Below are 55,224 nucleotides of genomic sequence, written 5' to 3'. Positions count from 1 at the left end.
AGCTTCGCGAGATCGGCGGCGGGTTTCGCGGCTGCCGCCTCGACGAAGCCGCCGAGGAGTTCGGCGTGTTGGATTCGGTCGCGGTAGGCCCGGATCAGTGCCGCGGAGCGGTCGGCCGCGTGCGGTGGGCGCCGGCCGGACTGATGGGTCATGCTCTTGAAGACCACGCCACCCGCGATCGCGGCCCAGATGCCGTCCGGCAGGCGCATCGCGTCTTCGATCGTGAAATGCACCAGGTCGTGCGGGATCGCGCCGGTGATCGGGCCGGCGTTCATCCGGTAGACGACCTTGTCGTCGCGTTCGATCAAGATCGAGCCCCACACGTGGTCGGGTGGTCGCTCGAAGGTCACCCGCATGACGCCAGGGTGGACCCGCGCCCTCGCCCCGCTCAACCGAATATCGCAACCGCTCGGTCGTGGCCCGGGTGGCCGCCGCCGGGGTCGGTCAGCGGGGGTGGGTGAGGCCGCGGTCGCGGGCCAGGCGGGACAGGATCGGGCGGATGCTCAGGCCCGTGCCGCCCAGGGCGACCATCCCGATACCCAGGTCGACCGAGACGCGGCCCTGGCTGGCCCAGTAGACGTCCTTGAGGTCGAGCAGCAGGGCGAATTCGTCGACGATCAGCGCCAGGCCGGAACCGTAGGTGACGCCGGTCAGGGGTTTGCCCCGCGAGCGCTCGGTGCCGGCGACGGCGATCGCGCCCACCGCGCTGACCAGGCCGATGCCCCACATGTAGTGGTGAAGATGGATGCCGCCGACGGTGATGTTGTGGAAACGGGTGCCGCCGCGGCGGATGCCGTAGGTGATCGCGCGGACCGTGGCGAAGGTGACCGTGAAACCCAGCCACGACCAGAGGACCGAGCGTTCGCGGGGCTCGAGTTCCTCGTGGTAGGCCCGGCGCAACTCCGCCGGCGTGGGCACGGCGGCCTTGGACGTGGGTGCGCCGTCGGAGCCGTCGGTCATGCCCTCAAACGTACCCTTAAATGCAATTTCTTCGGGTTTAATCGGCGGAAGCCGGGCCCGACCACAGCTGCGCCGCCTTCCCCTCGGCCAGGTGCTTCTCGTAGACCCGCACCTTGTAGCTGATCATGCTCAGCGCCGACGACAGCGCCGCGATCTGGTCTGCGATGCGCTCCTCGTGTTCGCGCAACAGGGCCAACCGGGTTGACTCGTTGCCCGGCCCCTCGCGGATCAACTCCGCATAACGCCGGATCGCCTCGAGGGGCATGTCCGATTCGCGCAGCCGAGCACACAGCGAAACCCATTCGACGTCGTCGTCCGAGTAGACCCGCCGGCCGCTGGCGTTCCGGTTGATCTCGGCGGCGAACAGGCCCTCCCGCTCGTAGAACCGCAACGCGTGCACGCTGAGCCCCGTGCGGGTCGCAACCTCGCTGATCGTGTACGCCATGCCCAGCACCCTAACGACTTGAGCTAGAGGGCGCTCTAGCTCATAGCCTCCGCCCATGACCGTCACCCTGATCACCGGCGGGTCGAGCGGCATCGGCGCCGCCACCGCCCGGCAGTTGCTCGCCCTCGGCCACCAAGTCGCCGTCACCGGCCGGCGGGCCGAGCGGCTCGACCGGTTCGGCGCGGACCACCCCGGCGCGCTCGCCCTGGTCTCCGACAGCGGTGTGCCGGCGGACGTGCAGTCCGCGGTCGACACCACCGTTGCCACGTTCGGCCGGCTGGACAACATCGTGGCCAACGCCGGCTACGCCACCCACGACGGCCTCGACGACGGGGACCCCGAGGGCTGGCGCGACATGGTGCTCACCAACGTGCTCGGACCGGCGTTGCTGATCCGGGCCGCGTTGCCGCACCTTGCCGCAACCAAGGGCCGGATCATCCTGGTCGGCAGCGTCGCCGGGCTGATCCACACGCCGGGCAACATCTACGGCGCGACGAAGTGGGCGGTGACCGGACTCGCCGGCAACACCCGGCAGATGGTCACCGACAAGGGCATCGGCGTCACGCTGGTCTCCCCCGGCGGCACGTTGACCGACTTCTTCGAGCCCGCCGGCGGCGCGCCGGAGCGGCCCGGCGGCTACCTGACCGCCGACCAACTCGGCTCGACCATCGCCTGGGCTCTTTCGCAGCCGGAGGGCGTCGACATCAGCACGATCACCGTGCGCCGGATCGGCTCGCCCTACTGAAGCGAGGCGCCGCGCGGGTCCCCCCGAATGGATCCGCGCGGTGCCCCCTTGTACACGCCCTCGGTGGTCAGGAACGTTGTCACCTCCGCCGCCCGACCGTCACCTGTCGTCCACTTCGCGCCGATAGCTTCCCCCAGGCCAACACGGCAACAGGCCAGCTAGGACCCTCGGGGAGGGCGGAGCCATGGGCGCACTCGATCGTCGTACATTCCTCAAAATGGTGGGCGCGCCAGCGGTGGGCGCGGCCCTCCCGGCCGGCCTCGACAAGGCCCTCGCGATTCCGGCGAACAACCGGCACGGCTCGATCGCCGACGTCGAGCACGTCATCTTCCTCATGCAGGAAAACCGATCCTTCGACCATTACTTCGGTACGCTCCGCGGCGTTCGCGGCTTCGCCGACCCGCACCCCGTCAACCTGCCCAGCGGCAAGAGCGTGTTCCACCAGCCCAACGGCACCGGCGAACTGTTGCCGTTCCGGCCGCAGGTGCCGGACCTCGGCCAGACCTTCCTGCCCGACCCGCCGCACGGCTGGAACGACGGACACGCGGCCTGGAACGAGGGCCGGCACGACCAGTGGGTGCCCAACAAGGGCGTCACCGCGATGACCTACCACACCCGCGCGGACCTGCCCTACCAGTTCGCCCTCGCGGACGCGTTCACCGTCTGCGACAACTACCACTGCTCGCTGCTCGGCCCGACCGACCCGAACCGCTACCACATGTGGTCGGGCTGGGTCGGCAACGACGGCAAGGCCGGCGGCCCGGTCATCACCAACGCCGAGGCCGGGTACGACTGGTCGACCTATCCCGAGCGCCTGGAACGCAACGGCATCTCGTGGAAGATCTACCAGGACGTCGGCCTCGGCCTGACCGCCGAAGGCTTCTGGGGCTGGACCAGCGACCCCTACATCGGCAACTACGGCGACAACTCGCTGCTCTATTTCCACCAGTACCAGAACGCGAAGCCCGGCACGCCGCTCGCCGACAAGGCCAAGCGCGGCACCGAGGTCAACAAGGTCGGTCGCGACCCGCTGAAGCTGCTGGCCGACCTGCGGTCCGATGTGGAGCAGAACCGGCTGCCCAAGGTGTCGTGGATCGTCGCGCCGGAGGCCTACACCGAACACCCGAACTGGGAGCCCGGCTTCGGCGCCTGGTATGTCTCCCAGGTCATCGACATCCTCGCCTCGAATCCAGAGGTGTGGAGCAAGATGGCCCTCTTCATCACGTACGACGAGGAGGGTGGCTTCTTCGACCACATGCCGCCGCCGACCCCGGGGTTGTCAACGGTGTCAACGGTCAACGAGATCTTCCCCGGCGACGCCAAGAACCGCCCCGGCCCCTACGGCCTCGGCATGCGCGTCCCGATGATCATCGTGTCCCCGTGGACCCGCGGCGGCTGGGTCAACTCGGAGCTCTTCGACCACACGTCGCTCATCCGCTTCATGGAGACGCGCTTCGCCGGCCGCAACCGCGATCTGGTCGAGGCCAACATCACCCCCTGGCGCCGCGCCGTCGTGGGCGACCTGACGTCGGCCTTCGACTTCAAGACGCCCAACCGGTCGCAGTCGGTCAAGCTGCCGGACACCGACGACTTCAAGCCCGACAACCTGGTGCGCTTCCCGGACGAGGTGCCGGTGCCGCCGGCCGACCAGGCGGTGCCGCGCCAGGAGCAGGGCGTGAAGCCGGCCCGCGCGTTGCCGTACACACTGGAAGTTTCGACCGTCCCCAATGGTCTCGCGTTCCGCAATCTCGGTCAGGCGACCGCGGTCTTCCAGGTACGCGAGGCCGGAAGCACCGCGGCGCCGCGGTCCTACACGGTCGAGCCGGGCAAGCGGCTCTCCGACACCTGGCCCGCGGGCGCGGACCTCACCGTGTACGGCCCGAACGGCTTCTTCCGCCGCTTCGCCGGCGACGCGGGGCTGACGGTTTCGACGTCGTACGACGAGCGTCATCTGTCTCTTGACCTGACCTTCGCCAACCACGGCCGGAAGCAGTTGTCGGTTACGGTCCGCGACGGCTACCGGGGGCGGCCCGTGACGCTGTCGCTGCGCCCCGGCGAGATGGAACGTCGGGAGTGGTCGCTCAAGCACAACCACGGCTGGTATGACCTGTCCGTCTCGGTCGCCGGCAACCCGCTGTTCGAGCAGCGCCTCGCGGGTCACCTGGAGAACGGCGAGGACAGCTTCACCGACCCGGCCATGGGTGGCCTGGTCTGATCCACCTGCTCGCCGCGAGGCAGGGACGCACGCCGGTCCCTGCCTCGTGTCTTGTTTGGGCAGTTGTCCGTCGCTAGCATCGGACATCGATGTCGGAGGGGTGGTCATGACCTCGGGGGATTTCGACCAGGCGCTCAGTGCCGCGCGGCAGGCGTTGCAGGACGCGATGGCCGGCGCGGCGTCGGCCGTCCCGGCCACGGGCAACGGCGTCGGCGCCGACGGGTTGATCCAGGTCACCGCCGAGGGCCAGCGGCTCACCGAGGTGGTCGTCGACCCGCGGGCGATGCGGTTGCCGGCGGAGGAGTTCGGTGCCGAGTTGCTGGCCGCGGTCAACGCGGCCCTGGCCGAGACCGACCCGGCGGTGGCACCGGAAGCGGCCGCCCTGCCCGACCCGGCGGCGCTGACGCGACAGCTCGAGGAGCTGCAGAACCAGAGCCTGTTGCAGATGGCCCGCTACACCCAGTCGATCACCGAGGTCATGGCGGCGCTCAAACAACGGGGGTAGCCGGATGGAGGGTTTCCAGGTCGAGCCGGAGTCGTTGCGCAACAGCGCAACCGGGCTCGACGACGTGGTCGACCGCTTCGCAGACACGCTGGAGCAGTTCGAGGCGACGATCAACGGCTTCGGCCAGCCTTGGGGCGGCGACGACGTCGGCTCGATCATCGGCGAGCTCTACATGGGCATCCACGACCTGGCGATGACCTGCTTCGAAAGCAACGGCGAGCTGCTCGGCGAGTTCGCACACGGCCTGCACACGATGGCCGACAACTTCGAGGCGGCCGAGAACGAGGTCACCGACAGCCTGCTGCGGCTGCAGAACCTGCTCGGCGGGGGCTGACCGTGGGCCTGCAACTTCCCGGTGAGCTGGTCTCGCTGCTCGGCATGCTCGGCTACAACTGGCCCGAGGCCGACGAGGAGAAGCTGTTCGAGATGGCCCAGCACTGGCTGAGCCTGAGCGGCACGGTCGACGCGATCAGCGCCGAGGCACAGGGCCACGGTTCGTCGGTGGTGGCGACCAACGCCGGCGAGGCCATCGCCGCGTTCCAGAGCCGCTGGTCGGGCCAGGACGCCCCGGTGAAGAACCTGACCGACGGCGCGACGGCCGCACAGGGCGTCGGCTTGGGCCTCATGGTCGCGGCCGGCGTGGTGCTGGCCCTGAAGATCAACGTAATCGTCCAGCTGGTCACGCTGGCCATCCAGATCGCGCAGGCGATCGCCACGGCAGTGGTCACGTTCGGCGCGTCCCTGCTGGAAATACCGATCTTCAAGATGATCACGTCGATGATCCTCGACCAGTTGATCGGCTTCGCGATGCAGGCCCTGCTCAATGGTTAAGGGCCGGCTGAGGCGCCTGAAGCGGCAAGGCCGAGGCGGCTTCGCGCGGGGCGTCTTCGGCCCGATCGGCGACCTGCTCCGGCCAGGGCAGAGCCTGCACAACCTGGGCCTGCCAGGCAACCGGCTGCGCCACCCGGGCGCGACACCGTTCCCCGCGCGCTCGTTGCGCGGCCGGTCGATCCGGTCCCTGCGGCGCGACCGCCCGGCCAACTGGCGCGAGGTGCCGACCCGCGACAACGAGGGCTTCATCTGGCTCGACGAGAACGGCGTCGAGCGGTTGCGGTTCATGCGCCCGACGGGCGAGAACCCGGCCAACAGCCAATGGTCCCGCCAGGCCAACGGCTACCTGCGCTGGCAGTCGTCGCAGTCGACGCCCGGGATGGCCGACGAAGGTAAGCTCTTCCTCGATGTCGACGGCAACGTCGTCAGCCGCACCGACCCGAATTTCGCGGAGTCGACCCACATCATGTATGAGGGCCCGTGGCCATAAGGAGGACCCGGTGGAGCTGATGCGCGACCCTCGGGAGGCGCTCAACAACATCATGGAGGCCCTCCTGTTCACCTACCGCTACGACAGCGGGCGGCGGACCTTCGTGCTGATCACCGAATACCCGTTCAAGTCACCCGGCAGCGTCCGCGAGTTCGCCGCGTTCTCGTTCGAAGACGCCGATTTCCAGCGAGTCCCGGGCGACCACGAGCCCTATCAGGGGCACGGCGAGAGCTTCCAGGCCAAGGGCCCGGGCGCCTTCGTCATCCAGAGCGTCCGGCAGAAGACCGATGTCGGCTCGGGCCGCGACCAACTGGAGTTGTGGTTCGGCCCCAACTTCGGTGGGGTCGTCGTCACCTACGGTGCGGTGCGGGGCTACACGCGCGGCTCGACGGCGGAGAAGGTCGGGCCGTCCGAGTGGGTCTATCGCGACTCGAAGACCAACAAGCCCTTCGACTTCGACTATCCGTTCCCGTCGCTGGCGTCGCCCCCGGCTTAGCGATCGTGGATGCCCTGCCCGACGCCGGTGCTGCGCTCGGCGACATCATGGAGTCGTTCGTCCTCACCTACCGGCACGACGCCGCTACGCGAACCGTGTTGCTGGTGACGGACTATCCGTTCACGTCGCCCGGAAGCATCCGGGAGTTCGTCGCCTTCGTGTTCGACGACGCCTCGTTCGAGCGCCTCCCAGGTGACCACGCGCCCTATCAGAGCGTCACCGACGCCTACCAGGGCAAGGGACCGGGCGGGATGGTGGTGCAGCACATCGGGCGGCGGTCGGCCGGGCCCGGCCGCGAGCGGGTCGAGTTGTGGTTCGGGCCCAACTTCGGCGGCATCGCCATCACCTATGGCGCGCTGCGCGGGTACAGCCGGGGTTCGACGGCCACGCAGACCGGCCCGGCTTCCTGGCAATACCGGGACTCGAAGACCGACGAGACGTTCGATTTCCCCTACCCGTTTCCGTCGTTGACTGATGGGCCCCCGTACACGCTGGTCATTTAAGGTCCTGGGGTGTCTTTCGGTTCCAGGCGGACGCCGCCCGCCCTCGGCCTGGTGGCCCTGTTCGCGACCGTGCCCGGCGTGGCCGTTTCGCTCGGGGGCGTGCACCTCATGCCGCCGGTCGCGGCGGCGCTGTTCGGCATCTCGATCGTCGGCGCGGCGTTCCTGCTCGCGTGGGCGGCCGAGGCGGCGCAGATCGACGTCTCCGCCGGTCTCGCGGTCGCGGTGCTGGCGCTGATCGCGGTCTTACCGGAGTACGCGGTCGACTTCGTGTTCACCGCCCGCGGCGGCGAGGCGGTGGCTGCGCACGGGCCGTCGTGCCGCGCGCCGGGCGAGGAGACGTCGGCGTGCTCGCTGGCCCTGGCCAACATGACCGGCGCCAACCGGATCCTGGTCGGCGTCGGTTGGGCGCTGGTCGTGCTGATCGCGTGGCGCCGGATGCGCCGGCGCGGCGTGTCGCCGGCCCGGGCCAACCGGGTGGCCCTCAACCGCGCCGACGCGGTGCCGCTCGTATTCCTGGGGCTGGCCTCGGTCTACTGCCTGGTGCTGCCGTTCAAGCGGACGCTGTCGCTGGTCGACACGGTCGTGCTGCTGTCCATCTTCGTTGGCTACAGCTGGCGGATCAGCCGCGCGCCGGCGGGCGAGCCGGACCTGATCGGCCCGTCGGCGTGGATCGGCGGCCTCGGCAAACGCCCGCGCCGTACCGTGGTGATCGGCCTGTTCGTGGTGGCGGCGGGCGTCATCCTGCTGACCGCGGATCATTTCGCGCAGGCGCTGGTCGATACCGGAGCGGATCTCGGCATCAGCGAGTTCCTGCTCGTGCAGTGGGTCGCCCCGCTCGCGTCAGAGGCGCCGGAGTTGCTGGTGGCCGGCCTCTACGCGTGGCGGCTGCACACGAGCGAGGCGCTCGGCGCGCTGGTCTCTTCCAAGGTCAACCAGTGGACGCTGCTGGTGGGCACGCTGCCGATCGTCTTCGCGGTGTCGAGCGGCGGGTGGTCGGGCCTGCCGATCGAGTCGGCGCAGCGCGACGAGCTGTTGCTGACGGCGTCGCAGTCGCTGCTCGCGGTCTCGTTGCTGGTCGGGCTCTCGCTCTCGGTGCGGGCGGCCCTGCTGTTGACGGGTCTGTTCTTCCTGCAGTTCGCGCTGAGCGCCGCGGTCCCGTCGTCGTGGCGCGGACGTGAGCTGGTCGCGCTTTCGGTGGTCTACCTGGCGCTCGCGGCCGTCGTCCTGTTCCGGCGCCGAAAGGCGCTCCTGCCGATCTTGAAGGACGGGCTGTTCACCCCCTACAGCGCCCTGGGCGACGACATGTGCTGCACCACGGCCGCCGGCAAGCTGAGGTTGCGGGAGCGAGTCCTAATTCGCGCCGAATGACCAGAAATCATGGCAGTCGCCGCCTGCCGACTCGTGGGAACGCCCAAGTCGGTACACTCTTCACTCGCGCCCTCGTAGCTCAGGGGATAGAGCATCGGTTTCCTAAACCGTGTGTCGCAGGTTCGAATCCTGCCGGGGGCACAGCTTCCTACTCGCCGGGCGAGCAGGAAGCTGTGCATATTCGTCCCTGGGGCCCGAGCCCCCACCCCACGCCGGGCGCTCCCGGACCCCGGCCAGCGCGGTGCCGTGTCGGCGACGTGCTCGGGCAACCACCAACCGGAGCCCTCACTCGGCGACCGGGCATGACCGTCTCGCCGGACACGAGACAGGTCAGGTTGGCAATGCGGTCGCAGGTTCGACCGAGCAGTGCGCGACCTGCGACGGAGATCGCGGCGGGGCGCCCTGGTTAGGTACCCACCTGCCCCGCCGGCGAGCGATGCACAGCGTGGCGCCCGCCACCAGGGCCACGTTGACGACAGCCCGGGGTCACTCGAACGGCGGCCCGCGCAGGGCAGCAGGTTGATCGAGGTGGTGATGGCGGCGAGTACGAGCCCGCCCATTCCGAACAGTCCCGGCGCGGTCCGCGGGACGGCGGTCGTGGCAGAGCGAAGATCGGGCCGCCTGTGGCGGATTCGCCTTTTGCCGTGAGGTCTCGCCCGCGATGGCTTCCCGTGCGCAGGCTCCACAGTGGATGGCACCTCGAAACCCGCCGGGGGATCGAACCCCGTGCGTGCGAGGATCCGGTTTTCCGGACCGGCCGCCGCACCCAGCGACGCGGGCGGGTCATGGCGTGCCCTCGACAGGATTCGAACCTGCGACCTCGCCGTCCGGAGCGGCGCGCTCTTTCCCCTGAGCTACGAGGGCATGTGTGCGTGGGAGTGGAGGGATTCGAACCCCCTGAGCACGAAGGCAACCGGGTTACAGCCGGCCCCACCTCACCGTCGGTGGCGCACTCCCTTGGGGTGACTGGTCGGTGTCGATCCGACTTCCTCCCGGGTCACAGCCGGGCGCTCTGCCGTTGAGCTACAGCCACCATGCTCGCGAGGTTCCGCGATGTACCCGGGAACGGTTTCGAACCGCTGACCCCCGCCGTGTGAAGACGGTGCTCTTCCGCTGAGCTACCCGGGCAGATGCCGCAACGCTGCGGCCGTGGTGCGTGAGTCCTCGGTGGCGCTGGGCTTGGATGTCGGTGCTCAATCGCAGCCCGAACGGGCCGTTGACCGGCGCGATGACCTCGGCGTCGACCTGGACCTCGCCATCGCTCCCCCGGCTGGTGTCGAACCAACTACCTTGCCCTTAACAGGGGCCCGCTCTGCCGTTGAGCTACGGGGGAAAGAGCAGCGCGGACGCGACTCGAACCCGCAGGTGTCCCGGGTGAAAGCCGGGCGACTCTTCCAATTCGTCCACCGCGCCATGCGCGTGTCCCGGGAGGGTGTCGAACCCCCGACCTCGGCGCTGTCGACGCCGCGCTCTCCCGCTGAGCTACCAGGACTTGGGAGCGGGACCGGGATTCGAACCCGGCGGAGCGGGCCTGGAAGGCCACGCTGTGCGTCCGGCACGCGCCGCGTCACGCTGGTGTCCCGTGGCGGATTCGAACCGCCGACGCGCAGATTAAGAGTCTGCCGCTCTGACCAGGCTGAGCTAACGGGACCTGGCGGTGAGGAGGAGGGTCGAACTCCTACGGGTGTTACCCCCAACGGTTTTCGGGACCGCGGCCGGCGCCGGCTGTCGGCTGGCCTCACCATGCGTCGGGCTGGCGGGATTTGAACCCACGACCTCTCGGTCCCGAACCGAGCGCGCTACCAAACTGCGCCACAACCCGCGGTGGAGCCGACGGCGACCGTCTGCTCCCCGGAGTGCCCCGGGCAGGAATCGAACCTGCGACCCCCTGATTCGTAATCAGGTGCGCTATCCGCTGCGCCACCGGGGCATGCGTCTCGTCGAGTGGGGTCGAACCACTGGCCTCGGAGTAATCAGCTCCGCGCTCTAACCGACCGAGCTACGACGAGTTGGCGGAGAGTGCCGGAGTCGAACCGGCCGACGAGTCACCCCGCCCACGGGTTAGCAACCCGCTTGCCTCACCGATGGCGGACTCTCCTCTGTAAGCACACGGCCTCCTCGCCGGCCGCTGCTGCGGCCGACTTCATCGCGCGATGCGTGGAGATGGCCGGGATCGAACCGGCGATGAGGAGTCGAACCTCCACCCCTTGCGGGGCCCGGTTCCGAGCCGGGCGTGTATGCCATTCCGCCACCACCGCATGCTGACCGTTGAGCCAGCGGGCGGCCTCGAACCGCCTACCTCCGGGTTACGAATCCGGTGCACCACCTGTCGTGCTGCGCTGGCATGGAGCCGGCGCCGGACTCGAACCGGCGCGCTTCGCCGTACACGGCGCTGGTGCCCTCGGCGCGACACGCGCACCGGACGGCCACTGCGAGGGCTCGTGCTGGGGACGGAGGACTCGAACCTCCAACCTCCGGAGCCAGAATCCGGCGTGCTGCCAAGTTGCACCAGTCCCCATCGGTGCGGCCGGCGGACAGGGCCGGCCGCACCTGTCAGCGCCGGGCGAGCGACGCCCACGACGGGGTCGCCGGCTCGAACCGCAGGACCATCCCGGCCTCGGCCGGGGTGCGGTCACCCTTGCGCTGATTGCAGCCGTCGCACGCGGCGACGGTGTTGGTCCAGAGGTTGCGGCCGCCGCGGGAACGAGGCAGCACGTGGTCGACGGTCGAGGCGTGGCCGCCGCAGTACGCGCAGACCCGGCCGTCGCGGACGAGGACGCCCTGCCGCGACCAGGCCGGCCCGGCGCTGTAGCGCCACTTCGTGACCACGTAGCGGACGAGCCGCACAACGGTCGGGACCGGGTAGACACCGATCAACCGGTCCGGGGTTGCTTCGTGGACCTCGGCTACCCGCCGGACGAGCATCCGCACGGCGTGCCGCAAACTGACCCGGTGGAGCGGGCCGAGGTCGGCGTTGATGACCAGGACGTCCACCGGATCCTCCTTTCGTTTTTCTCGATGTCGCAGACATCGCGACACCGGCCGGCGGTTGGCTAGATTGACAGAACATCTGTCAACGATGTGGCGAGCGGTAGCGCGGACTCGAACCGCGCGCCTGCTGATTGGAAGTCAGCCGCTCTACCTGATGAGCTACTACCGCATGACGTTGCTACGTCGGCCGTGCGGGATTTGAACCCGCGTTCTCTGGATTGAGAGTCCAGCGAGATGACCACTACTCCAACGGCCGTCAGTCTTCTCCGCACCGGGACGGTCTCGGTGGAGCAGGCGGGACTCGAACCCGTTCGAGCTGGCGTCCGCGGCGGAGCGGTGCGGGTCGGCTCCGACCGTGCGGCGCGCCCTGTAGGACGTGCCGCCGGCCGGTTTCCGGCCCGCTGGTATGTCCCCGGGCAGGGCCGGGCCCGCGCGCCGAAGCGACACGGGGCCAGCCGGCCCGGGAATTACATGCCATCCACTGTGGAGTTCTCAAATCACGATCCCACTCCGGGCCGATAGGTCCGGTAGGAAAGCAGGGGCGACAGGGTTTGAACCTGCGACCTTCGGTTTTGGAGACCGCTGCGCCACCAATTGCGCCACGCCCCTAAGCGTGTTGTGCATTCAGTTGGATGCGTTGTGGGAAAACAGAAACGCCGCTCAGTCCCGGTTCGGGAGGGGCGGCGTGAGCGCTTCGTGTGCGCTTACCTTCGCCGCCGTCCCGCGTGGTTCGGCTTCTCGCTGGCGGTCAGATCGACGGATCGCCCGGCATAGGGCATACCCGCGAAGCCGCACGGCGTGCGCCGCTGCGGTTCCGAAATGGGCTGCCACAACATGTCCGGGTCTCCTTGCTCGGTTTCGAACGTCTGCAACCAAGGTAGGTGCGGCGTCCACCGGGAGCAACACTATTTCCGAAAAGGCTTCAGGAACCGGCCCGACGGCGCCGCACGGGACGGTCCGCGCGTCACAATCGCGCGATCACCACGCGGCGTTCGTGGTTGGCAACGCGATCGGCGACGACGCCGCCGACGTCACCGAGGGCTGACCGGCCATACCCCGGCCGGCGACCGCCCATTCGCCACGAGCAGGACGCCCTCTCCGCCCGAGGTGCCCGACCGGCGATCGCCGTCGACGAGCTCACCGCGTCGAGCCGGGCCAGTTCACCTCGGAAGTACTTCGACGGCGGGACGTAGCGCCCTGGCTACGAACCCACCTGTTCGCCGGCGTATTTGAGGAGGCGGAGTCCTTCCAAACGGAGGGCGGCGGGGTAGATGGCCTTGTAGATGTTGCAATTCGGGGATTTGACGTCGTAGCGGCCCGTGGCACGGAAGGTCGCCACGGCGCAGCCGCCGCTGCACCAGTAGCGCCAGGTGCACGTGCGGCAGCCTTCCTTCTCGTCAACCGCCAGGTTGAGCACGGTGCGCTGGTCGCTTCGCACCAGGCGCAGGGGGTCGTCGGTGAAGACGTCGCCCAACGTTCTTTCGATCTCCATGTGGCACTTGGCCACGCCGCCGCGTTGGTCGATCACCACGTAGTCCTGGCCTACGCCGCACGAGCGCTCGCGGGGCTGCACCAACTGGCCCCGGTCGAGGATCGCGCCCAGCACGCTCCACGGCGGCAGGAACTCCTCGACCACCTCGAACGCCTTCAGCAGGGCGGAGATCATGCCCTGCTCCTCGTACCGCAGGTCGGTGAAGCTGGCCGCGCAGTCGTTGTCGCGGAAGAAGTTGAGGCTGAACGTCAGGTCGCGCTCCAGCGCGAACCGCACCGCGGCCGGCAGGTCGTCGGCGTTGCGGTTGGTCACCGTGATCGACAGGTGGGGGCGGTGGCCACGCGAGACCAACCGGTCGATGGTTCGCTCGACGTGGTGGAACGACGGCTTGCCGCTGACGAACGGGCGTTGCGCGTCGTGGCTGTCGCCGACCCCGTCGAGCGAGACCATGATCCGCACGCCGGCGCCGGTCAGCTCGTCGACAAATGGGTCCGGCAGCCGCACCCCGTTGGAGAGCAGGGTCGCGTGCAGCTCCAAACCAAGGTCAAGGGCGCGTTCCCGGACGTACGCGTGCAGCACGCGTACCAGATGATGGTTGAGGCTCGCCTCCCCACCCGCATATTTGAGCTTGACGGCCCGGAAGCCGTTGTCGACGGCGGACCGCAGGATCGCGTCGACAGACGCGTAGCCCACCTCGTCTTCCATCTTCTCGGCCGTCTTGTCCACATAGCAGTACGGGCAGCGCAGGTTGCAGGCGTTGGTCACGTGTAGCCAGGCGGTGAGCATCGTGCCCGTCCCGAAGCTCGGCCGCACCGGCGTGGAGACCGGGTGAATCAGCTCGAGCGCGGCGAGCTTACGCACCGCGTCATCAGCGGAATCCACGATGGAAGGTGAAGCCAGCGAGGCGACCAGCTGGCTCGCCGGCTCGTTGACGACCACGACACCGCCGCGCCCGAGCGGGTTGAACAGCAGCCGGCGGCCGGCATCCAGCGGCAGGTCGACCAACTCGGCCGCCCGCACCCACGGGCCGGTGTCGAAGCTGGGCACCGGACCCGCCTCGGCCAACGCCTCGGTCACCGCGCAGGCACAGTCTTCGCAGTTGTGCACCATAAGCCGCTGGCCGTCGTGCAGATCGGCGCTCGACAACACGACAGCCCGTTCGTAACCCATGGAATGAGACCCTTTCGAATGACTGGCCCGCGCGCACCTTCGCGGCTCAGTAAAGCTGCTCCAGGCAGGCCATCAGGGGAGTCGACGACTGCCACGCCGACCGCAGCCGCTCTTCCCACGCCTCCTGGCGATCGTCGGGAAGCTTGGTGAAGAGCTCCGCGAAGGTGCGGAACTCGGCATTGACGGCGGCGGCGCCGTGCGAGGCCGCGTAGCCCTCGGCGACGTCGAGGAAACCTCTGGCGTAGTGGGCGAGGATCTCGTCCGGCGGGTTGGGGTCGGCCGTGCCGAGGGCGTCGCGCAGCCCCAGATGGCCCTGCACGAGCCGCCAGCGACCGTGCAGGTCCGGGAAGTCGTAGTCGTCGACCGCCGTGGCGATGTCGGCCGCGCGGGCGGTGATCCGGTCGCGATATTCGCGCTCGCCGGTCATCGCCCAGACCCGGTAGCACAGCTCGACGTATTCGATGAGGTTGGCGAGCCAGAACCAACCGTCGGAGAACCGGAGCGCCTCTTCGATCCCCTTGCTCAGGAAGTCGAGGCCGCGATCGGGCTCGACCCGCCCGAAGATGCGGCCCGCGCGGTTGAGCGCCGACGGGTAGCCCCGGGTGTTCCACTCGTGGCAGATGTCGAGGGCGTAGGTGATCCGTTCCTCCGCGGCGCTCTGCGCGTCGCGATCGGGCAGCAACGCCACCCCGGCCTGGGCCGCCTGCAGGAGGCAGATCGCCTGCTCCTGGTAGACCAGGCCGAGCCAGGGCCAGTCGCGGATGCCCTCGAAGATGCGCTGCGCGGTCTGGTAGGCCGTCCAGGCCTGCTCGAACTGCTGGTTGAAGCGCAGCAACTCGCCGCGCACGCTCCACGAGGTGGCCTCTCCCTGCCGCAACTCGAGCCGCCGGCGCACGGCGATGGCGCTGTCGACCAGGCTCAGACCCTCGCGATAGTTGCCGCGCAGGCCTTTCACGTACGCCCAGTTGGTCTGGATCGATGCCATCTCTTCGCGGTCTTCGGCGGGGCTGCGCCGCGACATCCCCTGCGACAGCGCGCTGTGTGCCTCTTGGTAGGCCTGGTCGGCCAACTCCCACAGGCCCTCGTTGCGCAGGTAGTAGCCCATTTCCTTGTGGGCCTCGGCGACCAGCTTCTCGCGGTCGTCGGTGACCAGCGCCCGCGCGGTCTCCAGGGCGGCGTCGAAGTGCTGCTTGCCCTCGCGGACCCGGCCCGGAATCCGCATGACGGCGTTGCCGATCAGGATGCTGCGCCGGTAGGCCGGCACCGGCTGGGCCGGCGTGATCGGCAGGCCTTCGAGGAGGCTGGCCGCGCGGTCGGGCTGCTCGTTCTCGATGAGGTGGGCCGCGATGCTCAGGCCGATGTCGATGTGCAGCCCCGGCTCGGTGCCCAGCCAGCGGTGGAAGTCTTCCATCACTTCGCCTTCCGCCTCGCCGGTGGTGACCAGGCGGGCGGTGGCGGGGAGGAAGCGCTGCATCTCCACCGCGATGAGGTTCTCGAAGAGCAGGTCGTGCTCGCGCCGGGCGTTCTCGAAGTAGGCCAGGAACTGGCGGGCGCCCGGCTCGAAGTCGGAGAGCAGCTGGAAGTAGAGGCCGGCCGCCTTGAGCTGGTCGAGTTCGCGTTTCTCGGCGCTGAGCCGGCCGACGGTGGCGATGAAGTCCTGTGCCATTCGCCGCCCGGCCTCGTCGTCGCCGGCCGATCGGGCGGCCTCGCCGTCGAGGGCGGCGACCTGCCGGCGCAACTCCCGCTCGGGGCCGTCGGTGAGCCGGGCGTAGATGTCGACGGCTCGTTTCCACAGCGACCGGCGCCACTGCTGGTCCTGGTCGTGCAGGGGAAGCAGGCGCCGGGTGAGCTCGTCGGCGAGCGCGTCGTGCAGCGTCGCGTAGCGCTCGTTGGCCCGCGGGCGGATCCAGGGCGTTCGCAGCAGCTGCTCCCACGCCTCCGGCCAGGTGGGCGCGTCAGGCGGAAGCGCGCAGTCGGCCATCAACTCCTGCCACGCCGAGAGGTTGACGCTCTTGCGGACGACCGCCAGCCGCTTGATCGCCTCATGCCAGAAGTCGGTCTCCCGATAAGGGGTCACCAAGCGCCGCTTGTACGCGTCTTCGAGCGCCCGCCCGGCGGTGGTCGGCTCGCCCTGGGCCGGCAGCATCTCCTGGATGTCGGCCAACGGCTGCGCGGCCTCCTCCGGAATGCCCTTGACCAGCAGATAGTCGACGGTCAGGGCGAGCCACAGCGGATGTCCCCGGGTCAGGTGGATCAGCTTGGTCTTCTCGTCGGCGGACAGGGCCGCCGCGACCGCGCTGGCGTCGAGATAGCCCAGGGCGGCAGCGGGGCCGAACTCGCCCAGCTCGACGGTGGTCAGCTCGATCGACTGGTGCGGGTCTTCGAGCTCGCGCCGGATGGGGTCGATGCTGTCGGCGCTGGTCAGCGGGCGCCCCGAGAGGACGAACAGGGTGCCTGGCAACGACTTCATCCACTGGGTGAGGGTCAGCAGCAGGTCCATGCCGCGGATGACCTCGACGGTGTCGAGCGTGACGACCACCGGCCGGCCGGTGGCCTCGACGAACGACCGGTAGCAGTCGACGAACACCTTCTTGATCCGGCCGAGGTGGCTGACCAGCAGCTCCTGGTCGATGCTCGGGCCCGGGTAGTGCGGGAACTGGGACAGGTACTCGTGGTAGCGGCCGAAGTGCGTGCCGGCCGGGTCGATCTGCTCGACGACCCGCTGCTCCAGATTGGACAGCAGCCAGTATTGCGAGTCGTCGACGTCGATCGGCTCGAGCCAGATGGCCGGGTCGTCGGGCCGGCGCTCGTGCGCGAGGCGGCGGACCAGCCGGGTCTTGCCGACGCCGCCGGGACCGTAGAGCAGCACCGCGCGGCTGCGCCGGTCGGCGCCGACCCGGGCGGCTTCCTGCCGGATCAGGTCTTCTTCGGCCCGGGCGATGTAGTCGGGGAAGCCGTCGCTCATCGGCCGACCCCGGGGTTGATGATGCCGATCAGCCGGTCGAACAGCTCGGACTCGCCGCCGATGGCCGCGTGCAACTCGGTGTCGTTCTCGGCCAGCCGCATGGCGAACGACCTCAGCTCCCAGGCGTTGTCGGAAGACTGGAACGCGTCGTAGAGCGCGCGCATCGACTCGGGCAGCTGCTGTGCCATCGACGCGGGGTCTTCGAGCTGGAGCAGGACCGCCTCGTGCCACAGGCATTCCATCGCGCCGCGAACCTGGTCGCTGTTGTTCACCTTCTCCGTCCAGATGGTGACGAACTGGTAAGACAGGCGACGGGCGGCCAGCCGGGCCTCGTCGGTCGAGTAGAAGTAGCGGAAGAGCAGCCGACGGATGGGTGCGTAGACCTCGTGCCACGGTTCGCTCTGCAGCTGGAGCAGGAGCGCGGTGCGGCTGAGGGCGCGCCACAGCGTCTCCAGCTCGAGCCCCGCTTCGCTGGCCACCCGGCGCAGCTCGGGGTCGGACGCGAGGTGGTATTGCACGTGCGACATGGTGATGAGCCGGTAGGGAACCAGGTTGCGCAACGCGGTCTCCAGCGCCACCCGGGTCTCGTGCAGGTGGTCGCCGCCCTGCGGGAACAGGCTTTCCTCCGACAACAGCTCGGAGCGGATGTAGGGCTCCGCCAGCTCCTGGAACAGTTCCTGCGTGTCGAGCCGCTCCAACTCGATCCACTGCTCCTGCTGGATCCACCGCAACGCCCGGTCGAGCAGCGCCGGCAGCCCTTCGCTCAGGCGGTGCACCCGCCTGGCGTGCGCGCTGATCACCGACGACGGCACGTTGGTGCGGTTCATCCGCCGGGCCAGATCGGCCAGAGCCTGGTGGACGATCTCGAGCCGGAACGGGGTCAACCGGAGGGACTCGAGCCGGGGCTCGGACTCGAGGCCGGGCCAGCCGTCGTCGCGGCGGCTCGCGACCACGATGCCCAGCCGGACCCGTGAGTCGCCGGCTTCCTGCACGCGCTGGTAGACGGCGCGCATGCAGCGGCGCAGCGCCTTGATCGCCGGCAGGTCGAGCAGTTCGGCGCTGTCGAGCAGGCAGAGGAAGGGCCGCCCGCTGGCGAGGATCCGCTGTGCGCTGGCCCGGATCGCGTCCGGCTCGCTGAGATCCGGGCGGTCCAGGCCGAAGAGGCGGGCGAGGAGCCGCGGCACGTCGTGCCGGATCGAGGACGGTTCTTCGCGGATGTCGATCAGCTGGGTGCCCCAGCCGTTGCCGTCCTCGTCGTTGGCGAGGCTGGTGCTCAACCGGCTGAGCAACCAGGACTTGCCGAGTGCGGGCGGCGCGGTGATCAGCCAGAAGTGGATGCCGCCGGGGTTGTTGAGCGCCCGTTCGAGGTCCAGGAGTTCGGTCTCGCGGTTGCGGAACAGCGGCGGGCGGACGCTGGAGACGGGCGGGCTGGGGGTGCCACCGGGTGTGGTGCCGTCGCCCCGCACCTGTCTCACGACGGTCTCCAGGCTGCTGCTGATCGCCGCGTCATTGGTCGCGTCCTGCCAGTCATAGTCGCGCAGGAACCCGACGGTGCCGCGGTCGGTCCTGGCCACCGTCAGGACGTGCACGAACTGACTATGGCTGTCGACGCTCTGGCGATCGGACTCGATGTGGATGGCCAACCGGCGCTCGCGTTGACACCAGGGCGACGCCGCGTAGGCGGGCGAGACGAGCGCGAGGAAGCCGCGGGCGGCGCTGATCGCCTCTTCCATCCGCTCGACGATCCGGCCGCCCCGCTGCTTGTTGTCCAGCCAGTCGTAGACACTCAAGCCACGTGCGGTCAACTGCTTGCTGATCTTGTTGGCGACCTCTTGATCTTCCTTGGCATAGCTGAGGAAGAGATCCATCGTTCCCTACACGTTTCTCGCGCCGGTCCCGTCGGTTGTCTTCCTTTATCCCGAACCGGCGGCCGCTCCGGAACAGCCGACCGGTCCTCACATTTCTGCCGGTCGGATGTATTGTCAGGGCAATCTAGACAGCTCGTTGTCCACTGTGCAAGGCGCCGGTCCGCGCCGTCGATGCAGGGTGATCGTTCGGAGTCGGCCGCATGCTGCCCCGATCGATTGCATACTGCTATGGTTGCGCCGACGAATCTGTTTCGCGTCCGGTGGTGGAGGTGACGCTGTGCTGCGCGTGGTGAGCCCGGGTGACGGCACGGCGCTGCTGTCCTGCGACACCTGCGGTGCCGAATTCGCCCCGCCCGGTCCCGCTGACCAGCGGATGACCTGGCTCGCCGCCCGCCGGATCGGCTGGGTCGAGCTGCGCGTCGGCGGCATCGTCTGGCAGCGGTGCCCGCGCTGTGCCCGGCGGGGCGAGCCCGTCGCGTCCGCCGCCCGATAACGCATGGTGCCGCCGGCCCGCGAGCAGGCCGCCGTGGAAGCGCTGATGGTGGCCAGCCGGGCATTCGTCGGCCTGGCCGCCCGCTCGCTGGCCGACCTCGACGCCGACGTGACGCTGCCGCAGTTCCGCACGCTCGTCGTGCTGGCCAGCCGCGGCCCGCAACGTTCCGTCGACATTTCCAACGAGCTCGGGGTTGCCGCATCGACCGGTCAACGGATGTGTGACCGGCTGGTGCGCAAGGGACTCGTCCACCGGGACCGGTCGACCAGCGACCGGCGGGTGGTCACGGTGCGGTTGAGCGCGACCGGCCGGGACCTGGTGGAGCAGGTCATCACCCGCCGGCGGGCCGAGCTGTCGCGGATCGTGGCCGCCACACCCAAGCTCTGGCAGCCCCGGGTCACCGAGGCACTGACCGCGTTCGCGCTGGCGGCCGGCGAGGTGCCGGAACAGGAATGGTGGCTCGGCTGGGCCGCCGGCGCGGGCTAGGCGAGCAGTTTCGCGAGCACGGCCGCGTGGCTGTGGTCGACGTCGCGGGTCGCGGTGAGCACCGTCAGCTCGCCTTCACGGCGGATCGCCTTGAGCCGGTCGAGCGAGTCGTTGTGTTTGAGCTCCACCAGATAGCGCCGGCGGAACTCGTCGAACTTGTCGGGCTGGTGCCCGTACCAGGTGCGCAGCTCTGCGGACGGTGCGATGTCTTTGAGCCACTCGTCGAAATGAGCCTCGTCTTTGCGAAGGCCGCGTGGCCAGAGCCGGTCGACCAGCACGCGGGTGCCATCGGCTGGGGTTGGGTCTTCGTACACGCGACGCAGTCGTACGCCTGCCATGCGCACCAATTGTACGAGCGTTCTCCGGTACGTTTGGCCTCTTACGCACACGCGCGGTGAGCGCGAGACTACACGGACTGACCTTTCTGCTCCCCTGCCCTGCCCCCGAGCCTGCCTCACCGTTCGGCGCCTCACCGCTAACTGGCCGTTGCGGTGTTGTTTCGCGGATTGGCGTCCGCGTAAGTGCCGTAGCCCGTCGCCGAGTCCTTGACGGTGAGCTGGCGACGGCACCGGTTGCGCTTTGCCTGCACCGAGAACGCGAAACTGGGTTCGACACATGCCCTGCCGCAGCGGATGACGCCGTCGAGAACCGGGACGCGCGCCTGCGAGGCCCGCACGAGCGGGCTTCCGTCACGGATTTCGCTCGCACCACATTGGCCGGTCGCGACGATCGCGCGCCACGCCGCACGGGCGGGCCCTGCGCATGCGGCCATCCGGCAATCCGTTCGGCCGATGATCAACACGGTTCGGCCGATTGGTGACGTCCGGCCATCGGCGGCCGAGCCGGTCGGCGCGGTCGGCACCTACACGCCGGTCACACCGCGCCGGATCCTCGACACCCGCAGCGGCCTCGGCGCGCCCAAGCGGATCGTCGGCCCTGGCGGCATCGTCCACCTCCAGGTGGGCGGCCGCGGCGGCGTGCCCGCGACGGGTGTCTCGGCCGTCATCCTCAACCTGACGGTCACCGGCACCCAGGGCAACGGCTACCTGACCGCCTACCCCGACGGGGTCACGCGGCCGATCGCGTCGTCGATCAACTTCACCAAGGGTGCGACGCGGGCCAACTCGGTCACCGTCGCCGTCGGCGCCAACGGATACGTCAACATCTACCAGAACAGCCTCGGCGCGCACATCCTCGCGGATGTGGCCGGCTACTACAGCGTCGACGAGGCGGCCCCGATCGGCAGCACCTACTTCCCCCAGGACCCGTTCCGGCTCGGCGACACGCGCCAGGACCCGGAAGGCGCGGTGCCCGGCGGTGGCTGGATCCGCTACGCGATCACCTTCGGCAACGCGGCGGATGACGCCTCGGTCACCGCGATCGCGATGAACGTGACAGCGATCAACCCGGTCAACGGTGGCTACCTCACGACCTGGAACGGCGTCGGCGACCCGCCGGTCGGCGTTTCCGCGGTCAACTACGCCAAGGGCGGGATCACGCCCAACAGCGCGACCGTGCCGACCGCGATATGCGAATTCTGCACCGGCGGCACCGGCTACGAACCGATGTTCGGCGTCTACACCAACACCACCACGCACTGGATCGTCGACGTGTTCGGTGTCTACGCCAAGGACGAGAACGGCCTGAAGTTCAGGCCGGTCACTCCGCAGCGGATCCTCGACACCCGTCAGACCACGGCGATGCGCTCGGGCGTGCGGGTCGTCGACTCGCCGGCCTCGGTGACGCCGGAGACCTACGCGCTCTCGCTCAACGTCGCGGGCGTCACCCCGACGGCCAACACCTACCTGACGGTGTGGCCCAACGACGGCAGCGATCGGCCGGCGGTGAGCACGCTCAACCCGTACAAGGGCCAGACAGTGGCCAACGGCACCATCGCGGGGTTGGGCGACAACCAGCAGTTCCAGATCTACAACAACTCCGGGGTCATCAACGTGGTCGCCGACATGGGGGGTGTCTTCGAGTACTTCCCGCCGGTCGCGCAGGGAGCACGCGTCGCGCCAAGCGGTCCCGACCTGCGCCGGCAGGCTCGAACGGCCGCTAGCAACCGCTGACGGCCTGATCGACAAAAGCCCCGCCCGGGTTCGCCCGGGCGGGGCTTTTTCGATGCCGCTCGCCTTTTGCGCTACGTCACCACTGCGTCGGCGCCGGGGGCACCACGACCGGTGGGCGGTCATCGCAGGTGATGGTGTTGGGGAGTTCCCATGCGGCCATCCACGGGCCGGTGGTGCCGCCGCCGTCGTTGCCACCCAGGTCCGTCACCGCGAACTCGGAGCCGGTGGGTGGGAAGTTGAACGAGCCGCAGTTGTTGATGCCGACCGCGCCCACATTGCGGGCGTCTACGTTTTCGAACGTGGCACCGCCCTTGACCCGGGCGCTGAGCACGGAGGTGCCGGTGCCGTCGACGCGGATGTCCTTGAAGTGCAGGTTGGTGATCGAGTAGAGGTCCTTCACGGGGAAGTCGCTCACCAGCATGATCGCGTTGTAGGTGTTGTCGAGGTAGTGGTCGCCGGTCACCCTGATGTCGGCGTCGATGTTCTTCTCCAACGCGTAGATCCAGATGGCGCCGAGCCCGATGTTCCAGTTGAGCTCGTAGGTGCCGGCCCGCACCACCGTGTTGTCGGTGATCGACAGCTTGCCGGTGAAGGCGACCGCGCCGAACCGTGACCCGACCTGGATGCCGCTGCCTTCCCGGATGGGGTCGGCGATCAGGTTCGCGGAGACGGTGTTGTCCTCACCGCCGTAGATGGCGATGCCGTTGGCCAGCGTCGGCGTCTGCACCGTGTTGTGGTCGAACGTGTTGCGCGCGTCGGCCGTCTGCTCCGACCACATCGCGAGGCCGTCGTCGCCCGTATTGCGGATGAAGTTGTTGCGGACGACCGAGTTGGTCACTCCGATGTGGAAGTTGAGCGCGTCGGCGATCTGGTCGACGACGATGGCGTCGGTCACCTTCGTGTTGTTCATGGGGCCGTCGAACCAGAGCCCGACCTTGGTGTGCCGGATGTGCAACCCGGAGATGGTCGAGTCGCTCATCGCGCCGCCGATGCCGTTGACCTGGTCGGTGTCGATGCGCTCACGCACATCGCCCTCGATCGAGAAACCCGACAGGTGTACGTTGCGGCTGCCGCCGTCGGCCGCGTCCTTGCCGTAGAAACCGACTCCGGTGTGGACAGAGCCGTCCGGTGCGGGCGGGTCGAGGGCGACCTCCTTGCCCTTGATCTTCGTGTACCAGTTGCCGGCGCCCTCGATCGTCACGTTGTCGACGATGATGTGCCGGTTGACCTGGTAGGTGCCCGGCGGCACATACACCTTGAGCCGGGCCAGCCGGGCCAGCGCGATCGCCTTCTCAAAGGCGCCCGCCGAGTCACGCTTGCCGGTCGGGTCGGCGCCGAACAGCAGCACGTTGGACGCGAGCAGGTTGACGTGTGGCGCGCCGACCAACTCGGAGTCGAGCAGGTCGATCACGGTCCACGCGGCAGCCGTGCCCTTCGGCGCGGTCAGCCGGATCTTGGCGCCGGCCGGGTAGGTGCGGCCGAGCGCCAACCGCTCCTCGTCGTAGAACTTCATCGGCCGGAACGGCTTGGTGATCACCGGGGTCGGCGTGGTGGCCGCCGGCACGCAGGCGCACTCGGTGATCCACCAGTCCGGGTGCAGCAGGTCGGCCTGCGGGTCGTTGGTGAACGGGTACTGGTTGTAGAGCCACGCGTACTCGGACGTGAGGGTCATGGTCTTCGACCCGCCCCCGTTGACCTTCACGTTCAACGGCGCGCGGATCCCGCCACCGCCGGGCGCGTCCGGGATGCTGTAGCGCACGGTGATGGCGTTCGCTGCGGCCGGCAGCGTGAACTCGACGTACTGGCCGGGTTGGAGCCGCACCGCCGCGCGGCCCGACGCCTCCGCGGGCAGCGTGTAAGCGGTCCGGTCCGGCCCGATCCTGGTGCCGTTGGTGACGGCGTTCTCCGCTTCCTGCTCGAGGAAGTTGACGTTGGCGCCCCGGCCGGCGACCAGCGCCGGGTCGAGCGCGGCCCGGGTGACCACCGGCGCCGCACCGGCGCTGGCGGGGCCCGCGATGCCGACGACGCCGAGGCCCACAGCGGCGACGGTCGCGACGGCCAGCAAACGAGGTGGTGTCCGTGACATCAAGGACTCGTTTCTGTAGCGAGATAAGGAGATGGGGACCCTGACCTTAGGGTCATCGATATCTGCCACACAAGAGCCTGTCGATTAATTTCGGACTCTTGCACGACACTTACATCCTCCGATCGGCTTCTTGCGAATGCACCCGCCGGCGTACATCGCCGGGCCGACGCGCTGCCACCTGCGGATACCTAGCATCGGCGGCATGGATGCCACGCTGACCCGCCCCGCCGACCACCGGTTTCCCTCGGCCGTCATGTCCTGGGTCGTGCTCGCCGCCTACCCGGTCGCGCTGTCGCTCGCTGTCGCGTTCGGCACCGGGACCGACAGCACCGGCCCCGAGACGGTGCTCCCGGTTCTGGTGCTCGCCCTACCCGCTCTCGTGCTCCCCCGCTGGCCCGTCGTCGGATTCACCGGCCTGCTGCTCGGCGCCGTCGGGCTCGCACCGCTGCACATCTCCGGGCTGGTCGGCTTCGCGCAAGCCGTGGTTCTCGACGTCGCCGTCGCCTACATCGCGGCAACCAGGTCGCGGCTCGCCGCGGCCGGCGCCGCCGTCGCGGCGTTGGTGGCGCAGGTCGGAGCGGCCACGCTCTACGTGAACGGGGACCCGAACAGCTCCTACGTCAACGTGCTGGTCGCCCTGCTGCTCGGCGTCGTGGTCGCCTGGCTCGCCGGCACCGCGGTCCGCCAGCGACGCGACTACCGGGCGGCCCTGATCTCCCGCGCCGCGACCGACGCGGTCACCTCCGAGCGGCTGCGCATCGCGCGCGACCTGCATGACCAGGTGGCGCACAGCATCGGCGTCATCGCGATCCAGGCCGGCGTCGGCCGCCGGGTGATCGACACCCAGCCCGACGAGGCGCGCAAGGCGCTCGACACGATCGAGACCGCCAGTCGGGAGACGCTCGCCGGGCTGCGCCGCACGCTGGTGGCCCTGCGCCGCAGCGACACCGAACCCGCTGCCACGGCCACCACCGGCCTCGCCGAACTCGACCGACTGGTCGCCACCACCGAGGCCGCCGGGGTCCGCGCGCGGGTGCGCATCGAGGGCGAGCCGCGGGTGCTGCCGCCGGACGTCGACCTCGCCGCCTACCGGATCATCCAGGAGGCGTTGACCAACGTCGTGCGCCACGCCAAAACCGACAACTGCACAATCATCATCGGATACGCGCCGGAGGTGCTCACCATCGCCGTAACAGATGCCGGCCGGGGCGGGTCCGACTCCGGGACCGGCTACGGCATCCCAGGTATGCGGGAACGGGCCGCCCTGCTGGGCGGCGACCTGACCGCCGAAGCGCTGCCGGAGGGCGGTTTCCAGGTGCGGGCCACCCTGCCGCTGCCGGCGGACCAGGCATGACCGTCCGGGTGCTGCTCGCCGACGACCAACCGCTCGTCCGCGCCGGGCTGCGGGTGCTGATCGCCGATACCACCGACCTCGAGGTGGTCGGCGAGGCCGGCACCGGGATCCAGGCGGTGCACCTGGCCCGCGAGTTGGCTCCCGACGTGGTGGTGATGGACATCCGGATGCCGGGGATGGACGGCATCGCAGCCACGCGGATGCTCGTCGAGGGCGGTTCGGCGGCCCAGGTGATCATGCTGACCACGTTCGACGACGACGACAACGTCTACGGCGCCCTCCGCGCCGGCGCCAGCGGGTTCCTGGTCAAGGACATGGCGTTGGACGACATCCTGGACGCGGTGCGGGTGGTCGCGACCGGCGACGGGCTGATCGCGCCGAGCGTCACCCGCCGGCTGATCGCGGAGTTCGCCGGCCGTCCGGAGCGGTCGCCGGCCGCGGCCCGGCCGCCCGCCCTCGCCGGCGTCACCGAGCGGGAGCGCGAGGTGCTGACCCTGGTCGGGCAGGGGCTGTCCAACACCGAGATCGCCGAACGACTGGTGATCAGCGTGGCCACGGCCAAGACCCACGTCGCCCGGCTGTTCACCAAACTCGACGCGCGGGACCGCGTACACCTGGTGATCATGGCTTATGAAATGGGTCTGGTGGCGCCATCGCGCTGACGCGGTTTATGGTGGAGGGCGCCGGTCGAGAGGCGCTGCGACGGACCAGATCCGCCACGCTCGACTGGTCTCTTGATTCCCAAGGGCGCCTCCTGACACGGGAGGTGCCACTTGCACGCCCAGAATCGCAATGGTGTCGAGTTCGCCGTTCGCGACCTCGACCTCGCCGCCGCCGGCCGTCACCAGATCCGCCTGGCCGAGCACGAGATGCCCGGCCTGATGGCGCTGCGCCGCGAGTTCGCCGCCAAGCAGCCGCTGCGCGGGGCCCGGATCGCGGGTTCGCTGCACATGACCGTGCAGACGGCGGTGCTGATCGAGACGCTCGTCGCGCTCGGCGCCGACGTCCGGTGGGTGTCCTGCAACATCTTCTCCACACAGGACGAAGCGGCGGCCGCGGTCGTCGTCGGTCCGGAGGGCACGGTCGACGCGCCCGCCGGCACCCCGGTGTTCGCCTGGAAGGGCGAGACGCTGGAGGAGTACTGGTGGTGCACGATGCGGCTGTTCGAGTTCGGTGACGGCCAGGGCCCGAACCTGATCGTCGACGACGGCGGCGACGCGACCCTGCTGGTGCACAAGGGTGTCGACTTCGAGGCGGCCGGCACAGTGCCGGCGGCCACCGACGACGACCACGAGGAATACCGGCTGATCCTTTCGACGCTGCGCGGCAGCCTGGCCGACGACCCGCAGCGGTTCACCCGCATCGCGGCCGGCATGCGCGGCGTCTCCGAGGAGACCACCACCGGCGTGACCCGCCTCTACGAGCTGGCCCGCGGCGGTCGGCTGCTGTTCCCGGCGATCAACGTCAACGACTCGGTCACGAAGTCGAAGTTCGACAACAAGTACGGCATCCGGCACTCGCTGACCGACGGGCTCAACCGGGCCACCGACGTGATGCTCGGCGGCAAGCTGGCCGTGGTCTGCGGCTACGGCGATGTCGGCAAGGGCGCCGCCGAGGCGCTGCGCGGCCAGGGCGCCCGGGTCGTGGTCACCGAGATCGACCCGATCTGCGCGCTCCAGGCGGCCATGGACGGCCTCCAGGTCGTCGAGCTCGACGACGTCATCGACAGCGGCGACATCTTCATCACCACCACCGGCGGCGTCGACATCATCCGGGCCGACCAGATGGAGCGGATGAAGCACAACGCGATCGTCGGCAACGTCGGGCACTTCGACAACGAGATCGACATGGCCGGCCTCGCGCGGGTGCCGGGCATCGTCAAGACCGAGGTCAAGCCGCAGGTGCACGAGTGGCAGTTCCCCGACGGGCACGCGATCCTGGTGCTCTCCGAGGGCCGCCTGATGAACCTGGGCAACGCGACCGGGCACCCGAGCTTCGTGATGTCGTGCTCGTTCGCCAACCAGGTGATGGCTCAGCTGGAGCTGTGGCAGGGCGAATACGCCAACGAGGTCTTCGTGCTGCCGAAGCACCTCGACGAGAAGGTGGCCCGGTTGCACCTCGAGGCGCTCGGCGTGCGGCTCAGCACGCTGACCAAGAAGCAGGCCGAATACCTGGGCCTGCACGTCGAGGGGCCCTACAAGCCCGAGCACTACCGCTACTGACCGGTCGCCGGCCGTCCGGGTCCACATCGGACCCGGACGGTCAGGCGCGGAGCGCCTCGGCGACCGCACCGTCCAGGCCGAGCTTGGCGCCGGCCCGGCTGGCCGCGGCGAAGCCCACCGGGTCGAGCGGCACATAGCCCGGCCACGCCGGCAGGTAGAGGTCGAGCCAACTCGGGCTGGGCGGCCGGTCGATCGCCCCGGCCGCCGAGGCGAAGAACACCGCCCGCTCCGGATCGCCATTGCGGGCGGCGACGTCGGCGATCGCCATGAGGAACAACGAAGGGCTGTTGACGTCGCCGCCGGAGTGGGCGATCGCCAGCCCGTCGCACAGGTATTGGTGCGCGGCCTTGACGTAGCCCATCCGCAGCGCGTTGACCGCCAGGCTGTAGAGCGCGACGATGCTGGCCAGCGGCACCTCCCTGTTGCCGGCCGTGCGCAACGCGGCGAACAGCAGGTCGGCAGCCCGGGCGTGGTGGCCCTCGGCGAGCGAGATCATGGCCAACCGGCTCCAGTAAAGGCTGACCTGCCAGTCGTGGCCCAACCGCTCGCCGATCTCGCGGGCCTCCTCCAGCAGTGAACGGGCCCGGTCGTAGTCGCCGTCGCGGATCGCCTGGAGTGCCAGTGGCCCGTCGGCGCGGGCCACGCCGTCGTCGTCGCCGACCTCGCGGGCCCACCGCCGAGCCTCGTCAAGCCGGGACCGGCCGCTCGCGATGTCGCCGGTGAGCAGCAACGTGGAGCCGGACGCCAGCAGCGCGTGACCGCGGGCCACACCGGAGAACCGGTCGCGCAGCGCATAGTAGCGGTCGGTCAGCCGCCTGACCTCGGCCAGCGGGCCGTGCAGCCACCAGTAGACCCAGATGCCCTCCCCCATGGCCAGCGCCGGGGTGAGGTCCTCGTGGTCGAGATACCACCAGATGGCCTTGACGACGTTGTCGTGGTCGGCGGCGAGCCGGCGCAGCCAGTCGCCCGCCCCGCGCTGGTTGAGCTGTGGGCCGGCCGCGAGGGCCAGCAGCGAGAAGTGGTCGGCATGGGCCCGGTTGGCGGCCGCCTCGTCGGGGCTGTCGCGCAGCCGCTCCAGCCCGTACTCCCGGATGCTCTCCAGCATGCGGAACCGGCCGCTCGACGACACCTGGTCGACCAGGCTGGCCTCGACCAGGCGTTCCAGCGCCGCTAGGGCGTCGTCGCCGCCGACCGCCTCGACCGCCGTCAGGTCGAACCCGGCGAAGATCGCGAGGCGCGCGAAGAGCGCCTGGTCGGCGGCCTCGAGAAGCTGGTGGCTCCACTCGATGGTGGCGCGCAGCGTGCGCTGCCGGGCCGGCAGGTCGCGCGAACCGCCGGTGAGCAGCGTCAACCGCTCGTCGAGCCGCGCCAGGATCTCGCCCGGACCGAACAACCGGACTCGGGCGGCGGCCAACTCGATCGCCAGCGGCAGCCCGTCGAGCCGCCGGCAGATCTCCGCTACCTGGTCCATCGCGTCGTCGGTGAGCACCAGGTCGCGCCGGGCGGCGTGGGCCCGGTCAAGAAAGAGCTGGATCGACGGGTACGCCCCGAGCGTCGCCCGGTCTGCGGCCGGTGCGGGCAGCTCCAGCGGCGACACCTGAAGGGCCCGTTCGCCGGTGAGCCGCAGCGGCGCCCGACTGGTCACCAGCACGGCGACGCCCGGGGCGTTGCGCAACAGGCGGTCAACGACCGGGGCCGCGTCGGCGACGTGTTCGAAGTTGTCGAGGACCAGCAGCAGGTGCCGCTGGCGCAGGTAGGTGACGACCTGGTCGGCCGGGTCGACCTCGCCGCCGGAGGCCACGCCCAGCGTGCGCGCGATCGCCTCGCCGACGCGCTCCCAGTTGTTGATCGGGCACAGGTCGACGTAGCGGACGCCGTCGGCGTAACGGTCGGCCAGCCGGGCTGCGATCTCGACGGCCAGGCGGGTCTTGCCGACGCCGCCCGGGCCGGTCAGCGTCACCAGCGGCGCCACTTCGACGGTGAGCAGGTCGGTCAGCGCCGTGAGTTCCCGTTCCCGACCGATCAAGGGGGTACGCGCGGCGGGCACCGTGACGACCTCGGTGGCCGGTTCCTGCGCGGGCCCCTGGAACCGGGCGGTCAGCAGCACGGCCAGGTCGGTCTCGACCAGCCGGCGCAACTCGGCAGCGTCCGCGAACTCGCGGTAGACGACGGCGGCACCGGCCGCGGTGGCGTCGAGCATGGCCGCCAGTCGGGGGTCGCGGCGCGGAGCCGGTTGCTTGACGTAGAGCAGCCGGGGCATTCCGCTCTCGCCGGCCAGTTGGTATTCGTCCTCCAGGCCGGAGAGCGTCGCGTCCGGCGCGAGCCAGCCGTAGCTCTCCCAGTAGACGCCGACGAAGATGTGGCTCTGCGCGATGTAGGCGCGGTAGACCTCGCGCGGCGGGTGCGGCCGGGCGCCCTGCTCGAACATCACCGGCGAGAGGCGCAGTTGGTTGATCGCGTCGCGGACGGCTACCCGCTCCGGCTCCAGCTCGCGCAAGGTCGAGCTGACGAAGACACGCAGCCGCTGGTCGGGCGTGATGATCGGTTGGCTCGACATGCGTACACCGCCATGAATGCGGGTATTTACCGCATACCAGCCTAGCTGGCGTCACGCGCTCCGGCGGATCGGAGTGCGGTTCGCGGCGCGATCCCGGCCGTGGTCGCCGCGCACCAGGGCGGCGATCCGTTCGCGCATCTCCCGGCCCATCTCCCGCTTGAGGACCGGGGACGGCCGCTCGCCGGTGATGAAGCCCTGGACGTGACGGATGCCGATCCCGTAGATCTGTTCCAGCGTGATCGGCGAGTCGTCTTCGACGCCCTCCACGACGACGCTGCGGCCGACCGCCGCGTGCCCGAGAGTGACCGGTTGCCGGGCGACGCTCGCGACCAGCGCCAACTCCTGGTAGGCGGACGGATGCCGCAACAGGGCCCGGTCGACCTTGATCTGGGTGAGCGGCAACTCCGCCATCCGCGACACCGACGAGTGGCCCACGCCGAAGTCGTCGACGGCGAAGCGGATGTCGAGGCGGTCGGCGATCGCCACCAGCCGCTGGTGGAAATAGGCCAGCGAGTCGTCGCCCCAGGCCTCGTAGATGCGCGGCGCGATCGGGTCCTGCTCGGAGATCTCCAGCGTGACCGCACTGGGCCGCAGGCCGGCGCTGGCGATCGTCCGCTCGACCTCGTCGACATACCCTTCGCTGAGCAGCGAGCGGACGGCCACGTTGATCGAGACGGGCCGCGGTGCTCCCTCGTTGTCACCGAAGCAGATCAGATGCGCTTCGTCGTAGGACTCGATCGCCTTTCGCAGGATGGCCTTGTCGCGTTCGACGACGAACCGGTCGCCCCAGACGTGTGCGAGCCGGATCAGGTCGACCGGGGCCCGCGGATCCGCGGCGTTCAACCGGGCCAGCGCTTCATAGCTGTGTATCTCGACCTGGCGAGGCAGCCGGTCGATGGTGACGATCGGCTGGAAAACCATCGAGAACGAACCGAGCATCTTGCGATAGAGCTCGAAGCAGCGGTCGTAGAGCCGCGCCGGTAGTCGGCCGAAGCTCTGGCGCAAGCCGGTGAGCACCTCGATCTCGCCCTTCTCGACCGGCCCGCTGAGGTCGGTGCGCCAGATCGTCTCCATGATCCGGGCCAGCGGCTCGCCCATGTCGAGCAGGTTCTGCGCGGGGTTGACCACGACCAGCACCAGCGAACTGGCCATGCCCTGGCGCAGGGGCACGCACAGCACCCGCCCCGCGGACCCGCCCTCGAGGACGCGGGCGGATCCGGCGTGCTCGGTGCGGCGCAGGAGATGGTGCAGATCGTCTTCGTGGAATTGCTTGGTCGCCGAGATCGTCCGGAACGTCGGGCCGGTGTATTCGAGCAGCGCCGCGGCGTCGGCACGCATGGCGGCGCACAGCAACTCCGCCTTGTCGTTGTTGGGCACGGACCGCTGGCCCTCGCTCGTCGCGCCGAACGCCCCGGTCGTCGACGAGGTGCCCGACCGGGCCGACGACGGGTGGGGCGGGAAGATCTGACTCAGCAGGTCGAGGATCGCCGGCGCGGAGCGTTCGAGCGGGTTCTCCAGCGGCACGATCCGCACATCGGCGGGCAGCGGGTCCGACATGGACACACCGGCGCCCGAGGCGGTGCGTCCCGGCCGGGTCAACACCTTCGTCGCGCCCCACGACTGCACGGACTGGCCCGGCTTGGGGTCGATATCCTGCCCGACCACATAGTCGGCCATGCGGCCGAACGTTACCCGTCCCTCGTCGTCGGCCGCCTTGCCGTTGAGGGCGTCGAGGATGTGCTTGGTCACCTGGCCGTGGCCCAGCATGCCGACTTCGCGGGCGCTGCCCTCCGTCGGCGCTGACATCAGCAGGCTGTGCTGCTTGGAGTGCCGCCCGCTGATCGGCATCATCTCGATCTGTTGGGGTTGCCCGTCGATGTCGGACCCGGCGCGGCAGCAGTCGAGGATCAGGAACGCGGTGCCCTTGAACTTGTCGAGGACGTCGCCGCGCAGGAACGCCATCCGCAGACCTTCGTCGGGATGCTCGCGCAGGGTCGCCCGCCGCAGGTCCGGCGTGACCAGATAGTCGTCGACGACGCCGTTCCAGTCTGCGGTCAGCGCATGGCCGGCGAAGTAGATGAGCAGCGTGTCGGAGCGGGCGGACTCGATCGCGATCGTGCGCAGCAGGCTCCGCAGGCTCCAGGCGTCGGCCTTGTCACCGATGCGCAGAAACGCGTTCGCGGAGTCGAACGTGCCGGTGTCGGGGTCGGTCAGCACTTCGTGCACGGCGCGCGCGTCACTCTCGGCGTAGCGCAGGCTCGGCAACGCGACGTCCGCGTCAGACCTGTTCACGCCGATGACTACCGCTGTGCGCCGACCATCCATGGGCACCGCCTCCACGCTGCCGCCAACCGGTTACTCTCCGTGCCGACCAAGATTCCCGGTGGCCAGAGGTCATCGTGCAGGGGTCGTGATACGAAAACAACTCAGCGGATCGCGGAGCGCGGGCCCGGCTGGCCAACAGCCAGGTGGCGGATATCCAGGCGAGCGCACCATACGCGGCCTTTGCCGATTTCTGAGTGTCCTAACTATGCAGATCATTCGGTTCGCCGGCATCGCCCGAGATCTTGGCATTGGCAGATGCTGCCAACACCCCTGGGCAGGCGTAACGGGTCCGACCGCGGCTATTCGGAGTCGTACCCGGACCGGATGGGTCAATGACCGGAACCCGACTCGCACCCATCCGCCGGCCGGGCCAGGGCCGAAGTCCTCGCGCAGGCACCCCCTGACGGGAGGACAGACATGACCAGGAAACCCCGCGCGATCCTCGCGGCACTCGCCGTGACCGGTATCGCGCTGGCCGCGCTCGGGCCGCAGTCGTCGGTGGCGTCAAGCCATCGCGAGGCGCCGCTGATCGCCAGCGATCCGGCCGCCGACAACACGGACCTGTATGCCTTCGTGAGCCCCGACCGGCCGGACTACGTGACGCTGATCGCCAACTGGATCCCGTTCGAGGAACCCAACGGCGGGCCCAACTTCTACCCGTTCGCGACCGACGCGGCCTACAACATCAACGTCGACAGCGACGGCGACGCGAAGGCCGACGCGGTGTTCCGCTGGACCTTCAAGAACGTCGACAGGCGGGGCGGCTCGACGTTCCTCTACAACAACGGGCCGGTCGACTCGTTCGACGACCCGAACCTGCTGTTCAAGCAGACCTACACGCTCGAGTCGTCGTTCAACGGCGGGCCGTTCAAGACCCGGATCAGCAACGCGCCGGTGGCGCCGTCGCGGATCGGCAACGCCTCGATGCCCGACTACCAGAAGCTCCGCGACGAGGCCACGATCCAGTTGCCGGGCGGCTGGAAGCTGTTCGCCGGCCAGGCCGACGACCCGTTCTTCCTCGACCTGCGGGTCTTCGACCTGCTCTACGGCGGCGACCTAAGCGAGACCGGCCAGGACACGCTCGCCGGCTACAACGTCAACACGATCGCGCTGCAGGTGCCGTTCAAGGACGTGGCGCTGCGCGGCGACGCCAAGCGCAACCCGGTCATCGGCGTCTGGACCACCACCGACCGCGCCAAGGTGCGGATCGCCGGCCAGAGCACCAACGGCATCCGCGGCGAGCGGGTGCAGGTCTCGCGCCTCGGCAACCCGCTGGTCAACGAGGTCGTCGTGCCGGCGAACCTGAAGGACGCGTTCAACTCGATCTCGCCGGACCAGGACGCCGGCATCCCGGCCGTGGTCAAGCGGGTGACCGATCCCGAGTTGCCGAAGCTGATCGAGGGCAGCTACGGGGTGCCCGCACCAGCGACACCGCGCAACGACCTGGTCGAGATCTTCCTGACCGGCATCACCACCAAGGCCAACGGACCGATCAAGGCCGACCTCAACTCGCAGCTCGACAACAAGGACGTCAACGCCAAGCGCTTCCGGCCCGCCGAGATGCTCCGGCTCAACCTGGGCGTGCCGGTGGCCGACCAGCCCAACCGGCTCGGCGTACTCGGCGGCGACCTGCAGGGCTTTCCCAACGGCCGCCGGCTGACCGACGACGCCGTCGACATCGCCGTCCAGGCCGTCGAGGGTGCCGCGCAGACCGGGCAGATCGTCGACGCGCTGGCCGCCGGCGACAAGGTGGACGCCAACGACAACCAGTTCGGGGACGCGTTCCCCTATGTGGCCCTGCCCAACGTGGGTGCGGTCAACGGCGGCGCCGGCGCGGCCGCGATCGTGCCGCCCGCCGCGACCTCGGACCCGGCGCCGTCCTTGTCACCCGCGGCGGCTTCGGCGTCTACCAGCGACATGGGCCGCGGCTCGGTCGTCGCCGTCGCCGCGATCGGTGGCCTGGCCCTGGCGCTGATCCTGGTGACCTGGTGGTTCCGCCGACGGCGGCCCGCCGCTACTCCCGACGACACCATCCGCATCTGACCGTCCCGGGGCGCGTCCGCGGCGATGCGGGCGCGCCCCACCGTCGGCTCTCGGGAAGGAGCCCCCGCTCATGCGTACTCCCCTTCGGACGGTCGTCGTCGTGGCCGTCGCCGCCGTCGCCCTGCTCGGTGCGGGCGCCGTGTTCGGCCTCCGGTCACCGGCGCCGGCCGCGGCGCCGGTCGCCGCTTCGCCCGCGGCACCCGACCGGCTCGCCGCGACCATCGCCCGGGCCCAGGACCGGCTCCGTGAGCTGCCCAGCGACCACGAGACGTGGGCCGCGCTCGGCCTCGCCTACGTCGAGCAGGCCCGGGTCACCGCCGATCCCAGCCTGTATCCGAAGGCCGAAGGGGCGCTGAAGCGCTCGCTGTCGGTGCGGCCCGACTCCAATGCCACCGCGCTGGTCGGGCTCGGGGCGCTGGCCAACGCGCGGCACGAGTTCGCGGCCGCGCGGGGGTTCGCCGACGACGCGCTGCGGGCCAACCCGTACGACGCCGATGCCTACGGTGTGCTGGCCGACGCGCAGACCCAACTCGGCGACGCGGCGGCGGCCACGACGGCGATCCAGCGGATGCTCGACCTGCGGCCCGGGCTGGCCGGCTATGCCCGCGCCTCCTACGACCTCGAGCAGCGCGGCGAGGTGCCGTCGGCGATCGACCTGATGCGGCGGGCCCTCGACGCGGCCGTCGATCCGGCCGACATCGCCTTCTGCCGCAACCAACTCGGTGATCTCGCGTGGTCGACCGGGGACCTCGCCGCGGCTTCAGCGGAGTACGCGGCCGGCCTGGTCGCCAGTCCCGCTTTTCTCGCGCTGCTGCGCGGGCGGGCCCGGGTGGCGGCCGCCCGCGGCGATCTGCCCGCGGCGATCGCCGACGCCGGAACGGTGGCGGCACGGACACCGACGCCCGACACGCTGATGGAGTACGCCGCGCTGCTGCGCCTGGCCGGCCGGACCGATGAGGCCGCCCGGCAGCTCACCCTGGCGAACGCCGCCCACCGGTTGTTCGTGGCCAACGGCGGGCAGGACGACCTGAGCGGTGCGCTGCTCGCACTGGCCCGGGGCGATGCCGCCGGGGCCGTGCCGCTGGCCAGGGCCGAGTGGAGGCGGCGGCCGTTCGCGGAGGTGGCCGACGTGCTGGGCTGGTCGCTGCACCTCTCCGGGCAGGACGCGCAGGCGTTGCCGCACCTGCGACGGGCGGTTGCCGCCTCTCCGCGCAACGCGCTCTTCGCCTTTCACCTCGGTATGACGCTCTTGTTTCTCGGTGACGCGGACGCCGCCCTCGTGCAGTTGCGGCAGGTGCGGTCGCTGAACCCGTATTTCTCGCCCGCCGACGGGCCGACGGCCGCTCGGGCACTGTCCGCATTGGAGGCACGGTCGTGAAGCGGGTTCTGGTGTTCCTGGGTCTGGCGTTGGTGGGGTTCCTCACCCTGCCGTCGGCACCGGCGGCGGCGCATCCGCTGGGCAACTTCTCGGTCAACCGGTATGCGGGGTTGACGGTCTTTCCCGACCGGATTTCGGCCGTCGTCGTGGCCGACGTGGCCGAGTTGCCGACGCTACAGGATCCCGCGCCCACGTGTGCCGAGGCCGCTTCCGCGCTGGCGGTCGTGGTCTCCGGGTCTCGGGCGGACTGGGCGGTTTCCTCGTCGTCGCTGATGCTGGCGGACGGAGCCGGTGGGTTGAAGACCAGCCGGCTGGAGTGCCGGCTTTCATCGCCGATCGCGCTGTCGTCCGGCGGCTCGGCCGTCACGGTCACCAACGACTTCCGCGGCGACCGCATCGGCTGGCGCGAACTGACGGCGACGGGTGCGGGGGTCCAGGTGGCGGGTTCTTCGGTTCCGGCCGCCACGGTGAGCGACGAGTTGCGGCGGTATCCGGACGACCTGCTGGCGTCGCCGCTTGACGTGCGGACGGCGAGGTTCACGGCGATCCCGGACGGCACCGTCGCGTCCGGCGCTGTCGCTTCGGGCGCGGCACGGTCGTCGGGCGGCACGCCCCTGGGATTGTCGGGGCCGTTTGCGGGCGCCGAGCGGTGGTTGGACGGAGTGGTCGGCGGTGCCCGGCTGACGCCGCTGGTCGGGGTGCTCGCGGTGCTGCTGGCCCTGTTGCTGGGCGCGGCACACGCGGCGCTGCCCGGCCACGGCAAGACGGTGATGGCGGCCTACCTGGCCGGCCGGGCCGGCCGCCCACGCGACGCCCTCGCGGTCGGTGCGACCGTGACCCTGACCCACACCGGCGGGGTCCTGGCCCTGGGCCTGCTGTTGACCACGTTCGCGGGCATCGCCGGCGAGGCGGTGCTGGGGTGGCTCGGCTTCGCCAGCGGGGTCCTGGTCGCGGCGATCGGCACGGGCGCGCTGGTGTCGGCGGCCCGCCGCCGCGCCGGCGACCGCGCATGTGTCGCGCCCCACCCGCACAGCCACGACCACGGGGAAGCACGGGGTCTCGCCCAGCGGCAGGGCCAGGCACATTCGGATGAAGGCACCCACCCGGGCCACACGCACGACGGGCATGGGCATTCGCATGGGGCTGGGCGATGGGGCATCGCGGGCATCGGGGTTGCTGGTGGGTTGGTGCCTAGTCCGTCGGCGCTGGTGGTGTTGCTAGGGGCGATCGCGCTCGGGCGTACCGCGTTCGGCATTCTGCTGGTCTTCGCCTATGGGTTGGGGATGGCGGCCACCCTCACCGCGGCGGGGCTGGTGTTGATCCGGGTGCGAGACCGGCTCGCCAGGCGGTTCCGGGTTGTCGAGCGGTGGCGGGTCGCGGCGCCGTCGGCTACCGCGGCGCTGATCGTGGTTGTCGGGCTCGGGCTGGCCGGCCGCGCGTTTTCCACAATCGTCTGACGGGGGTGGCGACCATGAGCACGGGCGCGGAATCATTCCCCCTCAGAACGCCACACCGGCACCGGCGAGGAGTCTTCATGCGCGAGCAGAGTCATGGTGACCCGCCGCGCGACCACCTGGCCGCGGTGCCGACGGTCGACGAGCCGCCCGCCGCCGACCGGCTCCTGGTCGCCGTCGGGCGGGGCGACGAAACGGCCTTCCGCCAGCTCTACGACCTGGTCGCGGCCCGGGTCTACGGGCTGGCCAGGCAGGTGCTGCGCGACCCGGCCCAGGCCGAAGAGGTGGCACAGGAGGTGCTGGTCGAGGTCTGGCGCACCGCGGCCCGGTTCGAGCCGGCCCGCGGCTCCGCGACAGCCTGGGTGTTCACCATCGCCCACCGGCGGGCGGTCGACCGGGTGCGCTCGGAGCAGGCCGCCACCGACCGGGTGCAAAAGGTCGGGTCCTGGTCGGCGCAGACGCCCTACGACGAGGTCTCCGGCGAGGTCGAAGAGCGGCTCGAGCGCCAGCAGGTGCGCCGCTGCCTCGACGACCTCACCTCGCTGCAACGCGAGTCCATCACGCTGGCCTACTACGGCGGCCGCAGCTACCCCGAGGTGGCGCGGCTGCTCGACGTGAGCCTGCCGACCATCAAGACCCGCATGCGCGACGGCCTGATCCGCCTGCGCGACTGCCTGGGCGTGGAGGTGCCGTCATGACCAACGGCGACGTGCACGCACTGTCCGGGGCCTACGTGCTCGACGCGCTGACCGACATCGAGCGCGCCGCGTTCCGCCGTCACCTGGGTGGCTGCGCGACCTGCGCGATCGAGGTCGCCGAGTTGCAGGAGACGGCGGCCCGGCTGGCCGACGGCGCCTGGTCGATCCCGCCGCCGGTGCTGCGTGACAAGGTCTTCGCCGAGGTGTCCCGCACCCGGCAAGACGTGCCGACGCCGGTCAAGCCGATCCGCACACATCGCAACCGCCGGCTGTTCACCGTGGCCGCCGCCGTCGTGCTGGCCGCGGTGGCGGCGGGCGGCACGTTCGCGGTGCAGGAAAACCGCCTCGACGACCAGCGCACCGCGGCCCGGGCCGAGGCCGCCCGGATCACCGAGGTGCTCTCCGCGCCCGACGCCACCCTCCGCTCGACCGACCTGGCCAACGGCGGCCGGCTCACCGTGGTGGTCTCGCCGGCCCGCGACCAGGCCGTGCTGACGATGAGCGCCGACCGTCCAGCCGGCACCGGCCGCACCTACCAGCTCTGGATGATCGACGATGCCGGCGGCACCATCTCCGCCGGAGCGTTGCCGGCCGGCACCACGTCGGCGACCCGCCTCGTCCAGGGCGCGGCGGCGGCCGACGTGTTCGCGGTGACGATCGAGCCGGCGGGCGGTTCGACGGCACCGACCTCCGACCCCGTCGCGAAGGTGGCGGTGGCATAACGACTCGACGGAGCAACCGACCGCCCGGCATCATGCGAGGCATGACCGACAGACAGCGTGCCGTGCTCGTCGACGTCGACGGCACGCTGGCCATCAAAGGAAACCGCTCGCCGTTTGACTGGAAGCGGGTCGGCGAAGACCTGCCCAACCCGGCGGTGGTCGAGTTGGTGCAGACCATCGCGGCGGCCGGGCGGCACCGGATCGTCGTGATGTCGGGGCGCAAGGAGCAATGCCGCCGGCAGACCGAGCTGTGGCTCGACGCGCAGGAGGTCGAGTTCGCCGAACTCATCCTGCGCGCCGACCACGACGACCGCCCCGACCACAAGACCAAGGCCGATCTCTATCGCCGCTTCGTCGCACCCCGCTACGACGTCGCATTCGTCATCGACGACCGCGACAGCGTGGTGAAGATGTGGCGCACCGTCTTCAAGCTGACCGTCTGCCAGGTCGCGGAGGGTGACTTCTAGCGGTCGGCCGGTGCCCAGGGCAGCGGGTCACCGGCGTATTTGTGCGCACGCACGTCGCCCGAGCGGGCGTGGCCCTCGAAGAGTTCCACCCGCGCCGCCCGGCCGCACAGCCGGCCCAGTTCGACGCTCGCCGCCTCGCTGATGACCTCCTGGTAGGTGACCGTCTTGAGGTATTTACCCACCCACAGACCGCCGGTGTAGCGGGCCGCGCCACGGGTCGGCAGCGTGTGGTTGGTGCCGATCACCTTGTCCCCATAGGACACACAGGTGCCCTCACCCAGGAAGAGCGCGCCATAGTTGCGCATCGCGGACAACGCGTCACGTGGGCTGGACGTCAGCACCTGGACGTGCTCGGCGGCGTACGCGTCAGCCAGCGTGAAGGCCTCGGCCATGTCCTCGACCACCGCCACCACGCCGTGGCCACGCCAGGCCGGCGCGGCGTAGTCGCGGGTGGGCATGTCGACCAGGATCTCGTCGATCAACTCCATCGCCCGGCGGGCCAGCGGCTCCGAGTCGGTGATCAGGATGGCCGGCGAGTCGGGACCGTGCTCGGCCTGGCTGAGCAGGTCGACCGCGACGATGAACGGATCGGCGGCACCGTCGGCGATCACCAGGATCTCGGTCGGGCCGGCGAACAGGTCGATGCCGACCTCGCCGAAGAGTTGCCGCTTGGCCTCCGCGACGTAGGCGTTGCCCGGGCCGGCCAACAGGTCGACGGCGCCGATGGTGTCGGTGCCCAGGGCCATCGCGGCCACCGCCTGGGTGCCGCCCAGCAGGTAGATCTCGTCGGCGCCGGCCAGGTGCAGCGCGGCGATCGTCGCGGCCGGGATCTCGCCGCGGATCGGTGGCGTGCACGCGGCCACCCGTTCCACGCCGGCCACCTTGGCGGTCACCACGGTCATGTGCGCCGACGCCACCAGTGGGTAGCGCCCACCCGGCACGTAGGCACCGGCCGCCGCCACCGGGATGTTCTTCTGGCCCAGGAAGACGCCGGGCTCGACCTCGGCCTCGAAGTCGTGCAGCGAATCCTTCTGGAGTTGCGCGAAGTCACGCACCCGGGCCTGCACCGTGCGGATGTCGGCGAGCACCTGAGACGGCACCCCGGAGACGATCCGCTCCACCTCCTCGGCGCTGAGCCGGAAGGACTCGGGCGACCAGTTGTCGAACTTCTCCGAATACTCCCGGACCGCCTCGTCGCCGCGGGCGCGCACGTCGGCGATCACCGACGCCACCGTCTCGCGCACGCCTCGGGAACCGGCGTCGTCGTGGGTCACCGCCGGAGCCGACTTCAGGTATCGCACCGCCATGACAAGCCTCCAGAATCAGATGGGGTACGTGGCCCGCAGGTCGACCCGGCTGTAGCTGATGTGCCGGGTGAGCGGATCCTCGCCGCGGGCGGCCTCGGTGACCGGCAGCAGCGTATGCGTCTCGTTGTTGAGACGATAGAACGCTTCAGCGAAGTTGACGCCGGCCACGCGGCCGTTCTCGCCGTTGTTGGCCTCGATCAGCTTCCGCGCGAACAGCCCCGAATAGCCCTGGCTGTCGAAGCAGTCCATCGCCGCGACCTTCTGGCCGACCACGTCGGTGATGTCGACGTAGACGTCGTTGCGCAACCCGTAGAGGCTCAGCCCGTCGCCGGCCATCACCGGCAGCGAGGTGAAGAAGACCTGCTTGACGTGGAACTCGGCGCGGTCATCGAGGTTGCGCACGAACATGCCGGCGCGGCCGAGGGCGGCCAGCACGCTGACCGTCGCCACCGTGTGCACGTTCGTTGCCGCAGCCGGGTTGACCGGGTAGTCGCAGATCAGCACGTCGGGCCGCTCGATCGCGAGGTGCTCGGCGATCCGGTCGACCACGTCCTCGCGGAGGGCGGCGTAGCGGTCGTCCAGGCCGAGCGTGATCACCTTGGCGATGCCGAGAATCTCCGCGGCCCGCGCCAGTTCGTCTTTCTTGTACGCGGCGATGTCTTCCAGGCTGGCCCCGGTGATCGCCTCGTCGGGGTCGTCCTTGCGCCACTCCTCGGCATACCGGTTGGCGTGCATCCGGCCGCCGTGCGTGAGGATCAGCGCGACCACCTCGTCACCGGCGGCCGCGTGCCGGGCGAGCGTGCCACCGCAGTTGGTGATCGTGTCCGCCGGGTGGGCGTAGATGGTCATGACCTTCATGGCTGTCAGCGAACGTGAAATAACGTTCCATGTCAACAGATCAGTAACGGGCGGAGATCTCCCAGCGCTCGACGGCCTGGTCGCCGCGGACGGCGTACAGGTGGCTCCACATGTTGGTCGTGCCGCAGGCGTGGTTGGGCACGAGCCGCACCAGGTCGCCGACCGCCAGCGGCACCACGCCCTCGTCGATCAGAAAGCCGTGTTCTTCGTTGGCCTCGACGAAGGTGATGCCGGGCCGGTCGACGACCAGGCCCACCCCGCCGGCGGCGGCGATCGCGTCGGAACTCATCGCCTTGACGCCGGCATCGATGATCGGCCGCCCGGCCCGGCGCACCGACGCGACCCGGGCCAGCACGGTCTGCGCGCACTGGTCGGGCCCGCAACTGCCCATCCGCATCTGGTTGCCGTCGTAGTAGACGTAGGTACCGGGCCGCCCCTCGGTGACACCGGGCACGAACGGCGTCGAGGTGGCGCCGGGCGTCGACCCGACCGACACGATTTCAGCGTCGTGCCCGGCCGTCCGCAGCGCGCTCGCGACCTCGACCAGCAGGCCGCCGGCCGTCCGGCCGCCTTCTTCCAGCGACGGGCGGTCGGGCAGCGCGGAGATGTGCCCCTCGTGGGTGAGCACCCCGCGCAGCCGCAGGCCGGGCAGCGCGGCGATGCCGGCCGCCGTCGCGACCGCGTCCTCCGGATCGACGCCGAGCCTGGCGTGCCCGGTGTTGACCTCCAACACGAACGGCACGGTGACCCCGGCCGCCGACGCCGCCGCCGACAGCGGCCGCGCCGCCTCGACCGAGTCGAGCGAAACCGTCAGCGATCGCGTCGCCCCGGCTGAGGGCGAACCAGTCACCGACGCCGCGGCCTCGGCCGAGCGCGAACCAGCCACCGAACCCGCCGCTTCGGCGGAGCCGGGCGAGACGGAGTGCTGGGCGATGGTGTCGACGACGAACGCCACCTTCCGCGGCCCGATCGGGATGTGGGCCCAGAGCAGGTCGGCCACGCCGTGGCCGCGCAGCCAGGCCACCTCGGCGGCGGTCGAGCAGGTGAAGCCGATCGCGCCGGCCTCGAGTTGGCGGCGGGCGACCTCCCAGCACTTGGAGGTCTTGACGTGCGGCCGCAGGGCGACGCCCGCGGCGGCGAAGGCGCCGGCCATCGCGGCGATGTTTCGTTCCAGCCGGTCGACGTCGACCAGCAGAGCGGGCGTCGGCAGCGCGTCGAGCGGGGTCGGCAGCATCACGCCAGCCCCAACGCCGCGCGCGGGTCGCCGTCGAGCAGCCACTCCACCGTATCCGGCTTGATCGCCGGCAGGCCTTCCGTGCGCATCGCGGCGAGTGACCGCAAGCCGTCCACCGCCTCTTTCGGGGTCCACATCGGATAGTCGGAGCCGAACAGCAGCTTCTGCGTGACGCCCCATTCCTGGGCCCGCACCAACGCCATGAAGCCGTCGAGCGGGCGGGCCCACGAGGCCGAGACGTCGCCGAAGACGTTGCGGCTCTTGCGCAGCACCACGATGGTCTCGCGCTGCCACGGGTGGCCGAGGTGGGCGATGATCTGCACCAGGTCGGGGTGCCGGCGGGCGACGTCGTCGACCAGCAGGGGGTTGGTCAGCTCCAGCCGGCCCTCGGGGCTGGGCGTGGTGCCCATGTGCCAGAGCACGATCAGGCCGGCCTCGGTCGCCGCCCGGAAGAACGGGTCGTGTGCCGGGTCGCGCGGGTCGAAGTGGGCCAGCACCGGGTAGAGCTTGATGCCGCGCAGGCCGCGGGCGATCCCGTCGGCGAGTTGGTCCATGACGTCGGCGTCCGACAGATCGAGGGCCATGAAGCCGATCGTGTTCGTCGACGTCGACGCGCAGAACTGCTCGACGTACTCGTTCGGGGTGATCACTCCGGCCCGGGTCGCCCGCATGCCGAACACGAACGCGAGGTCGACGCCGGCAGCCGCCATCGCCTCGTCGTACTGCTCGGGCGTGCGGTCGGCGTATTCGTGGCCGTAGACCGGCTGCCAGTTGCGATGCCACTCGCAGCCCCAGTGTTCGGCCAGGTGGCAATGGGTGTGCACGTCGATCATGCGATGCCTCTCAGTACGGAACCGGCCCGGGCGCCGGTGTGCTCTCCCCCGTCGACGGTGACCGCGCCGTTGACCAGCACCAGGTCGATGCCGGCGGCGAACTGGTGTGGTGCGGTGAAGGTGGCCCGGTCGGTCAGCCGGGCCGGGTCGAAGGCCACCACGTCGGCCGGAGCGCCAGGGCGCAGCAGCCCGCGGTCGGTCAGCCCGACCCTGGCCGCGGGTGCCGAGGTGCAGCGGCGGATCCCGTCGGGCAGGTCCGGCGCATACCGCCGCAGATACCGCGGGAACGTGCCGTAGCTGCGCGGATGCGGCACGCCGGCCCCGGTCACGCCGCCGGGGTCGAGCGCCAGGCCGTCGGACGCGACCACGGCGGCCGGGTGGCCGAGCACGGCGCGCAGATCGTCGTCGCTGCGGCCGCCGGCCGTCATCAGCACGCCGTTTCCCAGCGCGGCGAGCAGGTCGAGCACGATCTCGGCCCCGTCGACGCCGGCGGCGCGAGCCAGGTCGGCGATCGACGAGCCGACCACCGGATCCGGCGCAGGCCGGCTGGTCCAGCTCACGGTGATCTCGTCCCAACCGGTCGGCCGGTCCACCCAGGATTCGCGCACCTCCGCGCGTACCCCGGGATCGGTCAGCCGGGGCATCCACGCCTGCGGCCCGCCCTCCTGGGTATGCGCCGGCAGCAGTTGCGAGAGCGGCGCGTTGCCGTGCAGGTAGGGGTAGATGTCGACACCGACGTCGAGCCCGTCCGCGTTCGCCGCGTCGACCAGGTCGAGGGCCCGCCGCACGGCACCCCAGTTGCGCCTGCCGACGGCGGCCAGGTGCGAGATCTGGGTGCGGGCGCCGGTCGCGCGGGCCACCCGCAGCGCCTGCGTCACCGAGTCGACCAGTGCGTCGTCGTAGTTGCGGACGTGCCAGGTGAAGATCCGGTCCCGGCGGGCGACCACCGTTGCCAGGGCCAGCAACTCGTCGTCGCGCACGTAGGGCAGCGGCGCGTAGACCAGCCCGGTGGACAGCCCGACGGCGCCCGCGTCGAAGGCCTCGGCGAGCAGTCCGCACATCCGGTCGATCTCGGCGGCCCCGGCCGGCCGGTCGGTGAAGCCGGTGACCGAACCGTGCAGGGCCAGATGCCCGACCAGCGAGGCCACGTTGACGCCCGGTCGCGCCGCCGCCAGCGCGGCGAAGTAGCCGGCCAGGTCGGGCCAGGACCACTCGACCGCCGGGTCGAGGTCGAGATAGCCCACCGCCTGCCGGATCGGCTCGACCGGCGCGGCCGGGTCGAGCGGCGCGACGCCGAGCCCGCAGTTGCCGACCACCTCGGTGGTGACGCCCTGGTGCACCTTGCTCAGCGCCCGCGGGTCGGAGAGCAGGCTCAGGTCGGAGTGGGTGTGGATGTCCACGAAACCGGGGCAGACCACCCGCCCGGAGACGTCGCGGGTGACGGGTGCGGAGAGCCCGGTGCCGATCGCGGCGATCCGGCCGGCGCGCACCAGCACGTCGGCCTCGACGGCCGGCCCACCCGAGCCGTCGACCACCAGGCCGCCGGTCAGCAGCAGCTCGTCAGGCATGGGCTACTCGCATGGAATGTGGTTCCATGTGCCAATGATCGAGAGGTTCCACCCCGAGGGGTTCCCCGCGCCCGTTGTGCCGCTCTCCCACGCCACCAAGGCGGGTGACTTCGTCTTCGTCTCCGGCCAGGTCGCCACCGACCCCGATAACAAGGTGTTCGTCGGCGACTTCACCCGCGAAGTCGAGAGCACATTGGACAACGTCGAGGCGGTGCTGGCATCCGCCGGCGCCCGGCCCGACCAGATCGTCAAGATCGGCGCGTTCCTGTCCAACGCCACGCTCTTCGCGCCGTTCAACGAGGTTTACCGGCGCCGGTTCCCGCAGGCTCCGCCGGCCCGCACCACCGTGGTGGTCAGCTTCGGCCACCCCGACGTGCGGGTCGAGATCGAGGCGATCGCGTACGTGGGCTGAACTGATCATCAGCGACCGGCGACCCGCAGGGAACGGTGCACGATCCGCAGCGCCGTGACGAAGTCCGGGTCGCCGGTCACCGCTTTGGCGACCTCGTCCAGGGCGGCGACATACTCGTGCTGCTTGGCCGTTCCGAACTCACCGGCCGGGCCGGAGACGCTCACGGCGGCCAGGCAGTCACCGTCGACCCGCACCGGCACCGCCACGCAACGCAGGCCGACGCTGCGCTCGTTGTCATCGAGCGCGAAACCGCGCCGGATCGTCTTCCTAAGGTCTTTGCGCAGGTCGGCCAGGGTGGTCAGGGTGCTATCGGTGAACGCCCGGAACGGCTCGGCCGGCACCGCGGCCGGGAGCTGGTCGTCGGGCAACTCGGAGAGCAGCACCTTGCCGAGGCCGGTGGCGTAGGTGTGGTCGCGGGCACCGAGCGCGGTGGTGAAGCGCAGCGGCCGGTCGGGCTCGGCGACGCAGATGTGCAGCACCTGGTCGCCGTCGAGCACGCCGAGGTTGGCGGTCTGGCCGGTGCTCACCGCGACCGGCTGGAGATAGCGCTCGGCGACCACGGTGAGATCCAGCGTGGACACGTACGCGGCCGCGAGGCGCTGGACCTTGTGGCCGAGCCGGTAGGACGGGCGGTCGTCCACCCGTACCAGATATTCCATCTCCGACAGCACGGCCAGCAGCCGCACCAGCGTGCTCTTGGGCAGCGCGGTGGCGTCGCTGAACTCGGTCAGGGTCAACGGTTCGGGCGCGGCGGCCAGCATCTCCAGCAGGGCGAGGCCGCGCGCGAGCGCGTTGGCGTGGTAGTTGGCCGACGCGGGCTTGCTGTCGTCGACGGAGGTGCGGGGTGCTCTCGGCATTGTGGACTCTCCTACGCGCCGCCGACGGTGGCTGGGACCTCGGGGAAATGACATGCGCTCGGATGCCCCACGCCGATCCGGTCGATCAGCGCGGGCGCTTCCGTCGCGCACACATCCTGAGCCTTCCAGCACCGCGTGCGGAACCGACAACCGGTCGGTGGGTTGCTCGGACTGGGTACGTCTCCGGCCAGCGTGATCCGCTCCCGGTCCGCGCGACCGGCCGGGTCGGGCACCGGGATGGCCGACAGGAGCGCCTGGGTGTAGGGATGGGTGGGTGCGGTGAAGATGTCGGCGCGGCTGCCGGTCTCCACGATGGAGCCCAGATACATCACCGCGACCCGGTGCGAGATGTGCCTGACCACCGACAGGTTGTGCGAGATGAACACGTAGGCCAGGCCCAGCCGGTCCTGCAGCCCGCGCAGCTGGTTGATCACCTGCGCCTGCACCGAGACGTCGAGCGCGCTGACCGGCTCGTCGAGCACCAGCAGCCGCGGGTTGAGGGCGAGCGCGCGGGCCAGGCCGATCCGCTGGCGCTGGCCACCGGAGAACTCGTGGGCATAGCGCCGCGAGTGCTCGGGCCGCAGGCCGACCAGTTCCAGCAGCTCGCGTACCCGATCGGTGCCTTCCTGGGTGTAGCGACCTTGCACCCGCAGCGGCTCGGCGACGATGTCGTGCACGGTCATCCGCGGCGAGAGCGACGCGTACGGGTCCTGGAACATGATCTGGATGGACTGCCGCCGCGCCCGCAGCTCGCGCTGTGACAGCGCGGCCAGGTCGGCGCCCTCGAACATGATCTTTCCGGCGGTGGGTTCCAGCAGCCGCACGAGCAGCCGCCCCGTTGTCGACTTGCCGCAACCGGACTCGCCGACCAGGCTCAGCGTCTCACCGGTGTCGAGCTCTAGGTCGACGCCGTCGACCGCGCGGATCTCGCCGACCTGCCGGCGCAGCACGCCTTTGCGGATCGGGAAATGCTTGTGCAGCCCCTCGACCTTCAACAGGCTCGTCATGCCAGCTCCTCATGGAAGTGGCACGCGGTGGTCCGGCCGGCACCGATCCGGGCCAGCGGCGGCCGCTCGGAGACGCACCGCTCGCGGGCCAGCGGGCAACGGGGGTGGAACGCGCACCCGGCCGGCGGATCGGCCATGTTGGGCGGGTTGCCGGGAATCGGGTCGAGCTGGTCGACGTCGACGTCCATCCGCGGCAGGCTGGCCAACAGCCCCTTCGTGTACGGATGCCGCGGCACCGCGAAGATCTCGCCGATGCCCGCCGTCTCGACCACCCGGCCGGCGTACATGACCACCACGCGGTCGGCGAGTTCGGCGACCACGCCGAGGTCATGGGTGATCAGGATGGTCGCCGCCCCGGTCTCGGCCTGCGCCTTCTTGAGCAAGGCCAGCACCTGCGCCTGGATGGTCACGTCGAGCGCGGTGGTCGGCTCGTCCGCGATGATCAGATCGGGGTTGTTGGCGATGGCCATCGCGATCATCGCCCGCTGGCGCATGCCACCGGAGAACTCGTGCGGATACTGCCGGACCCGCTGCGCCGGGTCGGGGACGCCGACCAGCCGCAGCAACTCGATCGCCCGGTCCCAGGCGGCCCGCTTGTCGGGCTTGTTCTGATGCAGGATCACCGCCTCGGCCACCTGCGCCCCGACGGTCATCACCGGGTTGAGCGCGGTCATCGGGTCCTGGAAGATCATCCCCACCGGTCCGCCGCGGATCTTGCGCAGCTCGCGGGCGGACACGCCGCGCAGGTCGGTGCCGCGGAAGGAGATCGCCTCAGCCTCGACCGTGGCGGTGTCCGGCAGCAGGCGCAGCACCGACATCGCGGTGACGGTCTTGCCAGACCCGGACTCACCGACGACGGCGACGATCTCGCCGGCGTCGACCGACAGGCTGACGTCGGTCACGGCGCGCACCACGCCGTCGCCGGTGCGGAACTCGACGCTCAGCCCATCGATTCGAAGCAGGGCTTCCCGGGCGGCATGGTCCGCGACCGCCGCGGGCCGCTCACTCACGCCGCCGACGTCCGGTCGGCCTTGCCGCGGCGGTGCCGCAACGTCATTGGCAGTGGCGCCCACCGGATTGCCGCCCTTCGGCGGCGTCTGCTTGTCGGTCATGATGCCGACCTCGGGTCCACGGCGTCGCGCAGCCCGTCGCCGATGAAGTTGACCGCCAGCACGGTCAGCGCGACCGCGATCCCCGGCGAGAGCCACAACCACGGCTCGGTGCGGATGACGGTCAGGCTCTGCGCATCGGTCAGCATGTTGCCCCAACTCGCCGCCGGCGGTTGCACGCCCAGGCCGAGGAACGACAGCGTCGCCTCCAGAGCGATCGCCTGGGCCACCGCCAGTGTCGCCACGACGCTTACCGGTGGCAGCGCGGCCGGGATGATGTGCTTGCGCATCAGCCACAGTGGACCGGCACCGGTGGCCCGGGAGGCGAGCACGAACTCCTGCTCGCGAAGCGAGAGCGTGACACCCCGCACGATCCGGCCGCAGACCGGCCACTGGAACAGCCCGATGGCGATCACCATGGTCAGCACGCTGGGGCCAAGGATGCCGCTGACCACCACGATCACGACCAGCGACGGGAACGACAGGAACACGTCGGCCAGGCGCATGACCAGGCCGTCGACCCAGCCGCCGAGCAGGCCAGCGACGCTGCCGAGCAGCGTGCCGAGCACGACCGCTATCGCGGCCGACGCCAGACCCACGCCGAGGGAGATGCGGCCCGCGAACAGCAACCGCGAGAACACGTCGCGGCCCGTCGAGTCGGTGCCGAGCAGATGGTCGCCGGACGGGCCCGTACGGGCCTGGAGCAGGTCGATCGCGTTCGGATCGTGGCCGGAAAGCGGCCGCGCGAAGATGGCGGCCAGCACCACCAGCACGATGAACACCACGCTGACCACGGCCGCGGGGTGCGAGCGGAACCGGCGCAACGCGGCCGAGGCCGGCGACCGGCCGGCCGCCGCCACCGTCACAGACGTCATCGCAGCCTCACTCTCGGGTCGACGACGGTATAGAGCACGTCGGCGAGCAGGTTCGACAACAGCACCAGGATCGCGATCAGCAGGGCGAAGCCGACGATGACCGAATAGTCGTGCTGGTTGACCGAGCTCACCGCGAGCTGACCCATCCCGGGCCAGGCGAAGACCTGCTCGATGACAACCGCGCCGGCGAGCAGTTGCGGCAGGTTGGTGGCGATCACGGTCAACACCGGGATCAGCGAGTTGCGGAACGCGTGCCGCATCACGACCCGGCGCGGCGAGGCGCCTTTGGCGTTGGCCGTACGCACGTAGTCGGCGCCCAACTCGGTGATCATGCTGCTGCGCACGTAGCGCATGAACGGCCCGGAGTTGCCGAAGCCGAGGATCACCGCGGGTAACACCAGATGGTGCAGCGTGTCACCCAGGCTCGGGTTGGTCGGGTCGGAGATGCCCGACGACGGGAACCACTGGAACTTCAGGGTGAACACGTAGATCGCGATCAGCGCGACGAAGAACACCGGGATCGACACCGAGCCCAGGCTGACCACCGTGGCGCCGTAGTCGACGAGCGAGTTGCGGCGGCGGGCCGCCAGGATGCCGAGCGGGAACGCGACCAACAGCGAGATCAGCAGGCCCACGCCCATCAGCTCGACCGTCGGGCCGATCCGCTCGCCCAGCACCTCGGTCACCGGCCGCCCGTTGAGCAGCGAATAGCCGAGATCGCCGTGCAGGGCGTTGGTCAACCAGTGCCAGTACTGCACCGGCAACGACTGGTCCAGGCCGAGTTCGTGGCGCTTCTGCGCGATGAACTCGGCGCTGCCGGAGTTGAGTTGGTCGGCCGGGATCTGCATCGCGATCGGGTCGCCGGGCGTCTTGTGCACCAACGCGAAGATCGCGATGGTGATCAGCCAGAACACCAGGACGTTGATCGCCAGTCGCCTGACCAGAAAAGCCGCCATCCGCACCCCTCTCGCAACAAACAGCCGGACCGCGGTCGGGCCGGTCGCCGTTGACCGGCCCGACCGCGGTGCTGTGGATCAGCCCGTGATGGTCCAGCTCGCCGGGTCCCAGAACAGCGCGTCCTGCGAGCCCGGTGCCTGGAAGCCCTGCACCTTCTTGTTGACGGCCCAGAGCCCGAACGGCGAGTAGAGCCACATCAGGTCGGCCTGGTCGTTCTCCAGCTTGGCCGCCTGGTCGTAGAGCGACTTGCGCTGTGCCTCGTCGGCCGTCGAGTTCGCCTGCGCCATCAGCTGGTCGAGCTGCTCGTTGCAGAAGAAGTTGATGTTGCCGCCGGCCGGGTAGGCGTTGGCACAGGCGGTGATCCCGTTGATCGTCGAGGAGTCGACAGCGTAGTTGCCGCCGCCGTAGAGCACCATGTCGTAGGTCTTCTCGGCGTACGTCTTGGGGATCTCCGCGGCCTGGATGTTGACCAGCTTGACCTTCACGCCGACCGCGGCGAGTTGGCTCTGCACGATGGTCGAGGTGGCGTCGCGGTCGCGCTGGCCGTGCACCCACTGGAGCTGGACCTCGCGGTTGGTGTCCCAGCCGGCCTCGGCCAGCAGCTGCTTGGCCTTGGCGACATCCTGCGCGTAGTCGTTGAGCCCGGCCGGCTCGTTGGCCTTGGCGAAGTCGGAAAGGCGAACTTCGGCCTTGCCACCGAGTACGGTCTGCACGATCTGCTTGCGGTCGAGCGCGTACAGGAACGCCTGGCGGACCTTCGCGTCCTTGAAGTAGGGCTTCGACTGGTTGAGGGCGATCCGGACGAAGCCGGCGCCCGGCTTCTCCTGGGTGGTGACCGTGTTGAACCCGGCCACCGTCTCGCTGTCGGTCGGCGAGTAGGACGCGATGTCGATGCCGCCGTTGCCGAGTTGCGCGGTGGCGTTGTCAGACGTCATCGGCTTGAGGTAGACGTCTTTGATCTTCGCCGGGTTGCGGTAGTTCGGGTTCGCCGTGACGTGCACGTACTGGTTCGTCTTGTATTCGACGAACGTGTACGGGCCCATGCCCACGGTCGGCTTGCGGAAGAACGGGTTCTTGGCGACCGCGTCGGGCGCGTCCTTGCCGAGGATGTGCTCGGGCATGATCCACACGCTGCCGATCAGCGCGAGCAGGCCGAAGTTCGGCTTGGTGGCCTTGATGACGAACGTGTTGTCGTCGGGCGTCGAGAAGCCCGAGATCGTGGTCGCCTTGCCCGACGCGAAGTCGGCGACGCCCTCGACACCGGTGTAGTTGCCGGCCGTGGAGCTGGTCGTCTTCGGGTTGGCCATCAGCGTGTAGGTGAAGAGCACGTCCTTCGACGTGAACGGCGTGCCGTCACTCCACTTCAGACCCGAACGGAGCTTGAACGTGAAAGTGGTCGCGTCCGGCGAGACGGTGTAGCTCTCCGCCAGCCGGGGCTGGAGCTTGTAGTTGGGGTCGACGCCGAGCAGGCCCTCGTCGATGAACGACATCACCTGTCCGTCTGGGCCGCTGACCGGGGCCAGCGGGCTGAAGACGCCGGCCGGTTCCTGGTAGAGGTAGACGTTCAGGGACTTGGCGGCGGCACCGGCACCGTCGTTGGACGTGGTCGCCGGCCCGGTGCACCCGGCGACCGCAAGAGTGGCGACGGCCAGGCCGACGAGCGCGACCCGTACCCGATTTCTGAACATGATGGACCTCTCTGATCTGGCAGCAGTTCTGCTAGCCCACCGTGTTGCGGAGTTGGCCGAGCGGGCCAACGACGACAGTCATCACGTCGCCGGCCGTCAGGAATTCACCCGTCACGGCGCCTACGCCGGACGGTGTTCCGGTGAGGATCACGTCACCGGGTTCGAGGGTCATCAGGCGTGACGCGTGCGCGATCAGCTCGGCCACGCTGAAGATCATGTCTTTTGTGGACCCGGACTGCTTCGTGACACCGTTGACGTCGAGGTGGATCGACAGCGCCTGCGGGTCGGGCACCTCGTCGGCGGTGACCAGCCAGGGCCCCAGCGGCGCGAAGCCGTCGAGCCACTTGCCGGCCAGCCAGTCGAAGAACCAGACGGCCTTGTCCTCGGTGTCCCGGGGGTAGCCGTAGTCGACCGAACGGGCCGAGATGTCGTTGGAGGTCATGTAGCCGGCGACGGCGTCGAGCGCGTCGGCCTCGGACACGTCACGCACCCGGCGACCGATGACCACCGCGAGTTCGGCCTCCCAGTCGACCTCGCTGCTGACCGCCGGCAGCGGCACGTTGGCGTCGGGGCCGACGATCGAGGTCGGCGGCTTCAGGAACAGCCGCGGGCTGAGCGTCGACTTGTCGAGCGGCTCGCCGCCCGTCTCGGTCACGTGGTCCTGGTAGTTCGCGGCCGCGGCGAGCAACTTGCCCGGGCGCAGCAGCGGTGCGAGCAGTTCGACGTCGCCGAGCGCGAACTCGGCACCGTCGGTCTGCCCGGTGCGGCCGGTCAGGTAACCCTCGAGGTCACCGTCGCCGAGTTCGACCACCAGGTCGTGACCGGAAAGTGTCTCGACGCCGTCGCGTCGAGACGCTTGAGGACCTGAATCGGCAGAGCCGGTCAACCGGCCGTGCCGGACGGCACCGTCGCGGCGGTAGGTGACGAGTCGCATCGCTTACTCCCCTGTCTCGACCGGCGCGCCGGTTTCGATCGACCGCTGCGCGGCCTCGATCACGCGCTGCGTGCGTACGGCGTCGCGCGGTCCGATCGCCGCGCGACCGTTGCTGATGCCCGCGGCCAGCACGTCGAGCAGCGCGTCGACGGTGCCCGGCCCGGTCCACACCTGACCGCTGCTGCCGGCGTTGCGCACCCGCAGCGCCGGCTTGGTCGCGTCGACCGCGAGCACGCCGTGCGAGCCGCTGATCCGGTAGCGGTGCACGGCCAGGCCGCCGGGTGGCACGTCACGCACCGCCGGCATCCGTCCACAGACGATGGTGCTGGTGACGCCGTGCTCGTGGTCGAGCAGCAGGGTGACCAGTTCCGGCGAGCCGGTCGCGTGCACCCGGCGGACGGAAAGGCCCAGGAGGGCACTGACCACGTCGACCGGGTAGAGGCCGAAGTTGACCAGCTCACCGGTGGGAGCCGGGTCACCGCCCGCGACGATGAAGTCGCACTGCACGTTCCACGGCAGGCCGACCTTGCCGGCCCGGACCGCGGCGGTGGCCGACCGCAGCGCGGCGCCGAGGCGCTGGTGGTGTGCCGGCACGACGACCACGCTGTGCGTCGCGGCGAGGCGCTCGATCTCCTCCGCCTCGGCCAGAGTCGCCGCCATCGGCTTGTCGGCCAGCACGTGCTTGCCGGCGCGGATCGCCGCGAGGATGGCCGGGCCCCGCTCGGCCAGCGGCAGCGCGATGCTGACCACCTCGGCCTTGTCCTCGTCGTCGACCAGTTCGAACTTCGGGTGCCGCTCGAAGGCCGGGCGATACATCGAGTTCTGGTGGTCCTGGCTGCCGATGCCGCCGTTGCCGACCAGCGCGACGGTGATCATGCGCCCACCGCCACGGGCCGGCCGGTCGCGATCGACTCTTCGACGGCAACGCCGAGCGCCACCGCCCGCACCGCGTCGGCCGCTGGCATCGCGGCGGGGGCGCCGCCGATCGCGTCGAGCCAGGCGCCGAGTTGGGCGGCGAACCCGTTGCCGCCGGCGGCCGGCAGGGTCGTGGTGCCGGCCTCGCCGAACACCAGCGACGACTCGCCGTCCCAACCCTGCTCGACGATTCCCTCCGTGCCCGCGACCAGCAGTTCGCGCTGCGACATCGAGCCGGGGCGGTGTGCCCGGCTCATCTCGCAGACCGCGGTCGCGCCGTCGGCGTAGGTCACCACCATCTCCAGGTAGTCGTAGATGCGCAGTTCCGCGGCCGTCTGCTTGCGGCCGCGGGCGAACACGCCGACCGGTTCGCCGCCGAGCCACCAGGTCGCCAGATCCAGCAGGTGTACGCCGTTGTGCAGCGCGTGCCCGCCGGAGCGGGCCGGGTCGCCGACCCAGGCGCTCCAGTCGGGCCAGATCCAGCCGCCGAGGATGGCCAGCCGGACCAGGACCGGCCGGCCGATCGCGCCGGAGTCGATGGTCTGCTTGACCGCGCGGCCGTAGTCGTAGAAGCGGTGGGTGTGCGCCGCGACCAGCACCCGGCCCGCCCGGTCGAACGCCGCGGCCAGTCGCCGTGCGTCGTCGACCGTGGTGGCCAGCGGCTTCTCGACCAGCAGGTGCTTGCCGGCGGCGGCGACCGCGAGGCCGATGGCTGCGTGCGTGTCGTTGGGCGTGCAGAGGATGACCGCGTCGACGCCGGGCCATTGCAGTGCGGTGTCCAGGTCGGGCGCGTGCCGGATGCCGCCCTGCTTGCGGGCGAACGCCGCGGCGCGGGCCGGGTCGGCGTCGACGATGCCGATCAGGGTCGCCCGCGGGTCGGCGTCGATCGCCCCGCTGTGCGCGTCGGCGATGAACCCGGCGCCCACCAGCACGATGCCGATCCGATCCACCGGCGTGACCTCCCCAGGCACGGAACGATGTTTCATGTCCGGTCATCTTGTGGTCGGTGTGGAGCGGTGTCAAGGTCGCCGTCGTAAAACATGGAACGCCTTGCCATGTTGATGAGGACTGTTCTAGCGTCGGCTGCGCCAGCCCAACTGGATACGAGGTCGCCCATGCCATCCCTCCCGACGTCCAACGCTCGCGTACTCGCCAACGAATCCCCAAAGGGGAGGGCGATCGCGGAAGCGGCCGCGGCCGTGATCCCCGGCGGCGTCAACTCCTCGACCCGCTACATCGGTGCGCCGTACGCCTTCGTCGCCGCCGACG

The 55,224-nt window shown here is 70.1% G+C and carries 49 protein-coding genes, 19 tRNA genes and 1 riboswitch (2 of these 69 only partly in view); of the genes, 24 read left to right on the top strand and 44 right to left on the bottom strand.

The window, feature by feature from the left end:
* From AB0J74_RS07430 to AB0J74_RS07420, 3 genes are all read right to left on the bottom strand, one after another.
* Positions 1-356: the 5' portion of a hypothetical protein gene (locus AB0J74_RS07430; RefSeq protein ID WP_363445684.1), read on the bottom strand. Its footprint begins 172 nt before the window's first position; the window shows 356 of its 528 coding nt (coding positions 1-356); the start codon lies at positions 354-356; its stop codon lies beyond the left edge, outside the window.
* A gap of 88 nt (positions 357-444) precedes the next feature.
* Entirely contained in the window at positions 445-960 is a 516-nt protein-coding gene (locus tag AB0J74_RS07425) for a hypothetical protein (protein WP_363445682.1), read from the bottom strand.
* Positions 961-997: 37 nt separating this feature from the next.
* Positions 998-1,405, bottom strand: a complete 408-nt coding sequence (locus tag AB0J74_RS07420; RefSeq protein WP_363445680.1) for a MerR family transcriptional regulator — start codon at positions 1,403-1,405, stop codon at positions 998-1,000.
* 55 nt (positions 1,406-1,460) lie between these two features.
* On the opposite strand from AB0J74_RS07420, the gene AB0J74_RS07415 reads away from it, so the two are divergent.
* The 10 genes from AB0J74_RS07415 (at position 1,461) to AB0J74_RS07370 (ending at position 8,699) form a co-directional block, all read left to right on the top strand.
* Positions 1,461-2,150, top strand: coding sequence for an SDR family oxidoreductase (locus AB0J74_RS07415; protein ID WP_363445678.1), 690 nt, complete (start codon positions 1,461-1,463; stop codon positions 2,148-2,150).
* 184 nt (positions 2,151-2,334) lie between these two features.
* Positions 2,335-4,365, top strand: coding sequence for a phosphocholine-specific phospholipase C (locus AB0J74_RS07410; protein WP_363445676.1), 2,031 nt, complete (start codon positions 2,335-2,337; stop codon positions 4,363-4,365).
* Between the two features lie 106 nt (positions 4,366-4,471).
* Positions 4,472-4,870: a hypothetical protein gene (locus tag AB0J74_RS07405; RefSeq protein WP_363445674.1), complete on the top strand. Its 399-nt coding sequence runs from the start codon at positions 4,472-4,474 to the stop codon at positions 4,868-4,870.
* A 4-nt stretch (positions 4,871-4,874) separates the two neighbouring features.
* Positions 4,875-5,204, top strand: coding sequence for a hypothetical protein (locus AB0J74_RS07400; protein ID WP_363445673.1), 330 nt, complete (start codon positions 4,875-4,877; stop codon positions 5,202-5,204).
* A gap of 2 nt (positions 5,205-5,206) precedes the next feature.
* Positions 5,207-5,701, top strand: a complete 495-nt coding sequence (locus AB0J74_RS07395; protein ID WP_363445671.1) for a hypothetical protein — start codon at positions 5,207-5,209, stop codon at positions 5,699-5,701.
* Positions 5,694-6,191, top strand: coding sequence for a hypothetical protein (locus tag AB0J74_RS07390; RefSeq protein ID WP_363445669.1), 498 nt, complete (start codon positions 5,694-5,696; stop codon positions 6,189-6,191). Before AB0J74_RS07395 ends, AB0J74_RS07390 begins: the two co-directional genes overlap by 8 nt.
* 10 nt (positions 6,192-6,201) lie before the next feature.
* Complete coding sequence (locus tag AB0J74_RS07385) at positions 6,202-6,687, top strand: hypothetical protein (protein WP_363445667.1); 486 nt, start codon at positions 6,202-6,204, stop codon at positions 6,685-6,687.
* A gap of 5 nt (positions 6,688-6,692) precedes the next feature.
* Positions 6,693-7,190 carry a hypothetical protein gene (locus tag AB0J74_RS07380; RefSeq protein ID WP_363445665.1) on the top strand — a complete coding sequence of 166 codons (498 nt, stop codon included), beginning with the start codon at positions 6,693-6,695 and terminating at the stop codon, positions 7,188-7,190.
* A 9-nt stretch (positions 7,191-7,199) separates the two neighbouring features.
* Positions 7,200-8,558, top strand: a complete 1,359-nt coding sequence (locus tag AB0J74_RS07375) for a sodium:proton exchanger (protein WP_363445663.1) — start codon at positions 7,200-7,202, stop codon at positions 8,556-8,558.
* 68 nt (positions 8,559-8,626) lie between these two features.
* Positions 8,627-8,699 (top strand) — tRNA-Arg (locus tag AB0J74_RS07370).
* A 650-nt stretch (positions 8,700-9,349) separates the two neighbouring features.
* On the opposite strand, the gene AB0J74_RS07365 is transcribed toward AB0J74_RS07370, so the two are convergent.
* From AB0J74_RS07365 to AB0J74_RS07260, 22 genes are all read right to left on the bottom strand, one after another.
* Positions 9,350-9,422 (bottom strand) — tRNA-Arg (locus AB0J74_RS07365).
* Between the two features lie 9 nt (positions 9,423-9,431).
* Positions 9,432-9,515: transfer RNA gene (locus AB0J74_RS07360), tRNA-Tyr, on the bottom strand.
* 1 nt (position 9,516) lies between these two features.
* Positions 9,517-9,591: transfer RNA gene (locus AB0J74_RS07355), tRNA-His, on the bottom strand.
* A 23-nt stretch (positions 9,592-9,614) separates the two neighbouring features.
* Positions 9,615-9,686, bottom strand: a tRNA-Val gene (locus AB0J74_RS07350).
* 133 nt (positions 9,687-9,819) lie between these two features.
* Positions 9,820-9,891, bottom strand: a tRNA-Asn gene (locus AB0J74_RS07345).
* A gap of 5 nt (positions 9,892-9,896) precedes the next feature.
* A tRNA-Glu gene (locus tag AB0J74_RS07340) sits at positions 9,897-9,971 on the bottom strand.
* A 7-nt stretch (positions 9,972-9,978) separates the two neighbouring features.
* Positions 9,979-10,050: transfer RNA gene (locus AB0J74_RS07335), tRNA-Val, on the bottom strand.
* Positions 10,051-10,131: 81 nt separating this feature from the next.
* A tRNA-Lys gene (locus AB0J74_RS07330) sits at positions 10,132-10,209 on the bottom strand.
* 1 nt (position 10,210) lies between these two features.
* Positions 10,211-10,301: transfer RNA gene (locus tag AB0J74_RS07325), tRNA-Ser, on the bottom strand.
* Between the two features lie 5 nt (positions 10,302-10,306).
* A tRNA-Pro gene (locus tag AB0J74_RS07320) sits at positions 10,307-10,380 on the bottom strand.
* A gap of 35 nt (positions 10,381-10,415) precedes the next feature.
* Positions 10,416-10,488, bottom strand: a tRNA-Arg gene (locus tag AB0J74_RS07315).
* Between the two features lie 80 nt (positions 10,489-10,568).
* Positions 10,569-10,656, bottom strand: a tRNA-Ser gene (locus AB0J74_RS07310).
* Positions 10,657-10,716: 60 nt separating this feature from the next.
* A tRNA-Pro gene (locus AB0J74_RS07305) sits at positions 10,717-10,813 on the bottom strand.
* Positions 10,814-10,829: 16 nt separating this feature from the next.
* A tRNA-Thr gene (locus AB0J74_RS07300) sits at positions 10,830-10,902 on the bottom strand.
* Between the two features lie 100 nt (positions 10,903-11,002).
* Positions 11,003-11,076 (bottom strand) — tRNA-Gln (locus AB0J74_RS07295).
* A 35-nt stretch (positions 11,077-11,111) separates the two neighbouring features.
* A complete protein-coding gene (locus tag AB0J74_RS07290) occupies positions 11,112-11,552 on the bottom strand; it encodes an HNH endonuclease (protein WP_363445661.1) in 441 nt (146 codons plus the stop codon).
* Between the two features lie 93 nt (positions 11,553-11,645).
* Positions 11,646-11,718: transfer RNA gene (locus AB0J74_RS07285), tRNA-Gly, on the bottom strand.
* Between the two features lie 14 nt (positions 11,719-11,732).
* Positions 11,733-11,805, bottom strand: a tRNA-Glu gene (locus tag AB0J74_RS07280).
* Between the two features lie 280 nt (positions 11,806-12,085).
* Positions 12,086-12,158: transfer RNA gene (locus tag AB0J74_RS07275), tRNA-Trp, on the bottom strand.
* Positions 12,159-12,750: 592 nt separating this feature from the next.
* On the bottom strand, positions 12,751-14,211 hold the full coding sequence (locus AB0J74_RS07270; RefSeq protein WP_363445660.1) for a radical SAM protein: 1,461 nt from the start codon (positions 14,209-14,211) through the stop codon (positions 12,751-12,753).
* 46 nt (positions 14,212-14,257) lie between these two features.
* Positions 14,258-17,176: an AAA family ATPase gene (locus AB0J74_RS07265; protein WP_363445658.1), complete on the bottom strand. Its 2,919-nt coding sequence runs from the start codon at positions 17,174-17,176 to the stop codon at positions 14,258-14,260.
* Entirely contained in the window at positions 17,173-19,044 is a 1,872-nt protein-coding gene (locus tag AB0J74_RS07260) for a TIR domain-containing protein (protein WP_363445656.1), read from the bottom strand. The genes AB0J74_RS07265 and AB0J74_RS07260 overlap by 4 nt, the downstream gene beginning before the upstream one ends.
* Positions 19,045-19,321: 277 nt before the next feature.
* Here AB0J74_RS07260 and AB0J74_RS07255 point away from each other — a divergent pair, with 277 nt between their 5' ends.
* Positions 19,322-19,537: a hypothetical protein gene (locus AB0J74_RS07255; protein ID WP_363445654.1), complete on the top strand. Its 216-nt coding sequence runs from the start codon at positions 19,322-19,324 to the stop codon at positions 19,535-19,537.
* 33 nt (positions 19,538-19,570) lie between these two features.
* Positions 19,571-20,023 carry a MarR family transcriptional regulator gene (locus tag AB0J74_RS07250; protein ID WP_363445652.1) on the top strand — a complete coding sequence of 151 codons (453 nt, stop codon included), beginning with the start codon at positions 19,571-19,573 and terminating at the stop codon, positions 20,021-20,023.
* On the opposite strand, the gene AB0J74_RS07245 is transcribed toward AB0J74_RS07250, so the two are convergent.
* Both AB0J74_RS07245 and AB0J74_RS07240 read right to left on the bottom strand, forming a co-directional pair.
* Positions 20,020-20,361 (bottom strand): DUF488 family protein, encoded by a 342-nt coding sequence (locus tag AB0J74_RS07245; RefSeq protein WP_363445650.1) that lies wholly within the window; start codon positions 20,359-20,361, stop codon positions 20,020-20,022. The two genes, AB0J74_RS07250 and AB0J74_RS07245, sit on opposite strands and share 4 nt — an antisense overlap.
* Before the next feature lie 137 nt (positions 20,362-20,498).
* A complete protein-coding gene (locus AB0J74_RS07240; protein WP_363445648.1) occupies positions 20,499-20,825 on the bottom strand; it encodes a hypothetical protein in 327 nt (108 codons plus the stop codon).
* On the opposite strand from AB0J74_RS07240, the gene AB0J74_RS07235 reads away from it, so the two are divergent.
* The gene (locus AB0J74_RS07235; protein WP_363445646.1) at positions 20,815-22,095 is read left to right on the top strand and encodes a hypothetical protein; all 1,281 of its coding nucleotides are present in this window, start codon (positions 20,815-20,817) and stop codon (positions 22,093-22,095) included. The genes AB0J74_RS07240 and AB0J74_RS07235 overlap by 11 nt on opposite strands.
* 76 nt (positions 22,096-22,171) lie before the next feature.
* Here the strand turns inward: AB0J74_RS07235 and AB0J74_RS07230 are convergent, their stop codons facing one another.
* Positions 22,172-24,181 carry a glycosyl hydrolase family 28-related protein gene (locus AB0J74_RS07230; protein ID WP_363445644.1) on the bottom strand — a complete coding sequence of 670 codons (2,010 nt, stop codon included), beginning with the start codon at positions 24,179-24,181 and terminating at the stop codon, positions 22,172-22,174.
* 202 nt (positions 24,182-24,383) lie between these two features.
* On the opposite strand from AB0J74_RS07230, the gene AB0J74_RS07225 reads away from it, so the two are divergent.
* The 3 genes from AB0J74_RS07225 to ahcY all read left to right on the top strand — a co-directional run bounded on the left by AB0J74_RS07225 (position 24,384) and on the right by ahcY (position 27,757).
* Positions 24,384-25,535 (top strand): sensor histidine kinase, encoded by a 1,152-nt coding sequence (locus tag AB0J74_RS07225; protein WP_363445643.1) that lies wholly within the window; start codon positions 24,384-24,386, stop codon positions 25,533-25,535.
* On the top strand, positions 25,532-26,197 hold the full coding sequence (locus tag AB0J74_RS07220; protein ID WP_363445641.1) for a response regulator transcription factor: 666 nt from the start codon (positions 25,532-25,534) through the stop codon (positions 26,195-26,197). Before AB0J74_RS07225 ends, AB0J74_RS07220 begins: the two co-directional genes overlap by 4 nt.
* Before the next feature lie 21 nt (positions 26,198-26,218).
* A riboswitch (S-adenosyl-L-homocysteine riboswitch) is annotated at positions 26,219-26,295 on the top strand.
* Positions 26,296-26,308: 13 nt separating this feature from the next.
* Positions 26,309-27,757: an adenosylhomocysteinase gene (ahcY, locus tag AB0J74_RS07215; RefSeq protein ID WP_363445639.1), complete on the top strand. Its 1,449-nt coding sequence runs from the start codon at positions 26,309-26,311 to the stop codon at positions 27,755-27,757.
* 40 nt (positions 27,758-27,797) lie between these two features.
* On the opposite strand, the gene AB0J74_RS07210 is transcribed toward ahcY, so the two are convergent.
* Both AB0J74_RS07210 and AB0J74_RS07205 read right to left on the bottom strand, forming a co-directional pair.
* On the bottom strand, positions 27,798-30,314 hold the full coding sequence (locus AB0J74_RS07210; RefSeq protein WP_363445638.1) for a DUF4062 domain-containing protein: 2,517 nt from the start codon (positions 30,312-30,314) through the stop codon (positions 27,798-27,800).
* A 51-nt stretch (positions 30,315-30,365) separates the two neighbouring features.
* The gene (locus AB0J74_RS07205) at positions 30,366-32,606 is read right to left on the bottom strand and encodes an EAL domain-containing protein (protein ID WP_363445636.1); all 2,241 of its coding nucleotides are present in this window, start codon (positions 32,604-32,606) and stop codon (positions 30,366-30,368) included.
* Positions 32,607-33,056: 450 nt separating this feature from the next.
* On the opposite strand from AB0J74_RS07205, the gene AB0J74_RS07200 reads away from it, so the two are divergent.
* The 6 genes from AB0J74_RS07200 (at position 33,057) to AB0J74_RS07175 (ending at position 39,401) form a co-directional block, all read left to right on the top strand.
* Positions 33,057-34,682 (top strand): DUF4331 domain-containing protein, encoded by a 1,626-nt coding sequence (locus AB0J74_RS07200; RefSeq protein ID WP_363445634.1) that lies wholly within the window; start codon positions 33,057-33,059, stop codon positions 34,680-34,682.
* A 70-nt stretch (positions 34,683-34,752) separates the two neighbouring features.
* The gene (locus AB0J74_RS07195; RefSeq protein WP_363445632.1) at positions 34,753-36,060 is read left to right on the top strand and encodes a hypothetical protein; all 1,308 of its coding nucleotides are present in this window, start codon (positions 34,753-34,755) and stop codon (positions 36,058-36,060) included.
* The gene (locus AB0J74_RS07190; RefSeq protein WP_363445630.1) at positions 36,057-37,517 is read left to right on the top strand and encodes a sulfite exporter TauE/SafE family protein; all 1,461 of its coding nucleotides are present in this window, start codon (positions 36,057-36,059) and stop codon (positions 37,515-37,517) included. The genes AB0J74_RS07195 and AB0J74_RS07190 overlap by 4 nt, the downstream gene beginning before the upstream one ends.
* A 77-nt stretch (positions 37,518-37,594) precedes the next feature.
* A complete protein-coding gene (gene sigK, locus AB0J74_RS07185; protein WP_363445628.1) occupies positions 37,595-38,212 on the top strand; it encodes an ECF RNA polymerase sigma factor SigK in 618 nt (205 codons plus the stop codon).
* Positions 38,209-38,934: an anti-sigma factor gene (locus tag AB0J74_RS07180; protein ID WP_363445626.1), complete on the top strand. Its 726-nt coding sequence runs from the start codon at positions 38,209-38,211 to the stop codon at positions 38,932-38,934. The genes sigK and AB0J74_RS07180 overlap by 4 nt, the downstream gene beginning before the upstream one ends.
* Positions 38,935-38,975: 41 nt before the next feature.
* Complete coding sequence (locus AB0J74_RS07175) at positions 38,976-39,401, top strand: hypothetical protein (protein WP_363445624.1); 426 nt, start codon at positions 38,976-38,978, stop codon at positions 39,399-39,401.
* Here AB0J74_RS07175 and hisD read toward each other — a convergent pair.
* From hisD to AB0J74_RS07150, 5 genes are read right to left on the bottom strand one after another with little or no spacing between them, the layout of a single operon-like run.
* Positions 39,398-40,708 (bottom strand): histidinol dehydrogenase, encoded by a 1,311-nt coding sequence (gene hisD, locus AB0J74_RS07170; RefSeq protein ID WP_363445622.1) that lies wholly within the window; start codon positions 40,706-40,708, stop codon positions 39,398-39,400. The two genes, AB0J74_RS07175 and hisD, sit on opposite strands and share 4 nt — an antisense overlap.
* Before the next feature lie 15 nt (positions 40,709-40,723).
* On the bottom strand, positions 40,724-41,566 hold the full coding sequence (locus tag AB0J74_RS07165; protein ID WP_363445620.1) for a PIG-L deacetylase family protein: 843 nt from the start codon (positions 41,564-41,566) through the stop codon (positions 40,724-40,726).
* A gap of 40 nt (positions 41,567-41,606) precedes the next feature.
* Complete coding sequence (locus AB0J74_RS07160) at positions 41,607-42,800, bottom strand: alanine racemase (protein ID WP_363445618.1); 1,194 nt, start codon at positions 42,798-42,800, stop codon at positions 41,607-41,609.
* Complete coding sequence (locus AB0J74_RS07155) at positions 42,800-43,633, bottom strand: amidohydrolase family protein (RefSeq protein ID WP_363445616.1); 834 nt, start codon at positions 43,631-43,633, stop codon at positions 42,800-42,802. The genes AB0J74_RS07160 and AB0J74_RS07155 overlap by 1 nt, the downstream gene beginning before the upstream one ends.
* Positions 43,630-45,201, bottom strand: coding sequence for a D-aminoacylase (locus AB0J74_RS07150; RefSeq protein WP_363445614.1), 1,572 nt, complete (start codon positions 45,199-45,201; stop codon positions 43,630-43,632). The genes AB0J74_RS07155 and AB0J74_RS07150 overlap by 4 nt, the downstream gene beginning before the upstream one ends.
* A gap of 34 nt (positions 45,202-45,235) precedes the next feature.
* On the opposite strand from AB0J74_RS07150, the gene AB0J74_RS07145 reads away from it, so the two are divergent.
* Positions 45,236-45,613, top strand: coding sequence for a RidA family protein (locus AB0J74_RS07145; protein WP_363445612.1), 378 nt, complete (start codon positions 45,236-45,238; stop codon positions 45,611-45,613).
* Positions 45,614-45,621: 8 nt separating this feature from the next.
* On the opposite strand, the gene AB0J74_RS07140 is transcribed toward AB0J74_RS07145, so the two are convergent.
* From AB0J74_RS07140 to AB0J74_RS07100, 9 genes are all read right to left on the bottom strand, one after another.
* Positions 45,622-46,470 carry an IclR family transcriptional regulator gene (locus tag AB0J74_RS07140; protein ID WP_363445610.1) on the bottom strand — a complete coding sequence of 283 codons (849 nt, stop codon included), beginning with the start codon at positions 46,468-46,470 and terminating at the stop codon, positions 45,622-45,624.
* Positions 46,471-46,481: 11 nt separating this feature from the next.
* Positions 46,482-47,477: an oligopeptide/dipeptide ABC transporter ATP-binding protein gene (locus AB0J74_RS07135; protein WP_363445608.1), complete on the bottom strand. Its 996-nt coding sequence runs from the start codon at positions 47,475-47,477 to the stop codon at positions 46,482-46,484.
* Positions 47,474-48,589: an ABC transporter ATP-binding protein gene (locus AB0J74_RS07130; protein WP_363445607.1), complete on the bottom strand. Its 1,116-nt coding sequence runs from the start codon at positions 48,587-48,589 to the stop codon at positions 47,474-47,476. The genes AB0J74_RS07135 and AB0J74_RS07130 overlap by 4 nt, the downstream gene beginning before the upstream one ends.
* The gene (locus AB0J74_RS07125; protein WP_363445605.1) at positions 48,586-49,461 is read right to left on the bottom strand and encodes an ABC transporter permease; all 876 of its coding nucleotides are present in this window, start codon (positions 49,459-49,461) and stop codon (positions 48,586-48,588) included. Before AB0J74_RS07125 ends, AB0J74_RS07130 begins: the two co-directional genes overlap by 4 nt.
* A complete protein-coding gene (locus AB0J74_RS07120) occupies positions 49,458-50,417 on the bottom strand; it encodes an ABC transporter permease (protein WP_363445604.1) in 960 nt (319 codons plus the stop codon). The genes AB0J74_RS07125 and AB0J74_RS07120 overlap by 4 nt, the downstream gene beginning before the upstream one ends.
* Positions 50,418-50,495: 78 nt before the next feature.
* Positions 50,496-52,106 carry an ABC transporter substrate-binding protein gene (locus AB0J74_RS07115; RefSeq protein ID WP_363445602.1) on the bottom strand — a complete coding sequence of 537 codons (1,611 nt, stop codon included), beginning with the start codon at positions 52,104-52,106 and terminating at the stop codon, positions 50,496-50,498.
* Positions 52,107-52,137: 31 nt separating this feature from the next.
* On the bottom strand, positions 52,138-53,040 hold the full coding sequence (locus tag AB0J74_RS07110; protein WP_363445600.1) for a fumarylacetoacetate hydrolase family protein: 903 nt from the start codon (positions 53,038-53,040) through the stop codon (positions 52,138-52,140).
* Between the two features lie 3 nt (positions 53,041-53,043).
* Positions 53,044-53,916 (bottom strand): Gfo/Idh/MocA family oxidoreductase, encoded by an 873-nt coding sequence (locus AB0J74_RS07105; protein ID WP_363445598.1) that lies wholly within the window; start codon positions 53,914-53,916, stop codon positions 53,044-53,046.
* Positions 53,913-54,941: a Gfo/Idh/MocA family oxidoreductase gene (locus AB0J74_RS07100; RefSeq protein WP_363445597.1), complete on the bottom strand. Its 1,029-nt coding sequence runs from the start codon at positions 54,939-54,941 to the stop codon at positions 53,913-53,915. Before AB0J74_RS07100 ends, AB0J74_RS07105 begins: the two co-directional genes overlap by 4 nt.
* Positions 54,942-55,070: 129 nt before the next feature.
* Between AB0J74_RS07100 and AB0J74_RS07095 the strand changes: the two genes are divergently transcribed.
* Positions 55,071-55,224 carry the 5' portion of an aspartate aminotransferase family protein gene (locus AB0J74_RS07095; protein WP_363445595.1) on the top strand. Its footprint extends 1,175 nt past the window's final position, so the window shows 154 of its 1,329 coding nt (coding positions 1-154); the start codon lies at positions 55,071-55,073; the stop codon falls past the right edge of the window.

It is taken from the genome of Asanoa sp. NPDC049573 (assembly GCF_040676615.1).
Taxonomy (GTDB): Bacteria; Actinomycetota; Actinomycetes; order Mycobacteriales; family Micromonosporaceae; genus Asanoa.
Note: the sequence above shows the minus strand (reverse complement) of the source record. Positions and strands in the feature narration are given on the sequence as shown.

What these genes read in the sequence shown, in the direction of transcription:
- AB0J74_RS07265 (WP_363445658.1), bottom strand. Translation starts at nt 17,176, where the DNA reads ATGAGCGACGGCTTCCCCGACTACATCGCCCGGGCCGAAGAAGACCTG.
- AB0J74_RS07155 (WP_363445616.1), bottom strand. Translation starts at nt 43,633, where the DNA reads ATGATCGACGTGCACACCCATTGCCACCTGGCCGAACACTGGGGCTGC.
- AB0J74_RS07125 (WP_363445605.1), bottom strand. Translation starts at nt 49,461, where the DNA reads ATGACGTCTGTGACGGTGGCGGCGGCCGGCCGGTCGCCGGCCTCGGCC.
- AB0J74_RS07115 (WP_363445602.1), bottom strand. Translation starts at nt 52,106, where the DNA reads ATGTTCAGAAATCGGGTACGGGTCGCGCTCGTCGGCCTGGCCGTCGCC.
- AB0J74_RS07390 (WP_363445669.1), top strand. Translation starts at nt 5,694, where the DNA reads ATGGTTAAGGGCCGGCTGAGGCGCCTGAAGCGGCAAGGCCGAGGCGGC.
- AB0J74_RS07425 (WP_363445682.1), bottom strand. Translation starts at nt 960, where the DNA reads ATGACCGACGGCTCCGACGGCGCACCCACGTCCAAGGCCGCCGTGCCC.
- AB0J74_RS07415 (WP_363445678.1), top strand. Translation starts at nt 1,461, where the DNA reads ATGACCGTCACCCTGATCACCGGCGGGTCGAGCGGCATCGGCGCCGCC.
- AB0J74_RS07130 (WP_363445607.1), bottom strand. Translation starts at nt 48,589, where the DNA reads ATGACCGACAAGCAGACGCCGCCGAAGGGCGGCAATCCGGTGGGCGCC.
- hisD (WP_363445622.1), bottom strand. Translation starts at nt 40,708, where the DNA reads ATGGCGGTGCGATACCTGAAGTCGGCTCCGGCGGTGACCCACGACGAC.
- AB0J74_RS07245 (WP_363445650.1), bottom strand. Translation starts at nt 20,361, where the DNA reads ATGGCAGGCGTACGACTGCGTCGCGTGTACGAAGACCCAACCCCAGCC.
- AB0J74_RS07405 (WP_363445674.1), top strand. Translation starts at nt 4,472, where the DNA reads ATGACCTCGGGGGATTTCGACCAGGCGCTCAGTGCCGCGCGGCAGGCG.
- AB0J74_RS07210 (WP_363445638.1), bottom strand. Translation starts at nt 30,314, where the DNA reads ATGTCGAGCCAACCGATCATCACGCCCGACCAGCGGCTGCGTGTCTTC.
- AB0J74_RS07180 (WP_363445626.1), top strand. Translation starts at nt 38,209, where the DNA reads ATGACCAACGGCGACGTGCACGCACTGTCCGGGGCCTACGTGCTCGAC.
- AB0J74_RS07140 (WP_363445610.1), bottom strand. Translation starts at nt 46,470, where the DNA reads ATGCCGAGAGCACCCCGCACCTCCGTCGACGACAGCAAGCCCGCGTCG.
- AB0J74_RS07175 (WP_363445624.1), top strand. Translation starts at nt 38,976, where the DNA reads ATGACCGACAGACAGCGTGCCGTGCTCGTCGACGTCGACGGCACGCTG.
- AB0J74_RS07195 (WP_363445632.1), top strand. Translation starts at nt 34,753, where the DNA reads ATGCGTACTCCCCTTCGGACGGTCGTCGTCGTGGCCGTCGCCGCCGTC.
- AB0J74_RS07220 (WP_363445641.1), top strand. Translation starts at nt 25,532, where the DNA reads ATGACCGTCCGGGTGCTGCTCGCCGACGACCAACCGCTCGTCCGCGCC.
- AB0J74_RS07160 (WP_363445618.1), bottom strand. Translation starts at nt 42,800, where the DNA reads ATGCTGCCGACCCCGCTCGACGCGCTGCCGACGCCCGCTCTGCTGGTC.
- AB0J74_RS07105 (WP_363445598.1), bottom strand. Translation starts at nt 53,916, where the DNA reads ATGATCACCGTCGCGCTGGTCGGCAACGGCGGCATCGGCAGCCAGGAC.
- AB0J74_RS07135 (WP_363445608.1), bottom strand. Translation starts at nt 47,477, where the DNA reads ATGACGAGCCTGTTGAAGGTCGAGGGGCTGCACAAGCATTTCCCGATC.
- AB0J74_RS07150 (WP_363445614.1), bottom strand. Translation starts at nt 45,201, where the DNA reads ATGCCTGACGAGCTGCTGCTGACCGGCGGCCTGGTGGTCGACGGCTCG.
- AB0J74_RS07420 (WP_363445680.1), bottom strand. Translation starts at nt 1,405, where the DNA reads ATGGCGTACACGATCAGCGAGGTTGCGACCCGCACGGGGCTCAGCGTG.
- AB0J74_RS07235 (WP_363445646.1), top strand. Translation starts at nt 20,815, where the DNA reads ATGATCAACACGGTTCGGCCGATTGGTGACGTCCGGCCATCGGCGGCC.
- AB0J74_RS07230 (WP_363445644.1), bottom strand. Translation starts at nt 24,181, where the DNA reads ATGTCACGGACACCACCTCGTTTGCTGGCCGTCGCGACCGTCGCCGCT.
- AB0J74_RS07145 (WP_363445612.1), top strand. Translation starts at nt 45,236, where the DNA reads ATGATCGAGAGGTTCCACCCCGAGGGGTTCCCCGCGCCCGTTGTGCCG.
- sigK (WP_363445628.1), top strand. Translation starts at nt 37,595, where the DNA reads ATGCGCGAGCAGAGTCATGGTGACCCGCCGCGCGACCACCTGGCCGCG.
- AB0J74_RS07410 (WP_363445676.1), top strand. Translation starts at nt 2,335, where the DNA reads ATGGGCGCACTCGATCGTCGTACATTCCTCAAAATGGTGGGCGCGCCA.
- AB0J74_RS07225 (WP_363445643.1), top strand. Translation starts at nt 24,384, where the DNA reads ATGGATGCCACGCTGACCCGCCCCGCCGACCACCGGTTTCCCTCGGCC.
- AB0J74_RS07400 (WP_363445673.1), top strand. Translation starts at nt 4,875, where the DNA reads ATGGAGGGTTTCCAGGTCGAGCCGGAGTCGTTGCGCAACAGCGCAACC.
- AB0J74_RS07260 (WP_363445656.1), bottom strand. Translation starts at nt 19,044, where the DNA reads ATGGATCTCTTCCTCAGCTATGCCAAGGAAGATCAAGAGGTCGCCAAC.
- AB0J74_RS07200 (WP_363445634.1), top strand. Translation starts at nt 33,057, where the DNA reads ATGACCAGGAAACCCCGCGCGATCCTCGCGGCACTCGCCGTGACCGGT.
- AB0J74_RS07100 (WP_363445597.1), bottom strand. Translation starts at nt 54,941, where the DNA reads ATGAAACATCGTTCCGTGCCTGGGGAGGTCACGCCGGTGGATCGGATC.
- AB0J74_RS07110 (WP_363445600.1), bottom strand. Translation starts at nt 53,040, where the DNA reads ATGCGACTCGTCACCTACCGCCGCGACGGTGCCGTCCGGCACGGCCGG.
- AB0J74_RS07165 (WP_363445620.1), bottom strand. Translation starts at nt 41,566, where the DNA reads ATGAAGGTCATGACCATCTACGCCCACCCGGCGGACACGATCACCAAC.
- AB0J74_RS07270 (WP_363445660.1), bottom strand. Translation starts at nt 14,211, where the DNA reads ATGGGTTACGAACGGGCTGTCGTGTTGTCGAGCGCCGATCTGCACGAC.
- AB0J74_RS07120 (WP_363445604.1), bottom strand. Translation starts at nt 50,417, where the DNA reads ATGGCGGCTTTTCTGGTCAGGCGACTGGCGATCAACGTCCTGGTGTTC.